This is a genomic window from Spirillospora sp. NPDC052242 (genome assembly GCF_040679555.1).
Taxonomy (GTDB): Bacteria; Actinomycetota; Actinomycetes; order Streptosporangiales; family Streptosporangiaceae; genus Spirillospora.
In genome coordinates, this window is record NZ_JBFAUZ010000033.1 from 55,805 (window position 1) to 108,210 (window position 52,406).

Sequence of the window (52,406 nt, forward strand, 5' to 3'; positions counted from 1 at the left end):
CGGCGACGACATCGTCCTCGCGGCGCTGCGGTCGGGGAACGTGGTGGTGATGGTGCAGCCGCCGCGCGGATTCGGGGAGAACCCGGTCGCGATCTACCACGATCCGGACCTGCCGCCGAGCCACCACTACCTCGCCGCGTACCGGTGGCTGGAGGGCGAGTTCGGCGCGCACGCGGTGGTGCACGTCGGCAAGCACGGGAACCTGGAGTGGCTGCCGGGCAAGGCCGCGGGGATGTCCGCGGAGTGCGGGCCGGACGCGGCGCTGGGCGACCTGCCGCTGATCTACCCGTTCCTGGTGAACGATCCCGGGGAGGGGACGCAGGCGAAGCGGCGGGCGCACGCGACGCTCGTCGATCACCTGATCCCGCCGATGGCGCGGGCGGAGAGCTACGGCGACATCGCGCGGCTGGAGCAGCTCCTCGACGAGCACGCGAACGTCGCCGCGATGGACCCGGCGAAGCTCCCGGCGATCCGGGCGCAGATCTGGACGCTGATCCAGGCCGCCCGGCTCGACCACGACCTCGGGCTGGACGACCGTCCGCACGACGCGGAGTTCGACGACTTCCTGCTGCACGTGGACGGGTGGTTGTGCGAGGTCAAGGACGTGCAGATCCGGGACGGGCTGCACGTGCTCGGGGTCGCGCCGGACGGGGGCGCCCGGGTCGACCTGGTGCTGGCTATGCTGCGGGCCCGGCAGCTGTGGGGCGGCTCGCAGGCGCTCCCCGGCCTGCGCGAGGCGCTCGGCCTGGACGAGGGTTCGTCGGACCGCGCGCAGGTCGACGCGTTCGAGGGGCGGGCGCGCGCGCTGGTCGAGGCCATGGAGGAGCGGGGCTGGGACCCGGCGGCCGCCGGGGAGGTCGCCGACGGGAAGGTCGCGGAGATCCTGCGGTTCGCGGCCGAGGAGATCGTGCCCCGGCTGGCGCGGACGTCCGACGAGATCGGCATGGTGCTGCACGCGCTGGAGGGCGGCTACGTCCCGGCGGGGCCGAGCGGCTCGCCGCTGCGCGGCCTGATCAACGTGCTGCCGACCGGCCGCAACTTCTACTCGGTCGACCCGAAGGCCGTCCCGTCCCGGCTGGCGTACGAGACGGGCCGCGCGATGGCGGACTCGCTGCTCGAGCGGTACCGGGACGAGACGGGCGAGTGGCCGCGCTCGGTCGGGCTGTCGGTGTGGGGCACGAGCGCGATGCGCACGTCGGGCGACGACATCGCGGAGGTCCTCGCGCTGCTCGGCGTCCGTCCGGTGTGGGACGAGGCGTCGCGGCGGGTCACCGGTCTGGAGGCCGTGCCGCTGGCCGAACTGGGGCGCCCGCGCGTCGACGTGACCGTCCGGATCAGCGGCTTCTTCCGCGACGCGTTCCCGCACGCGGTCGCGATGCTGGACGACGCGGTGCTGCTGGTGGCCGGACTGGACGAACGCGACGACGACAACTTCGTGCGCGCGCACGTCCGGGCGGACACGGCGGCGCACGGCGACGAGCGGCGCGCGACGATGCGGGTGTTCGGGTCGCGGCCGGGCGCCTACGGCGCGGGCATCCTGCCGCTGATCGACAGCCGGAACTGGCGCGACGACTCCGACCTCGCCGAGGTGTACGCGGTGTGGGGCGGCTACGCGTACGGGCGCGGCCTGGACGGCGTCCCGGCGCGCGGCGACATGGAGAGCGCGTACCGGCGGATCAGCGTCGCCGCGAAGAACACCGACACGCGCGAGCACGACATCGCCGACTCCGACGACTACTTCCAGTACCACGGCGGGATGATCGCCACGGTGCGGGCGCTGACCGGGCGGGCGCCGAAGGCGTACATCGGCGACAGCACCCGCCCGGACGCCGTCCGGACGCGGACGCTCGACGAGGAGACGTCCCGCGTGTTCCGCGCGCGGGTGGTGAACCCGCGGTGGCTGGCGGCGATGCGCCGGCACGGGTACAAGGGCGCGTTCGAGCTGGCCGCGACGGTCGACTACCTGTTCGGCTACGACGCCACGGCGGGGGTCGTCGCCGACTGGATGTACGAGAAGCTGGCGCAGACGTACGCGCTGGACGAGGAGAACCGCGCGTTCTTCGAGAAGTCGAACCCGTGGGCCCTGCACGGCATCGCCGAACGCCTGCTGGAGGCGGCGGACCGGGGCATGTGGGAGCACCCGGAGCAGGCCACCCTCGATGCGCTGAAGCGCCTCTACCTGGAGGTCGAGGGCGACCTGGAAGACGGCTGATCCGGGAGGAGCGCGGCGCTACCCGGCGCGGTCGGCCGAGCCGAGAAGGGTCTCGAACGGGACGGGGTTCGCGTACGGGTCCTCCGCGGCGGGCGCCGGGCGGCCGGCGACGAGGGCGGCGAGTTCCGCGCCCGCGCGGCGGATCCGGTCGCCGAGGCGGTCGTCGCCGCTCCCCCAGTCCGCGGACGCCGCGTACACGGCCGTCGGGACGACGTTCGCCCGCAGGTACGCCAGCAGCGGGCGGACGGCGAAGTCGAGGGCTAGCGAGTGCCGCTCGGTGCCGCCGGTCGCGCCGATCAGCGCGGGCGTCCCGTCCAGGGCGTCGCGGTCGAGGACGTCGAAGAACGTCTTGAACAGGCCGCCGTAGGACGCGTTGAACACCGGGGTGACGGCGACGAGGCCGTCCGCGCCGGTCACGGTCTCGACGGCGGCGCGGAACCCGCCGGTCGGGAAGCCGGTGAGGGTCGCGTCGACCATCGCGTGGGCGTGGTCGCGCAGCTCGACCGGTTCGATCACGACGTCGGTGCCGTGCTCGGCGCGCAGGGCGTCCGCGGCGGCCCCGGCGAGCCGGTCGGCCAGCAGCCGGGTGGACGACGGGCGGCCGAGGCCGGCCGACACGACGGCGAGGGTGCGGGTGCCGCTCATCGGGTCTCCTCCCGGGTCTTCGCGGCGCGCTCGGCGTGCGTCGGGGCGGTGGCCGGGACGTGCGCGGGGCGCAGCGACTCGAACTCCTTGCGCAGCACGGGGACGACCTCCTCGCCGAGGATGTCGAGCTGCTCCAGGACGGTCTTCAGCGGCAGGCCCGCGTGGTCCATGAGGAACAGCTGGCGCTGGTAGTCGCCGAAGTGGTCGCGGAACGTCAGCGTCCGGTCGATGACCTGCTGCGGGCTGCCGACGGTGAGCGGCGTCTCGGCGGTGAACTCCTCCAGCGACGGGCCGTGCCCGTACACGGGGGCGTTGTCGAAGTAGGGGCGGAACTCGCGGACGGCGTCCTGGGAGTTCTTGCGCATGAACACCTGCCCGCCGAGCCCGACGATGGCCTGGTCGGCGGAGCCGTGCCCGTAGTGCTCGTAGCGCCGCCGGTACAGGCCGATGAGCCGCTGGAAGTGCGTCGTGGGCCAGAAGATGTGGTTCGCGAAGAAGCCGTCGCCGTAGTAGGCGGCCTGCTCGGCGATCTCCGGGCTGCGGATCGAGCCGTGCCAGACGAACGGCGGGACGCCGTCCAGCGGGCGCGGCGTCGAGGTGAACGACTGCAGCGGCGTCCGGAACTTGCCCTCCCAGTCGACGACGTCCTCGCGCCAGAGCCGGTGCAGGAGGTGGTAGTTCTCGATCGCGAGCGGGATGCCGTTGCGGATGTCCTGGCCGAACCACGGGTAGACCGGGCCGGTGTTGCCGCGCCCCATCATCAGGTCGACACGGCCGTCCGCGAGGTGCTGCAGCATCGCGAAGTCCTCGGCGATCTTCACCGGGTCGTTGGTGGTGATCAGCGTGGTCGCGGTGGACAGCACGAGCCGCTCGGTGCGGGCCGCGATGTAGCCGAGCATCGTCGTCGGCGAGGACGGGACGAACGGCGGGTTGTGGTGCTCGCCGCTCGCGAAGACGTCCAGCCCGACCTCCTCGGCCTTCAGCGCGATCGCGACCATGGCCTTGATGCGCTCGGCCTCGGTGGGCGTGCGGCCGTCGGTCGGGTCCGTGGTGACGTCGCCGACCGAGAAGATCCCGAACTGCATGCCGGCCTCCAATAGTAGAACGTTCAACCATCCTAACCCGGTCCGGCGGGGACCTATTCCAGGACGCCGGTCAGGCCGCGGCCACGCTGCGCCGGAGCGCGTCGATCAGCCACAGGACGACCGCGCCCGGAGCGGCCGGATCGCCGATCACCTCGCCGTTCAGCGCCCAGTACCGGCGCATCCGCGGGTCCTGCTCCGGCTCGACGGCCGGCAGGAGGGAGCGGCGGAACTCCACCGAGTCCCGCTCGCGCCGGCCCGCCGCGTGCGCGTCCACGAACCGCTCCAAAGCGGGCCCGGCCTCCGGTTCCCGGCCCGCGCGCACGAGCGGCATCGCCAGTTCGACGGCCTCGCGCATCCCGTACAGCAGCGTCGGCTCGTCCACGACCCGCTCGGCGTTCCGGCGGCCCCGCTCGCGCAGCCGCCGGAACAGGGCCCGGTCCCCCGCCAGCGCGACCATCCCCGCGTACGCGACGACCTGCTCCGGCGCGGGATCGGCCGGCGGCGCGGGCACCGTCATCTCCAGGTGCACCCGCACCACCTCGTCGGGCACCGCCACCACGATCCGGCGGCGCCAGAAGTCCATGAGCGCCTCGTGCGCCCGCGGCCCGTCCTGCACGGCCGCCAGCAGGTCGAGGCGCGCCGCGCGCCCGGCCGGATCCGCGTCCTCGACCGCCCGCAGCGACGCGCGCCGCCACGCGAGCGCCGACAGCTCCGCGTCCAGCGCGGCCCGCTCCGCGGCGACCGCCTCGTCCAGCGACCGCGCACCGGCCAGCACGTCCGTGATCGCGGGCAGCCCGAGCCCGAGCCCCCGCAGCCGCCGGACGAGCCGCAGCCGGTCGGCCGCCGCCGCGTCGAACCGCCGGTGCCCGCCCGCGCTGCGCACCGGCTCGAGGATCCCCTCGTCGCAGTAGAACCGGATCGTGCGCACCGGCACCCCGGTGAGCGCCGACAGGTCCCCGATCGCGAGCGATGTGCCGTCCGTCACAACTACTTGAACCTCCACCCGGGTGGAGTTCCTACGGTACGCGTGCACTCACCGGAAGAGAGGAGCAGGACATGGACGTCCTGGACATCACGCGCATCGCCGAAGGGCTGCGGGAGCACACCGCCGGGCTCGCCGACGCCGCCTCCCGCCGGGCCCCCGACACGATCGTCCCGACCTGCCCGGAATGGACGCTGCGCGACCTCGTCGGGCACGTCGGCCAGGCGCACCGCTGGGCGGCGGCCATGTTCCGGCGCGGCGGCACCCGCGTGGCGGACGAACTGCCCCGCGACACGCCCGCCGACCCGGCCGACTGGGGCGCGTGGCTCCGCGACGGCGCCGCCGAGGCGATCGCCGCGCAGGCCGCGCACCCGGGCGCCGTCGCGCACCCCGTGATGGGCGACGCCCCGTCGGCGATGTGGCTGCGCCGGATGCTGCACGACACGTCCGTCCACCACGCCGACGCGACGATCACCGCCGGGACCCCCTTCACGATCGCGCCCGACCTCGCGGCCGACGAACTCACCGAGACGTTCGGCCTGCTCACCGCCCCCGCCGCCGCGCGCCTCAAGCCCGAGCTCGCCGAACTCCGCGGGTCGGGCGAGACGCTGTGCCTGCGCGCGGACGAACCGTCCGTCCCCGGCTGGCTGATCACCCGGCGCCCGGACGCCGCCGTCGTCGAGTACGAGGCCCGCGACGCCGACATGACCATCGCGGGCCCCGTCCAGGACCTGATGCTGGTGTTCGCGCGCCGCCTCGCCCCGGACGACGCCGCGGTGAAGGTGACCGGCGACCGTGCACTGCTCGACCACTGGCTGGCGCACACCGCCGTCTGACCACCGACCGGAACGCAGCGGAGCCCGGCGGCCAGCGCTACCGCGGCATGGGGCAGCCCGCCTCCCGCGGTGACACCTCTGATCGTCCGCCGGGGTACAGCGGAGTGGAGGTCGACGGTTAGACGGCCGCCGCTGCGGAGGGCGGGTCGCCCCCGGACGAACGGCGGGCCGGGGCGTGCGCGGGGGACGCCCCGGTTCGTCCGTCGGTCCGCCACAATGGGGCGATGGCGGACGGGTGGCGGCTGGTGTGGGACGCGGTGCCGGGGCGGGACGGCCTGGACGCGTTCGCGAGCGTCGAGGACGACCGGGCGGGCTCGCACCCGGGCGTCCGGCACATCAGGGCGCTCGGAACGATGTACCGGTTCGACATTCACCATCCCGGCGACGTGGACCGCTCCCCCGACCGGCAGCGCCAGGAGGTCAAGGGCATGCGGGCGGACGGCCGGAAACTGGTCGTGGGCCGCGGCGAGACGTGGCGGTTCACCTGGTCGTGGTACCTGACGGGCGCGCTGCGGGCCACGACGAGCTTCACGCACGTGCACCAGTTCTTCGCGGGCGGCAAGGGCGGCTCGCCGGTGCTGGTCACGTCGCTGCGCCGCCGCGGCGGCCGCGACCTGCTGGAGCTGAACGCGATCCACGCGGGCGTCGTGGCCGGGGAGACGGACCTGCGTCCGCTCCGCAGCCGGTGGATCGACGTCGAGCTGGAGGCCCGGTTCGCCGAGGCGGGGGCCGTCCGGTGGCGGGTGTCGTCCGAGGACGGCGTCGCGGCGGACATCACCCGGGACGGCCTCGACCTGTGGAACAACAAGGGCGACATCGCCCCCAAATGGGGTATCTACCGCTCCCTGAAGGACGCGAAGCGCCTGTCCGACGCACACCTCCTGCTCAAGGACCTCCGCGCGTACCGTCCGGACTGATCGTCTCGAGGAGCTTCCCGAGGGTGTAGCGGATCACGCGGTCGTCCTCGGCGGCCAGGGCCGCGGCGATCACCGGACGGCATTCGGCGGTGCACGTCCGCTCCAGGGCGAAGCTCAGGGTGGAGCGGAGGTCGCGGTCGGGGGCGGTCAGGATCCAGTGCAGCGCCTCGTGCACCGGGCCGCCGGGGCGCGGCCCGCCGCGGCGCAGGCCGCGCGCCGTCGAGCGCAGGGCCCGGTGCCGGACCGGCCCGCACGGATCGGCGAGCAGCGGCGCCCACTCGTCCTCCGGCGGCGGCGCCCCCGCCTCGAGGAGCGCGCCGAGCGCCGCCGCGCGCACCTGCGGGTCCGGGTCGGCGAGCAGGGCCCGCGCCTGGGCGCCCCAGTGACGGACGTGCACGGCCGGCACGAGGCGGAGCGTCTCGTACCGGATGACGGGGTCCGGGTCGGTGAGCAGAACGGGCACGGCCTGCGGGCCCGCGTCCCGCTTCGCGGAGTGCAGCAGGCGGTGCGCGGCGGCGCGCCGCACGGCGACGGCGGGATCGGTGAGGGCGGCGTGCAGCATGGGCGCGGCCCAGGGCACCAGATCCCGCAAACCAGCGAGCGCCGTGACGGCTGCGGCCCGGACGTCCGGGGCGGGGTCGCGTAGTAGTGGCCGGGCGGCCCGTGCGAGCGTGTTCCGTTCGTCCGGGGCCCTGAGGGCGATGGTGGAGACCTGTTTCAGGGCCGCCAGGCGGGCGCGGGGGGCGGGGGCGGCGAGCAGGGCGCGCAGGACGGCGACGTCGCCCACGGCCGACGCGGCCGCGGCCCGGACGTCCGGATCGGGGTCGGCGAGCAGTTCGCGGATCGCCGTCTCGGCGGTCGGGCGGTCCAGTTCCCGCGAGGCGGCGACGTGGCCGATCGCGAGGCGGCGGACGCGGGGGTCGCCGCCGTGCAGCAGCGGCAGCGCGTGGCGGCCGACGTCCCGGCGCGCCCGGCGCAGCGCCCAGGCGGACGCCGCCCGGACGGGCGCGGACGGCGCGTGCAGGGCGGCGTCCGCCAGGGCCTCGCAGACGTGCGGCGGCGCCTGCTCGGTCCGCCGGTTGCCCATGCGGGCGGCCACCACGTGCGCGGTCCGGACGGCCTCGTCCGGATCGGCGTCGCGGAGGTCGGCGAGCCGGACGCCGCGGCGGTCGAAGTCCGAGCCGTACCGGTGGACCCGGGAGAACGGGTCGTCCAGCCATTCGTCGTACCAGGCGAGGAAGTCGGGGGCCGGGTGGTGGATCGGCGGGAACCAGTCGCGGCTCGCGTCGACCATGACGACGCGGCCCCGGCCCGGGCCGGAGAGGACGAGCCGCGACTCCGGCTCGGCCGTCTCGTGGTACTCCCATTCGATGTCGTGCTGGCGCGCGACCGGGAGGGTGCCCCGGTACATGTCCCAGTACGCCCACTCGGTCGTTTCCCGTGGCCACAGGGTCGGCAGGTCGTCCGGTCCGTAGGGGAACGTGCCGGCGAGCTGGGGATCGTGCAGGTCGGGGTCGAGGGCGAGCAGGCCCTGGTAGGGGCCCGGTCCGCCGTTGCCGATCGTGGTGACGAACCGGCGATAGGCGTCCGGGAGGCGGACGCCGTTGCGGTCCTCGAAGGCCGCCACGCGCTCCTCGGGGAGGGGAGGGCCGAACGGGGCGAGACGTCCGCGCAGCGCGGCGAGCTTCGCCGCCGTGCGGGCCAGTCGCTCCTCGATCATCACCGGATCGGACGGATCACCGTCCCCGGCGGTTCCGCGAAGTCAGGCGCGGGAGTCGGCGGTGGCGAGGACGGCCTGGATCTCGAGGGCGATCGCGATGGTGTCGCCGAGCATGACCTTGTCGCCCTGCAGCGGCACGTTGAACTCGATGCCGAAGTCACTGCGGCTGATGGACGTCGTCGCGGTGAAGCCCGCGCGGGTGCCGCCCCACGGGTCGGGGCTGATGCCGTGGAACTCGGTCAGCAGCCGGACCGGGCGGGTGACGTCCTTGATCGTCAGCTCGCCGTCGACGTGGTAGCGCGGGTTGCGGGCGCGGCGGCCGATCGCCGCCCGCTCGACGCGGTGGCCCGTGAACGTCATGACCGGGTGGTTGTCGACGTCGAGGAAGTCGGCCGAGCGGACGTGCGCGTCCCGTTCCGCGCTGCGGGTGTCGATCGAGGCCATCCGGATCTCCGCGTGCGCGCGGGAGTCGAGCGGGTCCTCGCCGATCTCCACCTCCCCGCCGAAGTCGGTGAACGAACCGCGCACCGTCGTCATCAGGTGCCGCACCGTGAACGTGATCTCCGAGTGCACCGGGTCGACGGTCCAGCGCCCGGCTTCGAGGTCGGACACCTCGGCCCCCATGGAACCCCCCAAATAGTGACAACCCAGAAAAACTACCTCATATCACCCCAAGATCGCCTAACGTGGACGGGTCTGACCTGCCGTTCGAGGGGAATGCTCCGCATGTGATCGGAGACCACGTCCTCGTCGGATACGTCCATGACGTCGGCGGCCGGGAGGCGCTCGACCTCGCGCGGGCCATCGTCGCGGTGACCGGCGGCCGGCTGAGCGTCGCGACCGTCCACGCCCCCGACCGGCCGGGCGCCGCGAGCGAGGCGCAGACCGTCCTGGAGCAGGCGGCCGCGCTCCTGGAGGAGGAACCCGCGGAGCTGCACGCCCAGGAGGGACGCAGCGTGGGGCGGGGGCTGACCGCGCTCGCCGGGCGGATCGGCGCGGACGTCATCGTCGTGGGGTCCCCCGAGGGCGGCGCGCACGGGCGCATCGGCGTCGGCGCCGCCGCCGACCACCTGCTGCACTCGGCGACGGAGGCCGTGATGCTCGCCCCGTCCGGGTACACCGCGCGGGACGGCCTCGACCGGATCACCGTCATGTACGTGCGCCGCCCGCAGTGCGACGAGGCGGTGGTGCGCGCGGCCGTCGCGGCCGAGCGGCTCGGCGTGCCGCTCCGCCTCGTCACGCTCTGTCTCGGCGAGGACCCCGAACGGCTCCGCGACGACCAGGCGCTCGCGATCAGGCTCGCGCTCGAGTCGGCGGACGTCCCGTCCGAGGACGTCACCGCCGAGCTCGCCGAGGGCGCCGACGTCGCGGCCGCGATGGACGACGTCGGCTGGGCCGACGGGGAGCTCCTCGTCTGCGCGTCCAGCGAGGACGCCGCCGCCCACCGCGTCTTCCTGGGCGAGGTGGCCCTCAAGGTCCTGCGGGCGGCGCCCTGCCCGGTGACCGTCCTCCCGAGGGGCTACTTCTGAGTAGTCGGAAATGACGGCTTGCCCGGATCGGCTTGCCGCGCGCTCTTTACCTCCGCTACATTCCGTCGAGATCAGAACGTGACCTTGATCGTGGAGCGGCGCGGCATGGACCCCATCGGCGAGAAGCTGCTCGAGGTGGCCCGGAAGGAACTGGGCTACACCGAGAAGGACGACGGGTACACCAAGTTCGGCGACTGGTGGACCGAGAACGTCGACGACGACAACAACCCGTACTTCACGACGGCCCCCTGGTGCGACATGTTCCTCGCCTGGGCCGCCGACAAGGCGGGCGTCACCGAGCAGGCCGGGCAGTTCGCCGCCACCCCCGACCACGCCAAGTGGTTCGAGGAGCACGACGCCTGGGGCGACGAACCCGAACCCGGCGCGATCGTCTTCTACGACTGGAGCGGCTCGAAGGACCTCGACCAGATCGACCACGTCGGCATCGTCGAGAAGGTCGACGGCAAGACGCTCCACACCATCGAGGGCAACGCCGACGGCTACAAGCTGACGCGCAAGACCCGCGACATGGACCAGGTCGTCGGGTTCGGCTACCCCGGCAAGGTGCAGGTGGCGCAGAAGTACACCCCCAAGCACGCCGCGCCCGCGCCCAAGGTCGACCAGCTCGCGAACCCGCGCGCCGCCACCGGCACCCACGAGCAGGACCGGAGCGCGCCCGCCGAACAGCAGCTCCCCGTCCAGGAGGTCGCGCTCGGCGGCGTCCTCGCGCTCGTCCTGTGCGGGACCGCCGCCCTGACCATCGGCCGCGCGGCCGCCGCCAAGACCCCGACCGCCCCGCCCATCCGCGTCCGCAAGCGCGGCAAGCACCACCGCCCCGCCGTCCCCGCCGCCCTCCCCGCCGACGTGACCCCCGCCGACCTGGACGCCGCCGACGCCGGCACCACGGTCATGCCCGCGCTCTCGCTGGCCGCGGCGCACGAAGCCGAGGACCGCGAGTTCTGGGGCCGCATCGCCCACCTCGAGGAGGACAACGAGCTCGCGTTCTGGAACTCCCTGCACGCCGAGACCACCGACTCGTCCACCGACAAGTACGCAACCGGTCTGAAGTTCCGCTAGAGTTATCCATGTCGCCAGGGGGCGAGCCCCCGAAAGGACAAGCGGACGTGGCTCAGTTGGTAGAGCATCACCTTGCCAAGGTGAGGGTCGCGGGTTCGAATCCCGTCGTCCGCTCTGAATGAGGCCCAGGCGGCCTCGCTCTGGTGGAGTGGCCGAGAGGCGAGGCAACGGCCTGCAAAGCCGTGTACACGGGTTCAAATCCCGTCTCCACCTCGCGACGCGTTTGCGCAAGGGCGATTAGCTCAGTGGGAGAGCGCTACCTTGACACGGTAGAGGTCACTGGTTCAATCCCAGTATCGCCCACTTCGAGGCGGTGCGGCTTGCTTGATGCAAGCATCTGCGCCATGGCCCGAGGTGTTTTCCTGGGGGGCGACCCCCAGACCCCCGATGTGGGGGCTCCGCCCCCACGCCCCCGGCTTTCGCCGGTTCGGCTTTCGTAAATCGTGCACTCGGCCGGTTCGGGCTTACACGCCTGTGCACCCTTGGGGTCCGGCCGTGCCGGCGGCAGCCCGGCCGGATGGCGGGCCAGCACGGCGCGCAGATCCTCCCCGTTCAGCAGCTCCATCACCAGGAACAGCGTGTCGGCGTCCTGGTCGATGTCGTGGACGACCGTGATGCCCGGGTGCTGGAGCCCGGCGGCGAGGTGGGCCTCCCGGCGGAACCGCGCGACGAGCGCCGGGTCGGCGGCGCCGTCCGCCAGGACCTTCACCGCCACGGGACGGTCGAGGCGCAGGTCCGTCGCCCGCCACACCCGGCCCATGCCGCCCCGGCCGATCGGGCTCTCCAGGCGGTAGCGGTCGGCCAGTCGCCGCCCAGAGTCCGCCCGCGCCTCCCCTTGATCGTTTCACCGCCGAGAGTACGGGGCCGGAGGGTGGTTCGCCCCGGACGTGCCGATTTCGGACACGACTATTAGGCTTGCCTAACTTTGATCTCGAGGGGGCGTCATGGCGGGCGGGCGGGACGTGCTGTGGGGCGCGGTTCGCGGGCAGCGCGGGGACGTGACGATCGCCGCGGCGCTGGCGTCGGGGCACCAGATCGGCGAGACGTTCGTGCCGGTGCTCATCGGGATCGCGATCGACGCGGCGGTGGGGCCGGGAGACGGGCGCGCGCTGCTCCTGTGGCTGGGCGTCCTGGCGATCGTGTACGTCGGGTTGTCGTGGTCGTTCCGGATCGGCGCGTACCGGGGGGAACGGGCCGGGGCGCGGGCGGCGCACGAGGTGCGGACGGCGATCGTGGCGCGGGTGCTGGACCCGCGGGGCGGCGCCGAACGGGGGCGGCTGCCCGGGGCGCTGGCGTCGATCGCGACGGAGGACGCCCGCCGGGTCGGGGCGGTCAACGTCGCGCTGATGGCCGGGATCGCCGCGGTCGTCGCGCTCGTCGCTAGCGCCGTCGTCCTGCTCGGGATCTCGGTGCCGCTGGGGCTGCTGGTGCTGCTCGGGGCGCCGCCGCTGCTGTGGGCGGGGCATCTGCTCAGCAAGCCGCTGGAGCGGCGCAGCCGTGCGGAGCAGGAACGGGGCGCGCACGCGTCGGCGGTCGCGGCGGACCTGGTCGGCGGGCTGCGGGTGCTGAAGGGCATCGGCGCGGAACGCGCGGCGGTGGAGCGGTACCGGGCGACGAGCGCCCGTTCGCTGGAGGCGACGCTGCGGGCGGCGCGGGCCGAGGCGTGGCAGAACGGGACGGTGCTGGCGCTCACGGGGATCTTCATCGCGATCGTCGCCCTCGTCGGCGGGCGGCTGGCCGCCGCCGGGGACATCGGGCTCGGGGAGCTGGTGAGCGCGGTGGGGCTCGCACTGCTGCTGCTGGGGCCGCTGTCGACGCTGTCGTGGGTGAACACCGAGCTGGCGCAGGGACGGGCGTCGGCGGCGCGGGTCGCGGAGGTGCTCGCGGCGCCGGAGGCGGTGCCGTCGGGGGCGGCGGAGCCGCTGGTCGCGGTGGACGGACGGGTGCGGCTGCGGGACGTCGCGTGCGGTTCGCTGGCCGGGGTGAGCTTCGAGGTCGAGCCCGGCGAGCTGCTGGGCGTCGTGGCCGACCCGGCCGACGCGTGGAACCTGCTGCGGTGCCTCGGCCGGGAGGTCGATCCGGACGCGGGGGCCGTCGAGCTGGACGGGGTGCCGCTCGCGACGCTGGCGCCGGGTGCGGTGCGCCGGTCGATCCTGGTGGCGCCGCACGACGCCGACCTGTTCGCGGGCGGGCTGGAGGACAACGTGGCGGCGGTCGCGCGGATCGACGTGGGCAAGGCGATGGCGGCCGCGGGCGCCGACGAGGTCCTGCGGGGCACCGTCCTCGGGGAGCGGGGCCGGACGCTGTCGGGCGGGCAGCGGCAGCGGGTGGCACTGGCGCGCGCCCTCGCGGCGGACGCGGACGTCCTGGTGCTGCACGATCCGACGACGGCGGTGGACGCGGTCACCGAGGCGCGCATCGCCGAGGGGCTGCGGGCGATTCGGGCGGGACGGACGACGATCGTGGTGACGGCGAGCCCGGCGCTGCTGGCGGTCGCCGACCGGGTGGTGCTGCTGGCGGAGGGGCGGGTGGCGGACACCGGTACCCACGCCGAGCTGGCCGGGCGCGCGGACTACCGGACGGCGGTGCTGGCGTGACGTTGCTTCCCACGGCGAGCGGCGCCCGGACGCGGGCGGTGCTGGGCGAGCTGGTCCGGCCGCACCGGGGGCTGGCGGTCGCCGGGTTCGGGGTGCTGACGGCGGCGACGGCGACCGGGCTGCTGACGGCGCCGCTGGTCGGGCGGATCGTCGACGCCGTCGCGCAGCGGGACCCGGACGTCATCACGTGGATCGTCGCCGGGCTGATCGCCGTGGCGGTGGTGCAGGGCGTCACGACCGCGGCGGGGCTGTCGCTGGTGTCGCGGCTCGGCGAGACGGTGCTGGCGAGGCTGCGGGAACGGTTCGTCGAGCGGGCGCTGCACCTTCCGCTGGACGAACTGGAGCGTGCGGGCTCGGGCGACCTCGTCGCGCGGGTCACCGGGGACGTGTCGCTGGTCGCGGAGGCGGTGCGGCGGGCGCTGCCCGAGCTGGTGCGGTCGTCGCTGGCGATCGTCCTGACGCTGGGGGCGCTCGCCGTGCTGGACTGGCGGTTCCTGCTCGCGGCGCTGTGCGCGGCGCCGGTGCAGGCGTACACGGCGCGCTGGTACGTGCGGCGGGCCGTGCCGCTGTACGCGGAGCAGCGGGTGGCGAACGGGGCGCAGCAGCAGCAACTGCTGGACGGCATCGGCGGTGCGGCGACCGTGCGGGCGTTCCGGCTGGAGGACGAGCACACGGGCCTCGTCGCGCGGAAGTCGCGGGCGCTGGTCGAGCTGACGATGCGCACGATCCACCTGGTGCTGCGGTTCTACTGCCGGCTGCACGTGGCGGAGTACACCGGGCTCGCGGCGGTGCTGGTCGCCGGGTTCGTGCTGGTGGACGGCGGTCACGCGTCGATCGGGACGGCGACGGCGGCGGCGCTGTACTTCCACAACCTGTTCGCGCCGATGAACACGGTCCTGGTCCTGATCGACGACGCGCAGGCGGCCGGGGCGGGCCTCGCGCGGCTCGTCGGGGTCGCCGACCGTCCGGCGCCGGGCGCCCCGGCGGAGACCGCGCCGGGCGACGGCTCGGTGACGGTCGAGGCGGTCGAGCACGAGTACGTGCCGGGACGTCCGGTGCTGCACGGGATCGACCTGCGGGTGCGGCCCGGGGAGCGGGTCGCGCTGGTGGGCGCGAGCGGCGCCGGGAAGACGACGCTGGCGAAGCTGGTGGCGGGCGTGCACGCGCCGACGGGCGGCACGGTCCGGGCGGACGACGTGGCGCTGGTGACGCAGGAGGTGCACGTGTTCGCCGGGACGCTCGCCGAGGACCTGCGGCTCGCGGCCCCGGACGCGTCGGCCGAGCGCCTGCGGGACGCGCTCGCGCGGGTCGGCGCGCTGGAGTGGGCGGAGGAGGAACTGCCGGACGGTTTCGGCACCGTCGTCGGGGAGGGCGGGCACCGGCTGACGAGCGCGCGGTCGCAGCAACTCGCGCTGGCCCGGCTGATCCTCGCGGACCCCCGCGTGGCCGTGCTGGACGAGGCGACGGCGGAGGCGGGCAGCGCGGGCGCGAAGGTCCTGGAGCGGGCGGCGGAGCGCGCCGTGGAGGGCCGGACGGCGCTGGTGGTGGCGCACCGGCTGACGCAGGCCGCGTCCGCCGACCGGGTGGTGGTGATGGACGGCGGCCGCGTCGTGGAGAGCGGCACGCACGACGAACTCCGCGCGGCGGGCGGCGCCTACGCCGCGCTCTGGTCGGCATGGTCGGGCTCGCGCGACGCCTAGGCGAGCGACTTGAGGCGGTGCGCGGGGAGTTCCAGGACGGTCACGTCGCGGGCCCAGGCGGGGACCTCGGCGCGGGCCTCGCGCTTGGTGAGCCCGCGGGTGCGCATCAGCGCGTCGCGCCAGGCGTTCGCGACCTTCCCGTGCGCGCGGTCCATGAGCGTGCGGGCGAGCGTGCCGGACGGGGGGCGGCGGACGGCGTCCACGTGCGTCCCGCGCGCGGTCAGCTCGTAGACGGGCGCGAGGATCTCGGCGGGTTCGGCGAGGTCGGCGGCGGTGAACACGCGGACGCGTTCCGCGCGGGTGGCGAGCAGGACGCGTACGAGCGCGGGTTCGAGCCCGGGCGGCAGCGCGATCGCGGCGCGGCGGACGGTCGCGGCGTACGGCTTGGCGAGCCAGGTCGTCAGCCGGACGCGGGGGACGTTCGGCAGCACGTCCTTCGGCCACGCGCCGACGAGGACGTCGGGGTGCAGGTCGGCGACCGACGCGGCCGTGAGCTCCTGCGCGGCCGCCGACTCCACCGACTGCGGGCCGTGCGTGTAGATGGCGGCGGCGAACCGGTCGGCGCGGGCGACGGCGGCGGGCAGCGTCTTCGTGGTGGGGCGCAGGACGTACAGGTCGGCGGCCGACCCGATCGCCTCGGCGCCGAAGTAGCGGTTGAAGTCGGGGTAGATCGCCTCGGCGAGGAGGTTCAGCTCGCCGAGGGCGTGCTGCACCTTGAGGGCGAGCGCGGGGGTGAGGTCGCCGGCGCCGTAGGCGAGCAGGACGCGGCCCCGCGCGAGGTCGCCGAGGCCCTCGACGGCGCGGGCGGCGAACAGGCCGACGCCGTCCGGGGTGTAGGGCGGGTCGGTGATCGCGAGGTCGTGGTCGCGGGCCGCGGGCGGCAGGCCGAGCCGCAGGTCGGCCCAGCGGGTGCGGACGTCGAGGCCGAGCTTCTCGGCCTCGGCGTCGATGTGGGCGAGGATGCGGTCGTCGATGTCGACGACGGTCGTCCGGACGTCCGGGTGGACGAGGCCGACGGCGAGCGAGGTCAGGTCGTGGTCGCCGACGCACAGCAGGCGGGGGGCGGGCGCGCCCGGCGGGCGGAAGCGGGCGCCGAGGAACAGCGCCCGGCGGACGACGGTCTCGGGGGTGGCGGACACGTGGTCGAGGGCGCGCCGCGCGCGGGGCGCGCGGGCGATGAGGTCGGCGAGGACCTCGACGGCCGGCGCGTGCGCGGGCAGCAGGTGCCCGACGGGGTCGGCCGGGGCGGCGTGCGCCGGGACGGGCGCGGGCGGGACGCGGCGGTAGCGGTCGCCGGACCGCTCGACCGGGACGGTGCGCAGCAGCGCCTCGATCGAGCGGCGCGGCGCGGCCGTCGCGCGGACGAGCTCGGCGCGGGTGCGCCAGCCCTCCGCGAGGAGGGCGAGCGCGGCGTGGACCCGCACCGGTTCCATGCCGTCCACGACCGGCAGCGCCGCGTCCTCGCCGCCCGCGCCGATCTCGTGGGCACCGGGTTCGTCCATCCGGGCAGTTTATTGCCCGCCGGTCAGTAGCCGGGTCCGCTGAGCAGGCCGCCGTCGGCGACGTCCGGGTCGAGGGCCAGCTCGGTGGCGATGCCGCCGGGATGGATCGAGTTGACCCGGATGCCGAACCGGCCGAGTTCCTGCGCGGCGGCCTTGGTGACGCCGCGGACGCCGAACTTGCTCGCCGCGTACGCCGACAGGCCCGCGTACCCCTCGACGGACGACGTCCGCGGTCCACAACCGCCCGCACCGCGGCCGTCCAGTCGTCCTGCCTCGTGACGTCCATCGGGACGAACACCGCCCCGGTCTCCGCGGCGAGCGCCTCGCCCAGGTTGTGCAGGAGGTCGCCGAACACGACCTCCGCGCCCTCGGCGACGAACCGGCGCACGTGCGCCGCGCCGATGCCGCGGGCCCCGCCCGTGATCAGCGCGATCTTGCCGTCGAGTCTTGCCATGGATCCCTCATTCCGGAAAGGCGATGGCGACGCGGCCCTCGGCCACCGCCCGCTCGATGGACGCCCGCAGCGCCGTGCAGGTCCGGACGCGCGCGGCGGGCTCGCCGGCGGCCACCCGCGGGGCGATCTCCCCGCAGGCGGCCGCCGCGTCGGTCGTCCACTGGACGCTGGTGTGCGGCGGGGTGACCTTCTCGACGAGCACCCGGGTGCCGCACGCCCCGCAGTCGACCGGCTGCGCGCTCACGTGCGCTGCGACGCCGGGATCATCGAGAACGAGACGCCGTTGGCGACGTTCTCGGCGACCTCCCGCTGCCACGTCTCGACGGCGCGGGACGTGTCGATCTCGAACTCGAACCGGTTCGTCATCTCGGGCGTGACGTCCTCGACGTCCACGTAGAACTGCTCGTACCAGCGGCGGAGCTGGTAGACGGGCCCGTCCTGGTCGCACAGCAGCGGGTTGTCGATCGGGGCCTTGTTCTTCCAGATCTCGACGTCCTGGAGGAACCCGAGCCCGACGCCCTCGGCGACCTGCGCGGCCATCGCGTCGGCCTCCTCGTCGGACATGCCGGGGAACTTCCTGACGATCGCGCCCCACTGGAGCATGAAGCTGTTCGACGTGATCGGGTAGTGGCAGTTGATCAGGACGGTCTCGACCGTGACGCCCTCGGCCTCGTTCCACAGGTGGTCGATCATGTAGGACGGCCCGTAGTACGCCGCCTCCGACCGCTGGTCGATCTTCTGGTCGGCGGGGCCCGGGATCATCCCGAGGTGCGCATCGTCGCGGGACGTCCCGTCGAAATACTGGGTCGCGACGTGCCCCTCGAAGACGTTCTTGAAGTACGTCGGCAGCGCGTAGTGGACGTAGAAGAAGTGCGCCATGTCGACGACGTTGTCGACGATCTCGCGGCAGTGGGAGTTCTCGACGCGGAGCGTGTTCCACGTCCAGTTGCTCCACTCGTCGCTGAACGCGCCCTCGATGCGCGGGATCGTCACCTCCGGCGGCGGCGGGTTGCCCTGCGGGTCGTTCCAGACGAACAGCTGCCCGTTCTCCTCCAGCGTCGGCCAGGAGCCGGTGCGGGCGGCGCGGGGGACGCGCTTGGCGTACGGGATGCCGGCGCAGCGGCCGTCCCCGCCCCAGCGCCAGTCGTGGAACGGGCACGCGATCGCGTCGCCCTTGACGGTCCCCCGGGTGAGGTTCCCGCCCATGTGGGGGCAGAAGCCGTTGAGGACGTGCAGGCCGCCGCTCTCGCCCTGAAAGACGACGAGCGTGGTGCCGAACGCCTCGACGGCGTGCGGCTTCCCGTCCTTGAACGAGTCGGCCAGGCCCAGGCAGTGCCAGCCCCGGGCGAACCGCTCGGGCGGCGGCGCGGCCTCGATGACGCGGTGGTTCATGCCTTTCCTCCCTGTGTGACGGGGTTCTGCGCTGCGGCGATGCGGGTGGCGGCGACGTAGCCGAACGTCATCGCGGGGCCGATCGTGGCGCCCGGCCCCGGGTAGGTCTCGCCGGTCACGGCGGCCGAGCAGTTCCCGGTGGCGTACAGGCCCGCGATGGGGGTGCCGTCCTCGCGCAGGACGCGCGCATCGGCGTCGGTGACGAGCCCGCCCTTCGTGCCGATGTCGCCCGGGACGACCCGGACCGCGTAGAACGGGCCCTTCTCCAGCGGCGCGAGGTTCGGGTTCGGCAGCGTCGGGTCGCCGTAGTAGTTGTCGTAGGCGCTGTCGCCCCGCCCGAAGTCGGCGTCCCGCCCCGCGCGGGCGAACCCGTTGAACCGCTCGATCGTCGCCTCCAGCCGCGCGGCGGGCACGCCGATCTCGGCGGCCAGCGCGGCGGGCGTCGCGGCCGTCTTCACGGCCCCGGTCTCGTGCCAGCGCCTCGGGAACTTCTGGCCCGGGAACAGCCCGACGACGATGTAGCGCGACTTCGCCCGCGCATCGATGATCATCCACGAGTTCATCGCGGGCTCGCCGTGCTCGTACATCCGGTCGACGAACTCGTGGTACGGCAGCGACTCGCGCGCGTACCGCTCCCCGTTCCCGTCCACGATCACCATCGCGGGGACGGCCCGGTCGGCGACGAGGAAGAACGGCGGGCCGTCCGGCGTCGGGACCGACGGCGCGCCCCACACCTTCTCCATCAGGTCGACGGCCGCGCCCGCGCGGAGCCCCGCGACCAGCGTGTCGCCCGTCTGCCCCTCGGCGGCGTGCGTCCAGTCCGTGGTGGTGGGCGACGGGAGGTACTTCTCACGGAGGTCCTGGGCGTGCGAGAACCCGCCGGCGGCCAGGATCACCCCGTGCCGCGCCCGCACGGTCACCTCCCGCCCGCCGCGCCGCACCCGGACGCCGGTGACGCGGCCGTCCTCGATCACCAGGTCGCGGAACGGGCTGTTCAGCCACAGCTCGCCGCCCGCCTCCGCCAGCGCCAGCCGGAGCCGCGCGACGAGCGCCTCGCCGAGCGACAGCAGCCTGCGGCCGGTCAGCAGGGCGCCGACCGCGCGCAGCGCGACGCGGGCGGCCGTCCGCTTCCCCTTCCAGGTGCGGGTGACCATGTTGAGCTTGCCGAAGTCGGCGGACGTCATCGTGAGGCCGTAGGTGGGGAGGCCGGCGCGGCGCATCCGCGCGAACTCGGGGCCGAGCCTGCGGCCGTCCACGATGCACGGCTCCACCGACCGTCCCTCCGGCTTCCCGCCCGGACGCTCCGGGTAGTAGTCGGAGTAGCCGGGGGTGTAGACGAACCGCACCCAGCGCGTCCGGTCGTGCAGGTAGCGCAGCATCTCCGGGCCGCGCGCCAGGTAGGCGTCCTTGCGCGCGGCGGGCACCCGCTCCCCCACCGTCGCGTCCATGTACGCGCGGGCGTTCTCGGGGGTGTCGCGCTGCCCCGCCTCCTCCAGGTACAAATTGTTCGGCACCCAGATCGCGCCGCCGGACAGCGCGGTCGAACCGCCGTACCGGTCGGTCTTCTCGATGACGACCGCGGACAGCCCGCGCAGCCGGGCGGTGAGACCGGCGGTGAGCCCGCCCGCGCCGGAACCGACCACCACGACGTCGTACTCGTGCTCGTGCTCGCGCTCTTTGTCCGTGTCCGCTGTGTCCATGTGCTTCTCCGGCTAGGCGTCGGCCGCGGCGTGGCCGCCAGCGTGGCCGCCGGCGTGGTCGCTGGTGTGGAAGTCGCCGCGGTAGTAGAGCAGCGGGCCGCCGCCGTCGCGCGCGTCCAGTTCCCGGACGGAGCCGACCACGATCAGATGGTCGCCCGCCTCGTGGACGTCGGCAACGGTGCAGTCGACGGTGGCGAGGGCCCCGTCGAGGTGGGCGGTGCCGTGCGGCGAGCGGGTCCAGGCGAGGCCCGCGAACTTGTCCCCGCCGCTCACGGCGAAGGCCCGGCACACGTCCCGCTGCCCGGCGGCGAGGACGTTCACCGCGAACCGTCCGGTACCGGCCATCTTCGGCCAGCTGGTGGACGTCCGCGCGACGCAGAACAGGACGAGCGGCGGGTCCAGCGACAGCGACGCGAACGACCGGCACGCGAAGCCCGCCGGGCGTCCCGCGTCGTCGATCGAGGTGACGACGGTGATCCCGGACGCGAACCGGCCCAGTGCGTCCCGGAACGCGGCCTCGTCGGGGGTCCGGGCGGGCGCCGTCACAGCATCACGTCCGTGACCTCGAGGCCGAGCGCGCCCTGGCCGTACAGGGACAGCGCGCGCTCGGGGTCGTTGACGGCGTGGACGCGCCCCGCGTGGGCGTCGCGCCAGGCGCGGCCGACGGGGTTGCCCTCGCCGAGGGCGCGGCCGCCGGCGTTCTCGAACAGCAGGTCGACGGCCTTGATGGCGCGGGCGGTGCCGAGCACCTGGTCGCGGCGGGTGCGGAGCCGCAGCTTGAGGCCGAACTCGCGGCCCGCCTCGGCGTCGGCCATCAGGTCGCGGATGTTGCGGTCCATCAGCGTCCACGCCGCGTCGATCTCGCTGGCGGCGGTGGCGATGCGGACGTGCGCGTGCGGGTCCTCGGCGACCTTCTGGCCGCCGTAGGAGATCCGGATGCGCTCCCGGGTGGCCTTGAGGTAGGCGTCGAGGGCGCCCTGCGCGATCCCGGCGATCGGCATGCTGATCGTCGTGCTGAACACCGCCGCGTACGGCAGCCGATAGATCGGCCCGGTGTTGAGCTCCTGGCCGGGGCAGGCGAGGGCGGAGGTGTCGGCGAAGCCGAGCGTGCGGTGCTCGGGGACGAACGCGCCCTCGACGACGATGTCGTTGCTGCCGGTGCCGCGCAGGCCGATCGTGTTCCAGACGTCCTCGATCCGGTAGTCGGCGCGGGGCAGCAGGAACGTGCGCATGTCGGGCGGGCCGCCGTCCTGGTCGAAGATCAGCCCGCCGAGGAACACCCAGTCGGCGTGGTCGCAGCCGGACGAGAAGCTCCACCGGCCGTCCAGCCGGAACCCGCCGTCGACGCGGGTGACCTGGCCGGTCGGGGCGTAGGACGAGGAGATGCGGGCGTTCTGGTCGGCGCCCCACACGTCCTGCTGCGCCCGCACGGGGAACAGGCCGAGCTGCCACGGGTGGACGCCGACGACCGACGCGACCCAGCCGGTCGACCCGCAGGCCGCGGCGATCTCCCGCACCGCCCGGTAGAACGTCGCCGGGTGGGCCTCGTGGCCACCGAACGCCTTCGGCTGCAGCAGCCGGAAGAACCCGGCGTCCGCCAGTTCCTTGACGGTCGCCTCGGGGATCCGCCGCGCCGCCTCGGCCTCCGCCGCCCGCTCGGCGATGCCGGGCACGAGGCCCCGGACGGCCTCGAGAACCTGTTCGCTCATACTCGCTCCTTGCTCCCGCGCCGGGTGATGCGGATCACTCGGCGGCTTGCGAGCACGCTAGGCGAGGTGTTCCAATTAGAAATACGACCTTCCCGGTCACCGGGAAGGTCGCTCGGGACGGGGAGAAAGGAACGACCCCATGCCGGCACCCGCAGCGGCGACCGCGCCGCCCCTGGAGTCCTCGATGCTGGCCCGGGCGGCCCGCATCCTGTACGCCTTCACCACGACCACGCCGGAGCTGTCGATGAGCGACGTCGTCCGGCGCACCGGCCTGCCCCGCTCCTCGGTGCACCGCATCATGGACCAGCTCGTCCGGCTCCGGGCGCTGGAGCGGACCGGCTCCCGCTACCGGCTCGGCCTCGGCCTGCTCGAGCTGGGCGCGCTCGCCGTGCACCAGAACCGGCTGCGCGAGACGGCGCTGCCGCACCTGCGCGCCCTGCACGCGGCCACCGGCGCGATGGTGCACCTGGCCGTGCTGGACGGCCACGAGATCGTCTACCTGGAGAAGATCGGCGGCTCGGCGGGCGGGCGCGCGCCGTCCCGGCTGGGCGGCCGCCAGCCCGCGTACTGCACCGGCGCGGGCAAGGCGATCCTGGCGTTCGCGGACGCGGACCGGCTCGCCGAGGCGCTCGCGGCGGGGCTGCCCGCCCGCACCCCGTTCACGATCACCGACGAGCGGGTGCTGCGCCGCGAGCTGGCGCGGATCCGCGAGCACGGCGTCGCGTTCGACCGGGAGGAGGGCTACCGGGGCATCGCGTGCATCGCCGCGCCGCTGCGGGACGCCGGCGGCGCCCCGGTCGCGGCGATCTCGATCTCCGGGCCGCCCGCGAAGATGGACCCGCAGCGGCTCGTCCCGCCGCTGCTGACGACGTCGCGGGCGGTGTGGCGGGCGCTGTTCGCGCCCGGACGGCGCCGGGCGGACGCGCCCCCGGCGGCCGAATCCGGTTTCCCGGTCATCGGGAAGGGGTGACGCCGGGGACGTGTGACGCTCCTTACGTTGAGGCCGTTTTCCCCGGTCACGACCTTCGGGAGCCGCCCCCATGCGAAGAACCACCGTCCTCGGCGCCGCCGCGCTCGCCGCCGCGCCGCTGTTCACCGTCCCGAGCGCGCACGCCGCGCCGTCCGCCCCGCCCGGGGCCGTCCAGCGGCACGGCGGGCACGGGCCCGCGTCCCGCCTCGCCGGCGTCGAGGGCACGGTCAACCTCCGCGACCTCGGCGGGTACGAGACGTACTTCCACGCCCGCGTCCGGCCCGGCGCGGTCTACCGCGCGGACGCGCTGAACCACGTCACCGACGCGGGCCTGGCGAAGCTCGCCGAACTGGGGATCGAGCGCGTCGTCGACTTCCGCACGCCCCTCGAGGTCGCGACGGACGGTCCCGACCGGCTGCCGGACGGCCTGCGCGTCACCGCGCGCCCGGTCGACGACACCGGCATGTACGCCGCCGTGAACGCGGCGATCGGCTCGAAGGACCCGGCGCGGCAGGAGGCCGTGCTCGGCGACGGCCGGGGCGCCGCGATCATGCGGACCCTGTACCGGAGCTTCGTCACCGATCCCGAGTCGGCGGCGGCGTTCGGCCGCACGCTGCGCGAAACGGCCGACCGCTCGAAGACGCCGCTGGTCTTCCACTGCACCAGCGGCAAGGACCGCACGGGCTGGATGAGCTACCTGCTGCTGCGGGCCGTCGGCGTCCCGCACCGGACGGCGATGCACGACTACCTGCTGTCCAACGAGTACCGGGCCGAGACGGACGCGGCCGTGCGCGCGCGCCTGGAAGCCGCCGGGTACATGCAGAACGCCGAACTGCTGAAGCCGATCCAGGACGTGCGTCCCGAGTACCTGGAGGCGGCGCTGGACGAGGTCCGGCGCGAGTACGGGTCGGTGGAGCGCTACCTGCGCGACGGCCTCGGCATCGACGGCCGCACCCGCGCGCGGCTACGCCACGACCTGCTGACGAGCCGCTGAGCGACGCACGCGAACGGGCCGCCGGGCGCCGCGCCCCGGCGGCCTTTCGCGTGCGGGTCAGTTGGTCGTGAGGCCGCCGTCGACGGCCAGTTCGGTGCCGGTGATGTAGGACGACGCGTCGGAGGCCAGGAACAGGACGAGGCCCGCGACGTCCTCGGGGACGCCCGCGCGGCCCAGCGGGACGCGCGGGGCCTTCCCGGCGCCGCGCTCGACGCCGATCTCCGCGATCATCGGGGTGTCGACCACGCCGGGGTGGACGGAGTTGACGCGGATGCCGTCGGCGGCGAGGTCGAGCGCCGCCGAGCGGGTGAGGCCGCGCAGGCCGAACTTGCTCGCCCCGTAGGCCGCGTGGCCGCGGATGCCGCGCAGCCCGGCGGTGGACGAGACGTTCACGATCGACCCGCCGCCCGCCTCGCGCATCGCGGGGGCGACGGCCTGCACGCCGAGGAACGGGCCGACAAGGTTGACCCGGAGCATCAGCTCGAACCGCTCGCGGGTCTCCTCCTCGACGGGCGCGGTCCGCCAGAGGCCCGCGTTGTTGACGAGGACGTCCACGCGGCCGAACCGCTCCCGGGCCGTCCGGACGGCGCGGGCCCAGTCGTCCGCCGAGGTCACGTCGTGCCGGACGAACGCCGCCGCGGCGCCGATGGACGCGGCGACGTCCGTCCCGTCGAGGACGTCGGTGAGGACGACCCGCGCGCCGGCCGCGGCGAACAGCCGGGCCTCGGCGGCGCCCTGCCCGCGGGCCGCGCCGGTGATGATCGCGACCTTGCCGGCCAGGGTGCTCATGCCTTGTTCCGGAAGTGCGGGATGACGGTCTCGCCCCACTGGCGGATGGTCTCCATCGCCACGTCCTGCGGGACGGTGCCCATCTGGACGAGGCACATGATCTCGTCGACGCCGATCTCGGCGAGCCGCTCCACGTACTCGATCGCGTCGCGGGCGGTGCCGTAGGCGTGCTCGGCGTTGAACGCGCCGGTGTCCTGCGGGCGGGCCGGGATGTTCGCCTCGTTGAGCTTGGCGACGAGCGCCTCCTTGTCGCGGGCGAGGGCGGCGATGTTGTCGTCGTCCTCGGTGTCCTCGGCGGGCGCGGGGCCGTTGCCGTACCAGTGCGCGATGGCCTCGGCGAAGAACCGCTGCCCGCGGGCGCCGATGCGCAGGGCGCGTTCGGGGTCGTCCAGGACGATCGTGGGGCAGAGGGCGACGAACTTGTCGTTGGTGTCGGGGCCGACGAGCCGGTCGGCGCCGCGGGTGCGGATCGTGGCGTGGTAGAGGTCGTACATCTCCTTGACCTCCTCGGGCCCGGCGAAGCCCATGACGAGCGCGCCGACGCCGAGTTCGGCGGCGAGCTTGACGGTGTCGCGCTTGCTGCACGCCATGTAGAGCGGCGGGTGCGGCGTCTGGACGGGGCGCGGCATGATCTTGGCGGGGCCGACGTCGAGCAGGTCGGTGTGCCAGTCGACCTCGTCCTTGCGCCACGCGTTCGCGAGGAACCGCAGCGACTCCTCCATCTGCGGGTAGGTGTCGGACGGGTTCACCCCGTACATCCCCATCTCCATGCGGGTGGAGCCGCGGCCGCCGCCGACGTCGAGGCGCCCGCCCGACAGGGCGTCCAGCATGCCGACACGTTCGGCGACCCGCACGGGGTGGTTGTACCGGAACGGCATGCAGACGACGCCGTGCCCGATGCGAATGCGGGACGTCTTCGCCGCGACCCACGACAGGAAGATCTCGGACGCCGTCATGTGCGCGTACCGCTCCAGCCCGTGGTGCTCGACGGCCCAGACGCGGTCGAAGCCCATCCCCTCGCCGTAGACGGCCTGCTCGACGCAGTCGAGCAGCACCTGCCGCTCGCGTTCGGGGGTGGGGTTGGCGAGCTGTGCCTCGAAGATCATCGAGAACTCCATGGGGGTCCCTCCTGCCGCGTGCTGTATTTCGATTAGGAATACTTCTAACAGATATATCGGGGTGGTGCTACATCACGGTCCGGTAGACGGGAGCGCTACGCTGGCCGGGTGACCGACCTCCCGAACCTGCCGCCGACCAGCTGGGCCGTCCTCGGGCTGCTCTCGTTCGGGGAGGAGCTGTCGGGCTACGACCTGAAGAAATGGGCCGACTGGAGCCTGAAGTTCTTCTACTGGAGCCCGTCGTTCAGCCAGATCTACGGCGAGCTCAAGCGGCTCGAGAAGGTCGGCTACGCGACGTCCCGGGTCGAGCTGACCGAGAGCACCCGCGGCAAGCGCGTCTACGCGATCACGCAGGACGGGCTGGACGCCGTCACCCGCTGGGCCCGCGAGGCGCCGGTCGAACCGCCCGTCCTCAAGCACGGCGTGATGCTGCGCGCCTGGCTCGGCCACCTCATGACGCCCGAGCGGCTCCGCGAGGTGCTGGAGGAGCACGGCGCCTACGCCGCCAAGATGAGCCGGCGGGCGGAGGCGGACGCCGAGGGCGCCGCCGAGGTCGCCGAGTGGGCCTACCCCGAGCTGGTGCTGCGCTGGTCGGCGCGGTACTACGAGGCCGAGCGGGAGCTGACCCGCAGGATGCTCGCCGACCTCGACGAGCTGGCCGCGCGCGAGGACTGACGGCCCCGGTCACGCCGCCAGGGCGCCGAACCCGCCCCGGAAGAACAGCAGCGGGCCGGCCGTCCGGACGGCGGCGAGGTCCCGCACCCGCCCGACGACGATCGTGTGGTCGCCGCCGGGCAGCTCGCGCTCGACGTCGGCCTCGATCCAGGCGAGGGCGCCGTCCAGCAGCGGCGAGCCGCCCGGGCCGGGCGTCCAGGACACCCCGGCGAACTTGTCGCGGCCGGCCATCGCCCGGCACAGCCCGCCCTGGTCGGCGGCCAGCACGTTCACCGCGAACCGCCCGGCGGCGCGGATCCGGGGCCACGTCGTCGAGGCGTCGGACGGGCAGAAGCACACGAGCGGCGGGTCCAGCGACAGCGACGCGAACGACTGGCACGCCATCCCGACCGGCTCGCCGCCGTCCATCGCCGTGACCACGACGACGCCGGTGCAGAACGTGCCGAGCACCCGCCGCATCCGCTCCGCGTCGATCTCGCCCGCCGTTGCGGTGTCCACCTTTTTCGGGTCCCCCGCTGCCGTGTCCACCGTCATGACGCCTCCAGGTCTCGAATCGGCATATTTCGATTAGGAACATTCCGATTAGAAGCATCGGTGTGGTTCCATGTCAAGGCGACCCGGCCCGAAGGAGTGCACTCCATGACCGCAGAGACGATCCCCGCACTGGTCGAGCACGCGGCGCGCGTCCACGGCGGCCGCGAGGCCGTCGTCGCCGGCGCGGTGCGCTGGACCTTCGCCCGGCTGCGGGACGAGGTCGAGACCGCGGCGCGCGCGGCGATCGCGGCCGGCGTGCGGCCCGGCGACCGAGCGGCGATCTGGGCGCCGAACGGCGTCCCGTGGATCGTCGCCGCGCTGGGGCTGGTGAGCGCGGGCGCCGTGCTGGTGCCGCTGAACACGCGGTACCGGGGCGGCGAGGCCGCCGACGTCCTGCGGCGGAGCCGGGCGAGCGCGCTGTTCACCGTCCGGGGGTTCCTCGGCAACGACTACCCGGCGATGCTGGCGGGCGAAGACCTGCCCGGACTGCGGCGGATCGTCCTGCTGGCGGGCGAGCCCGCGGGCGGCGAGCTCGGCTGGGCGGGCTTCCTCGACGGCGCCGCGGCGGTGGGCGCGGACGCGGCCCGCGAGCGCGCGGCGGGCGTCCGGCCGGACGACGTCGCCGACATCGTCTTCACCTCCGGCACCACCGGACGTCCCAAGGGCGCGATGTCGACGCACGACGCGACGCTCTGGGCGTTCCGGGCGTGGAGCGAGGTCTCCACGCTCCGCGCGGGCGACCGGTACCTGCTAATCAACCCCTTCTTCCACACGTTCGGGTACAAGGCGGGCATCCTGGCGTGCCTGCTGAACGGCGCGACGATGCTGCCCGAGGCGGTGTTCGACGCCGCGACCGTCGCCGGACGGCTGGCCGCCGACCGGGTCAGCGTGCTCATGGGCCCGCCGACGGTCTTCACCTCGCTGCTGGAGCTCCCGGACCGTCCCGCCCACGAGGTGCGGCTGGCGGGCACCGGGGCCGCCGACATCCCCGTCGACCTCATCCGCCGCATCCGCGGCGAGCTGGGCGTCCCGCACGTCTTCACCGCGTACGGGCTGAGCGAGGCCGCCGGGGTGGTGGCGGTGTGCCCGGTGGACGCCGACGCCGAGACGGTCGCGCGCACCAGCGGGCCCGCGCTGCCCGGCGCCGAGATCCGGATCGCCGCGCCGGACGGCCGGCCCCTGCCGCCCGGCGGGCAGGGCGAGATCCAGGTGCGCGGACGGCACGTCATGCGCGGCTACCTGGACGACCCGGATGCCACGGCGCGGGCGATCGACGCGGACGGCTGGCTGCGCACCGGCGACCTCGGACGGCTGGACGACCGCGGCTACCTCACCGTCACCGGGCGGCTCAAGGACATGTTCGTCGTCGGCGGGTTCAACGCCTACCCGGCCGAGATCGAGAGCGTGCTCGTGACGCACCCGGCGGTCGTCGAGGCCGCGGTACTGGGCGTCCCGGACGCGCGGCTCGGCGAGGTCGGCGCGGCGTGGCTCGTCACCCGCCGGGAGGTCGCCCCGGAGGAGCTGACGGCGTGGCTGCGGGAGCGGCTGGCGAACTTCAAGGTCCCCCGGCACTTCCACGTCGTGGACGAACTGCCGCGCAACGCCGGCGGGAAGGTCCTCAAGGACGCGCTCCGAAGCCGCGCGTGATCACCCCGCCGCGCGTGATCACCCGGGCGTGCGGCGCGCGGCGAGTTCGTCGAGGTCGGCCAGCATCCGCTCGGCCAGGTCGCGTTCGGCCTCGTGGTAGCGGACGGCCCAGCGCGCCACGAGCTCGGCGTGCACCCAGCCCGTCCCGGTCGCGGCGACGCGGCGGGAGTGCTCCGCCTCCTCCACGAGCCGCTGCGCCCGGTCCCGCTGCTCGGTCACGACCTGCCGCAGCCGCTCGGGCCCGGCGAGGTGGCCGAGCCACACGCGCAGGGCGGGGCCGTGCTTGAGGACGGGCGGGCCGATGGGCGCGTCGGACGCCCACGCGGCGAGCGCGTCCCGCCCGTCCGGGGTGATCGCGTAGACGCGGCGGGGGCGGCCGTCGCCCGCGACGTCCGTCCGGGAGGTCGCGTACCCGGCCCTCTCCAGGCGCTTGAGCTCGGCGTAGATCTGGCTCATCGCGGGAGACCAGTAGAAGAACCGCAGGATGTGCTCGGCCCACTTGCGGATCTCGTACCCGGTCAGCTCCTCGCCGAAGGACAGCATGCCGAGGACGGCCCACGCGGTGGCGGGGAGCGTCGCGGACTCGGCGCGCGACCGGGGCGGGGGTTTCACCATGCGCCTCAGCGTAGTACCGACCCAACATGATCAAGGAGACGGCGATGTCGGCAGAACCGCAGGACAAGGTGGTCATCGTGACGGGCGGCGCCCGCGGCCTCGGCGCCGCGGCGGCGCGGCGGATGGCCCGGGACGGCGCGAGGATCGTCGTCACGGACCTGCTCGAGGAAGCGGGCGCCGAGACGGCGGCCGAGGTCGGCGGCCTGTTCGTCCGGCACGACGTGGCCGACCGGGACGGCTGGGCGGCCGTCACCGCGGCGGCGCTGGAGGAGTACGGGCGGATCGACGGGCTCGTCAACAACGCGGGCGTCTCGTCCAACGCGCTGCTGGAGAACGAGACGCTCGAGTACTTCGAGAAGGTGCTGCGGATCAACCTGACCGGGGTGTTCCTCGGCATGAAGGCCGTGCTCGAGCCGATGAAGGCGGTGGGCGGCGGGTCCATCGTGAACATCTCGTCCGCCGCGGGGCTGACGGCGCTGCCGCTGACCAGCGCGTACGGGGCGTCCAAGTGGGGCGTGCGCGGCCTCACCAAGATCGCCGCGACGGAGCTGGGGATGCACCGGATCCGGGTGAACTCGGTGCATCCCGGCATGACGTACACGCCGATGACCGCCGAGCACGCGACCGAGGGCGAGGGCGGCTTCCCGCTGGCCGCGCTCGGCCGCGTGGGCCTCCCGGAGGAGATCGGCGAGGCGGTGTCGTTCCTGATCTCCGACGCGGCCCGCTACGTGACCGGCGCCGAGCTGGCCGTGGACGGCGGCTGGACCGCGGGCGAGGTCGTCATGATGGCGGCGGCCGGCTGAGGAGGATCCCGGCATGCCTCTCGACCCCCTGGCGGCGAAGATCGCGGACGCGATGGCGAAGACCTTCCCCCGCATCGGGACCGAGGTGTCGGACGCGGCGAGGCGCGGCGGATCCTGGCCGCCGCGCCCCGGCCCGGCCTCGCCCCGATCGCGGTCGCCGTCGTCGAGGACCGCGTCATCGAGAACCGCGTCCTCGGCGCGCCCGTCCCCCTGCCGGTGCGGACCTACCGGCCGGACTCCCCCGCGCGCGTCCCGGTCGTCGTGTTCTTCCACGGCGGCGGGTTCGTCCTGTGCGGCCTGAACTCCCACGACCGGACGTGCCGGGCGCTCGCCGCCGACACCGGCGTGATCGTCGTGTCGGTGGACTACCGGCTGGCGCCCGAGCATCCGTTCCCGGCGGCGGTCGAGGACGCCCGCGACGGTCCTGCGCAGGGGGATCTCGGCGGGGGCGTCAGGGGCGGGCGCCGTGCACCCGGTACCGCTCGGCGTCCGCCCACCGCACGTCGAGGCCGAGGCCCGGACGGTCGGGGGCGGGGCGCAGCGAGCCGCCCGCCGGGCTGAGCGTCCCGTCGAAGACGATGTCCTCGACGCGGACGTGGTCGTGGAAGTACTCCAGGTGGCGGAGCCGCTCGACGGCGCAGAACGCGTGCGCGGACAGCGCCGGGGCGCAGTGCGCGGACAGGTCGACGCGGTGCGCCGCCGCGAGCCCGGCGACCTGCAGGACGCCCGTGACGCCGCCGCAGCGGGTCGCGTCCGCCTGCAGGCAGTCGACCGCGCCGTCCAGCAGGCCGGTGAAGTCGCCGAGGACGTACCCGTACTCGCCGGCCGCGATCTCCAGCCGTCCCGGGCCCCGGTCGCGGAGCAGCCGCAGGCCGGCGAGGTCGTCGGAGGCCACCGGCTCCTCGAACCACCGCACGTCCCACTCCGCCGCCAGCCGGTGCGCCCAGTACAGGGCGTCCTTGCGGGTCAGCGCGCCGCCGGCGTCGGCGAACAGCTCGGCGCCCGGCCCGATCGCCTCCCGGACGGCCGCGAGCCGCTCGGGGTCGCGTCCGGGGTCGCGGGAGGTCTTCAGCTTCACCCGGGGGATGCCGCGCTCCACCCAGTCGCCGAGCTGGCGGGCGAGCCGGTCGAGCGGGTAGTTCGTGAAGCCGCCGCTGCCGTAGACGGGGACCTCGTCGTGGAACGCGGGCAGCGCCCGGTACAGCGGCACGCCGAGCAGCCGCGCCTTCAGGTCCCACAGCGCCGCGTCCACCGCCGACACCGCCATGGCGCCGGCGCCGGGACGCCCGGCGTTGCGGATCGCGGCGAACATGGCGTGCCACGCGGCGGCGGGCGCGAGCGCGTCGGCGTCCCGGACGACCGGGGCGAGCTTCGACTCGATGAAGGGCGCGAGCGAGACGTCGCCGTAGGTGTAGCCGATCCCGGTCCGCCCGCCCGCGTCCGCCTCGACGAGCACCATCGTGGTCGAGTCCCAGCGGAGCGTGCCGTCCTCCTCGACCCCGTCCGGGCCGTCGGTCGGCACCGTGAACGCGTGCACCCGCACGCCCTCCACCGGCACGCCCTCCCGCCCGGTCATCGGCGTCCCTCCCCTCGGTGACCCGCTCTAACTACCTCCGGGGGACGCCCCGAAACGGGCGGCGCGGGCTCGGCCCGCGTTGTTCGCCCGCGTTGTTTGGGTGCGGGCTCCCCGGGGACTCGGGAGGTGGAGACGGGGTGCGGAGCCAGCGACGACGATCGGGGGAGTAAGAGATCATGGCCCAGCAGGTAGCCGACTATGTCCTCCAGCGCCTGACCGAGTGGGACATCGAGCGGGTCTACGGATATCCGGGAGACGGCATCAACGGCTTGCTGGGCGCGTTCGACCGCGCCGAGGGGAGACCGGAGTTCATCCAGACGCGCCACGAGGAGATGGCGGCGTTCATGGCCTGCGCCCACGCGAAGTTCACCGGCGAGGTCGGCTGCTGCGTGGCGACGTCCGGTCCGGGGGCGATCCACCTGCTCAACGGCCTGTACGACGCGAAGCTGGACCACCAGCCGGTCGTCGCGATCGTCGGGCAGCAGAAGCGGCTCGCGCAGGGCACCCACTACCAGCAGGAAGTGAACCTCGAGGACCTGTTCTCCGACGTCTCGGAGTACTGCCAGATCGTCATGCACCCCGGGCAGATGCGGCACGTGATCGACCGGGCGTTCAAGACGGCGCTGACCACCCGGAGCGTCGCGACGATCATCATCCCGGAGGACGTCCAGGAGGCGGACGCGATGCCGTCGCCGCCGAAGGAGCACGGCTCGGTGTACTCCAGCGTGGGGTGGAGCCGGCCGCGCGTCCTGCCGAACCCGCAGGAGCTGCGCAAGGCCGCCGACATCCTCAACGAGGGCGAGAAGGTCGCGATGCTCATCGGGCAGGGCGCGGCCGACGCCCGCGAGGAGGTCATCGAGGTCGCGGAACTGCTCGGCGCCGGGGTCGCCAAGGCGCTGCTCGGCCGCGAGGTCCTGCCGGACGACCTGCCGTTCGTCACCGGACCGATCGGGCTGCTCGGTTCGAAGGCCAGCGACGAGATGATGACGAACTGCGACACCCTCTTCATGATCGGCAGCAGCTTCCCGTACGCGGAGTGGCTGCCGGACGAGGGCAGCTGCCGCGGCGTCGAGATCGACATCGACGGCCGCATGATCGGCATCCGGTACCCGATGGACGCGCACGTCGTCGGCGACGCCAAGGAGACGCTCCGCGAGCTGATCCCGCTGCTGCGGCGCAAGAAGGACCGCTCCTGGCGCAGGGAGATCGAGAAGAACGTCCGCGCCTGGGACACCGTGTTGGAGAAGCGGGCACGGCAGAGCTTCGACGGCAAGATCAACCCGCAGGCGGTCGCGCACGAACTGTCGCCGCTGCTGCCGGACGGCTCCGTCCTCACCGCCGACTCCGGTTCGGGCACGAACTGGTGGGCCCGGCACATCAAGATCCGCGAGGGCATGAAGGCGTCGCTGTCGGGGACGCTCGCGACGATGGGGCCGGGCGTCCCGTACGCGATCGCCGCGCGGTTCGCCTTCCCGGACCGTCCGGTCATCGCGTTCGTCGGGGACGGCGCGTTCCAGATGAACGGCATGAACGAGATGCTCACGGTGAAGCGGTACGCCGACCGGATGGGCGGCTCGCCGCCGCTGATCTTCTGCGTCTTCAACAACCAGGACCTCAACCAGGTCACCTGGGAGCAGCGGGCGATGGGCGGCGACCCGAAGTACGAGGGCTCGCAGTCCATCCCGGACTTCCCGTACGCGAAGTACGCGGAACTGTGCGGCCTGAAGGGCATCTACTGCGACTCGCCGAAGAAGGTGAAGAGCGCGTGGCAGGAGGCCCTCTCCAGTGACCGGCCGGTCGTCCTGGAGTTCGTCGTGGACAACGAGATCGCGCCGATCCCGCCGCACGTCTCAAAGGAGCAGGCCAAGAAGACCGTCAAGGCCGGCATCAAGGATCCGCAGAAGGTCGGCATCGCCGCCCGCGGTTTCCGGCAGAAGCTCACCGACATGTACGAGAACCTGCCCGGACGCAAGCACGACTAGGACACCCGGGCCCGGTGCGGGCCCGGCCGGGCGCCATCGGGGGGAGGCGGCCATGCGGGTCACCGCGGTGCGGACCGTGCTGCCGGAGCACCGTTACGCGCAGGACGAGATCACCGAGGCCGTGGCGGCCCGGACCGACGCCGACCCCCGGCTGCTGGCCCGGTTCCACACCAACACGCAGGTCGGCGGCCGCAACCTGGCGCTGCCGATCGAGGAGTACGACCGGCTCGCCGACTTCACCGCCGCGAACGACGCCTACATCGACCGGGCGGCCGACCTCGGCGAACGCGCGGCCCGCGCCGCGCTCGACGCCGCCGGGCTCGCCCCGTCCGACATCGACCACCTGCTGTTCTGCTCGTCCACCGGGCTGGCGACCCCGTCGCTGGACGCGACGATCGCGCAGCGCGTCGGGCTGCGCGAGGACGTCGTGCGGGTCCCGGTGTTCGGGCTCGGCTGCGCCGCCGGGGCGGCGGGCCTCGCCCGGGTCAACGACCACCTGCGGGGCCGCCCGGACGGCGCGGCCCTGCTGGTGTGCGTGGAGCTGTGCTCGCTGACCGTCCAGCGCGGCGACGTGACCGCGCCCAACCTCGTCGGCAGCGGCCTGTTCGGGGACGGCGCCGCGGCGGCCGTCGCGCTCGGCGACGACCGGACGGCCGGGCGGCCGCCCGACGGCGCCGCGGGCCCGTGGGTGGTGGCGTCCCGGAGCCGCCTGTACCCGGACACCCGGCGGCTGATGGGCTGGGAGGTCGGCGCGCACGGGTTTCGGATCGTGCTCGCCGCCGACCTCGTCGACCTCGTGGAGAAGGAGCTCGCCGGGGACGTGGACGCCTTCCTGCGCGACCACGGGCTGTCCCGGGACGCGGTGCCGTCGTGGGTGTGCCATCCCGGCGGCCCCAAGGTGATCGAGAAGATCGGCGAGGTCCTCGGGCTCGACGGCGGCGAGCTGGACGTCACGTGGGCGTCGCTGCGGCACGCGGGGAACCTGTCGTCGGTGTCGGTGCTGAACGTGCTCGAGCGGACGATCGCCGAACGCCGACCGGCCGCGGGCGTCCCGGGCGTCCTGATGGCGCTCGGCCCCGGGTTCTCCGCCGAGCTCGTCCTGCTGCGCTGGTGACCCGGTGACCTGGTTCGCGCTGCTCATCGGGCTCGTCGCGCTGGAGCGGCTGGCCGAACTGGTCGTCGCGCGGCGGAACCTCGCGTGGGCGCGGAGCCTCGGCGGGGTGGAGCACGGGCGGGGCCACTACCCGGGGATCGTCGCGGTGCAGGCGGGGCTGCTGGCCGGTGCGCTGCTGGAGGTGTGGCTGCTCGGCCGCCCGTTCGTCCCCGCCCTGGGCTGGCCGATGCTGGCGGTCGCCGTCCTCGCGCAGGGGCTGCGCTGGTGGTGCATCGCGACGCTGGGCCGGCGCTGGAACACCCGGGTGGTGATCGTGCCGGGGCTGCCGCTGGTCGCCCGGGGCCCCTACCGGCTGATGCCGCACCCGAACTACGCGGCCGTGGTCGCCGAGGGCGTCGCGCTGCCGCTCGTCCACACCGCCTGGCTGACGGCGACGCTGTTCACCGTCGTGAACCTGGGGCTGTTGCGGACGCGGGTCCGCGTGGAGAACGCCGCCCTGCGCACCGCACCGCGCGCGTAGCCCCGGGACGCCGCGGTCAGGCGTCGAACGATGTCATTGTGGGGGGACGCCCCCCCACACCCCCCCGGAACGGCGGCCTGACCGACGCCTTCCGCTCCGCAGAGCTCCGCTCCAGGCGTCGGTCAGGCGGTGCGGCGGACCTTGTCGAGCGCGGTGAGGATCGCGTCGAGGCGCTCGTCGCCCGGTTCGGCGGCGTACTCGAGGACGGCGTGGTTGAACGCGGCGGCCATGACGCTCGGCATGGAGTCGGACGCGTCGAACCGCACGGTCTCCGCGCCCGCGAGCAGCCCGGCGATGCGCCGCGGGACGTCGCCCGGATAGTCGCCCGGCGGGATGTCCCGGTTGAGGGAGTACGCGCCGGACCCGGCCCGCTCGATCCAGGTGCGCTGCGCCTCCTCCGAGGTCAGGTACGCGACGAGGCGGCGGGCGGCGGGCGTGTCGCGGAACATGCCGAGCAGGTCGCCGCCGATCTCGACGGTGCCCCGGCCGGGGAACGGCACGAAGTCGAAGTCGCGGCCGGGCTCCGGGCGTCCCGCGGCCTGCGCGTAGAAGGCGGGGATGAACGAGCCCGCGTGGTCGAAGCGGCAGCCGGGCGGGTCGGCGAACATCCCGTGCCCGGCCTCGCCGTAGCCGGTGAGGAGGATGCCGCCGTTCCCGCCGTGCGCGTCCCGCACGACGGTCCCGAACTCCTCCCACGCGCGCCGCACCTCGGGCGACGTCCAGGCGAGCCGCCCGGCCACCCAGTCGTCGTAGACCTCCGGGCCGGACAGGTGGAGCAGGAGGTCCTCGATCCAGTCGGTGCCGGGCCAGCCCGACTGCGAGGTGTCCTCGAGGCCGAGGCACCAGGGGGCGTCGGCCGTCCCCGACACGGCGGCGGCGAGGTCGTCCCAGGTGAGGGACGGGTCGCGGAGGCGTTCGGCGAGCCCGCCGGGCAGCGTGTCCGGGGCGTACCAGATGAGGCTCTTCACCGACGCCTTGAGGACGATCCCGTACGGGCGGCGGCCGCCGTCCGGGCCGGCGGCGGTGGTCAGCCCGGCGGCGATGCCCTGCGACGCGGAGCCGACGGGGTGCAGGTGGCCGTCGGCGGCGTAGGCGCGCAGGTCGCCGGGGTTGGCGAGCACGGCGGTGTCGGGCGGGTGCCCGTCGTGCAGCTCGCTGGCCAGCACGGCTCGCGCGTCGCGGGTGCCGGTGTACTTCACGTCGATGCCGGTCTCCCGCTCGAACTCGGCCAGCATCGCGCCGAACGCCTCGTGTTCGGCGCCCGTCCACGAGCCCAGGACGGTGACCGTCCGGTCGCCGCCGGAGCCGCCGCAGGCGGTGAGCGCGGCCGCGCACAGCAGGACGAGGGCGCACAGGGCGCGGGCGGGCGACGGACGCACGGTCACCTCCGGTACTCGCGGAGTCGGAGCCAGATCCCCAGCGCGGCGAGGCCCGCGACGGCGGCGGTGCCCGCCGGGAGCCCGGCGACGAGCCCGCCGGTGTCGGTCGCGCCGCCGAACCGGGCCGTCAGCGGACGCTGCGCGCGTTCGGCCGCCGCGAGGTCGAGCCCGCCCTCGGCCGCGGCGGGCCGGTCCTCCCGCAGCGCCCGGGCGCCCGCGTCGGCCGCGGCGATCTGCGCCTGGATCGTCCGGTCGAACGCGGGCAGGGCCCGCTCGGACGCGGCGGCGAACGAGTCGCCGACCCGCAGGAACGTGGCCGCGAACCAGGCCGTCAGGCCGAGCAGCAGCACGGACGCGGCGAGCAGCGGGAGGTTGAGGACGCGGCGGAAGCGCCGGGCCATCGCGACCTGCACGTACCCGAGGACGGCCAGGAGCGCGGCGGCGAGCAGGCAGACGGCGGCCACGGCGGCGTCGGTGACCCAGAACGACCCGTGCCGCTCGTCGACCGCGCGCCGGTCGCGTTCGGCGATCTCGTCGATGCGGTCGAGCAGCCCGCCGTCGGCGTGCAGCATCCGGGAGGCGTAGGTGAGGTAGGCGTAGCCGAGCTCCTCCAGGCCCTTGCGGTAGGTGGCGTCCGCCTGCTCGACGAGGCCCTGGTACGTCACGACCTGCGCGTTCACCGACCGCAGCAGGTCGCGCCCGGTCTCGCCGCCGACGTCGACCTCGGCGATGCGCGACAGGCTGTCGCCCGCGGTGGTGATGTCGTCGCGGAACCGCTGCCCGGGGCCGGTGAGCTGCGCGGCGCCCGACCGGAAGCTCTGCCACGCGGCCCGGTCGGCGTCCGACAGCGCGGCGTGGGCCGTCCGGGCGCCGATGTACGCGGGAACGCCCTTTTCCCGCGCGGATTCCACCGCGGACTGGCCGCCGACGAGCACGCTCGTCGCGACGATCCAGAACAATAGGGCGATACCCACGGAAATTGCCAGCATGGACGTTAGCCAGCGCGGCGTGCTCCATTCCCTGCGAACGGCGCGGGAACGAGCCAGGGCGAGCGACACGCGAGCATGATAAGCGGACGGGGCCGCCGGTTCGGCGGCATTTATGCTTGACGATCGATTGATCGAGGCGTAATGAGCCGTCGTCCAGTGGGTGAACAGCCGGTGGCCGGTGGGATAACGCGCGGCCGATATGCGGGTTTCGCCCGTGCGGCGGCGATAGGCTCACGGCGCGTAACCGGGCATGAGAGGGAAAAACGAGTCACGTGAGCGCGATCAGCGTAGGCCAGGCCATCGTCCTCGGCATTGTGGAGGGCCTGACCGAATTCCTGCCGGTGTCCTCTACCGGCCACCTCAAGATCGCCGAGGGGCTGATGGGCATCCCGGTGGACGACGAGTCGGTCGTGGGCTTCACCGCCGTGATCCAGGTGGGGGCGATCGCCGCCGTCCTGGTGTACTTCTTCAAGGACATCCTCCGCATCGTGAAGGCCTGGGGGACGGGGCTCGTCAAGCCGTCCGAGCGGTACCACCACGACTACAAGTTCGGGTGGTGGGTCATCTTCGCCACGATTCCCGTCGTGGCCGTCGGCCTCGCCGCCGAGCCGCTGATCGAGGGTCCGCTCGCGTCGCTGTGGGTGGTCGCCGGATCGCTGATCGGCGGCAGCGTCGTGATGTGGCTCGCCGACCGCTACGGCAGGCACAAGCGCGGGGAGGACGACACCAGCTTCAAGGACGCGATGCTGGTCGGCTCGTCGCAGATCCTCGCGATGCTGTTCGCCGGGTTCTCCCGGTCGGGCGCGACGATCTCGACCGGGCTGCTGCTCGGCCTCGACCGGGTCGCCGCGACCCGGCTGTCGTTCTTCATGGGGATCCCCGCGCTCAGCGGCGCGGGCCTCTACCAGCTGCCGGGCGCGCTCGGCACCGGCAACAGCGTGATGCCGCTGCTCGTCGGCACCGTCGTGTCGTTCATCGTCGCGTACGCCTCGATCGCGTGGCTGCTCAAGTTCGTGGCCAGCCACTCGTTCACGTCGTTCGTGATCTACCGCGTCGTGATCGGCCTGCTGCTGTTCGGCCTCCTGGGCGGCGGCGTCATCGAGAGCTGAGCGGGAGACGCGTCTGCGCCCCGGGCCCTGCGTCGGGCCCGGGGCGCACGCGTCTCGCGGCCGTCCGGGCGATCGCTCGCGAGGTCATTCGCCGGCGTACGCCTTCCGCAGGGCGGCAAGGTCGAGCTTGCGCATCGACATCATCGCCTCGTTCACGCGGGCCGTCTTCGCCGGGTCGGGGTCGAGGAACATCTGGATCAGCTCCTCCGGGGTGACCTGCCAGGACACCCCGAACCTGTCCTTGAGCCAGCCGCACTGGCTCTCCTCGCCGCCGCCCTCCAGCAGCCGGTTCCAGTAGTAGTCGACCTCCTCCTGGTCCGCGCAGCGGACCTCGAAGGAGATGGACTCGTTGAACGTGAACAGCGGGCCCCCGTTCAGCCCGACGAACTTCTGCCCGTTGGCCTCGAACTCGACCGTCAGGACCTGGCCCGGCGTGGCGCCCGGAGTGCCCTCCGGAGCGCGCATGATCTGCCCGATCCTGGAGTCCTTGAAGATCGAGACATAGTGGTTCGCGGCCTCCTCGGCCTGCCCGTCGAACCACAGGCACGTGGTGAAACCCTTGGCGACCATCGCTACCTCCTCGTTGCGGCGTCTCCAGTGGAGACCTGCCCCGCGGCGAGGAATCATCGCGTCCGCCCGCACCGGATCCGGTCCGGGTGCGCGGCGCGCCGGAGGCCCTCAGCCCGCGGCGACGCCGTCCCGCCGGACGATCGCCGCGAGCCGTTCGACCGCCGGACGGGACCGCAGGTGCAGGTCCGCGACGTCCAGTCCCTCGTCGCCGAGGACGACCAGCAGCGCCTTCTCGCCGACCGCGTAGACGACGATGTGGCCGCGCCCGCAGCGGGTCACGACCTCCCGCAGTTCCCCGAGGCCCACCTCGTCGCTCGTGCTGCGGCCGAGGCCGAGCGCGGCGGCGGCCATCGCCGCCAGCACGTCCGGCCGGACGTCGCCGGTGTCGGCGGCGATGAGCATCCCGTCCGACGACGCCACGGCGGCGTCGGTCGCCCCCATCACCTCGTCGCGCAGCGCCCGCAGCTCGGCGAGCACCGTTTCCCGCATGACCGTCCCCCTCGTGTCGTTGCCGCCGGTCCCCGGGCCGGCGGGCCGCTCAGACGCTGAGCTCGCCCTCGATGCGCCGCAGGTGGTGACGGGCGAGCGCCAGGTTGGACCGCTCGCGGTCCAGCGCCACGTAGAGGAAGAGGCGGGCGGGTCCGCCGCGCTCCAGCAGGCGGATCAGGTGGTACTGCCGGTGCAGGGTGATGAGGACGTCCTCGACGGTGTCGTCGATGCCGAGCGACTCGAGGGTGCGCATCTTGGCGCGGACGACCTCGGTGTTGCCCGCCGCGGCGATCTCCATGTCGAGCCCCTGCCCGCCGCCGTACGCGCCGAGCGTCATCCCGCTGTCGTAGTCGACGAGCGCGGCGCCCATGGCGCCGTCGATCGCCATGGCCTCCTTCAGCGCGGTCTCGATGTTCATGGAGCCCTTCCGTCGTCCCTTGGGCGCGGCGCGCACGGAGAACGGTCCGGCGTCCCCCGACTGCGGCATATCACCTATTTCGGACAACAATCTATCTTGGAGATCATCCTGGAGAGCGGAATGTCCGCACACTCGATACGGGTTGTTTCCGACGATCGCGACATCTCACCGTAAGTAACCTTCGCCCGCCGGCGCGGGCGTTTCCGGAGCTGAGGGACGATGACCAGAGGCGCAGGAATCCTGCCGTCCGCGCTCGAGCGGCGCGGCGGCCGCGGATTCACCGGCACGTTGCGCGTGGACGGTTCGCCCGGCGGCACGGTCGCGATGCGCGACGGGCTCGTCGTGGCGGCGGCCACCCCGGCCGCGCCCGGCCCGGAACCGCTGCTGCTGCGCTCCGGCCGCATCTCCGAGGACGACTGGACGGCCGCGTTCACGGCCGGCGCGCCCCACGGGCGCCTCGGGGACGAGCTCGTCCGGCGCGGCCTGCTCGGCGCCGCGGGGCTGCAGGTCGTCACCCGCACGGCCCTCGTCGACGCGGTGTTCGCGATGGCCCTCGGCGGCGTCCGCACGTGCACGGCCGTCCCCGACGGGACCGGCGACACGCCGCCGCTGCTGTCCGCCGAGCCCGGCCTGCCCGCCGACCGGGTCGCGCGGGAGGTGCGGCGGCGGTTGGCCGCCCTGGACGCGTGGAGCCTGGTGCCGCGGACCGCGCCGCTGTCGGCGCGCAGCCGCCCGCGCGCCACCGCCGCCGCGCGGCACGCGCCCGCCGGCGGCGGCCGCCGGGCCGTCCTCGACCACGCGGACGGCCGCCGCACCCCGCGCGACATCGCGTTCGCCCTCGGACGCGGCCTGTTCTCCGTGCTCGCCGACCTCGCGACGCTGTACGAGGACGGCCTCGTCGAGGAGGCCCGCCCGGACGACCGGGCGCCCGCTCCCCCGCCGGTGCCCGCGCCGCGCCCCGTCCCGCCCGACGTCCCGTCCGGTCCGCACGGCGCGTTCGGCGCGCCCGGGGAGCTGCCGCGGCGGCGCCGCCGCACGCACGGCTAGCGGGACGTTCCCGCAGCTCCGCACCCCTCCCGTGCCGCGCGGGCCCCCCTTCGGATGCGATGATTGCCGTCGCCGTCTCCACGAGGGAGTTGTCCGTGGCGTCCAAGCTGATCCTGCACATCGGCCTGCAGAAGTCGGGCACGACCTTCCTGCAGCACATGCTCCAGACCAACGCCGAGACGCTCGCGGACGCGGGCGTCCGCTACCCGATCCCGCCGGACTGGGACCGCGGACGCCGGACCGTCGCCAACCACGAATGGTCGAGCTACGGCCTGCTCGGCACCGAGTACCCGTGGGTGTCGGAGGGCCGCGCGGCCCGCGAGGCGCCCGGCTGGGAGGCCCTGCGGGACGACGTGCGGGAGTCGCCCGGGACGGTGCTGCTGTCGGCCGAGGCCCTGTCGGTCGTGCGCGGCCCGGCCGTCCGGCGGCTGCTGGAGTCGCTCGGGACGGCGGACGTGGAGGTCGTCGTCACGGCCCGCAGCCTCGGCCGCGCCCTCCCGTCGCTCTGGCAGCAGCACATCCGCAACGGCCGCAGCACCACCTTCGGCGGCTACCTCGGCGGCCTCGCCGCGCACCGCGACAAGGGCCCCGACCACGTCGAGAACGAGCTCGACGCGCACATCTGGCGGGCGTTCACGCTGAGCGGCCTCGTCCGGCGCTGGGCCGCCGCCGGGGCGTCCCGGGTCACCGTCGTCACGTCACCCGGCCGTCCGCCCGAGCTGCTCTGGCGCCGGTTCGTCCGGGCGATCGGCCTGCCCGGCCTCGCGGACGTCCCGCCCGTCCGGGAGGAGGGGGTCGCGCACACCGGCCTGACGGCGCCCGAGACCCTCGTCGTCGCGGGCCTGAACGACGTCATGCGGGAGCAGTCCTGGACGGGCCGCAGCGCGGACCGCGTCCGGCAGCTGGTCACCGAGCGGTTCCAGACCCGCGACCGGCGCGGCGGCCGCGTCGTCGTCCCGCCCGAGTGGCGCGAGCGGGTCGCCGGGTGGAGCCGGGAGGACGTCGCCGCGCTGCCCGGCACGGGCGCCGTCGTCGTCGGCGACGTCGACGACCTGGCCTACGTCCCCGAACGCGACGGCGACCGCGCCCCGACGCCCGAGGAGACCGCCGCCGCGGGCGCCGAGGCCGCGCTCGCGTTCGCGGAGCTGCACCTGCAGGAGTCCCCGATCCGCCGCCGGGCCCGCAGGCTCCGCCGCCACCTCCCCTGACACCCGCCCTCGCGCGGGTGCGCGAGCGGGTTCGGGTGATCGCGGTGCCGGCCGGCGCCCGTCCGGGCGGACGTGCGGGACGGTCGGGTCGTCGCAGCGGTCCGGGGGCCGGAGCCGGGGCGTCGGTCAGGCGCCGGTGCGGCGGGCGCGGGCGCGGCGCTTGCCCTCGTGCATCGCCTGGACGCGGGCGACCGGGATCGCGCGTCCCTCCTCGACCAGGTCGGCGGGCAGGCCCTGCGGGGCGGGCATCGCCGCGGCCCACGGGTCGCCGTCGCCGATCAGCCCGAGCGCCGCGCGCAGGGTGAACGCCTTGGGGTCGACGGCGTCCAGGTCGTCCCACGGCACGGGGAACGACACGGGCGTGCCGGGGCGGATGCGCGGGCTGTAGGCGGCGGCGACCGTCCCGGTCCCGGCCCGCGTGGAGTCGAGGAACACGCGGCCCTCGCGGTCCTCGCGAATGAACGCGGTCGTGGCGAGCCCGGGGTCGAGTCGCTCGGCGCGGGCGGCGAGCGCCCGCGTGGCGGCGGCGACGTCCTCCACGGGGTCGCCGCCGTCGAGCGGGACGAACACGTGCACGCCCTTGGCGCCGCTCGTCTTGACGGCGCCCCGCAGCCCCGAGTCGTCCAGCGCCCGGCGGACCAGGTGCGCGGCCCGCGCGGCGACGGCGAACCCGCCGCCCTCCGGCGGGTCGATGTCGAGCACCAGGTGCGTCGGGCGGTCGGGGGCGTCCACGCGCATCAGCGGCGGGTGGTACTCCACCGCGCGCTGGTTGGCGAACCACAGCAGCGTCCGGCGGTCCTCGCACAGCGCGTAGGACACCTCCCGCCGCGACGACTCCGCCCACAGCGTCACGCGCCGCACCCAGTCGGGCGTGTACTTGGGCAGGTTCTTCTGCATGAACGGCTTCTGGCCGCGCAGCACGCGGACCACCGACAGCGGGCGTCCGGCGAACTGCGGGACGAGCCGGTCCGCGAGCGCGTCGAGGTAGTCGACCAGGTCGCGCTTGCTCGCCTCCGCCCCCGGGAACAGCGGCTGGTCGAGGTTCGTCAGCCGAACCCCGTCCCGCTCCTCCTCAGCGCTCACCCGTCCAGCTTCGCACGGCGCCGCGCCGCCGTCACACCCGCGCACGGACGAACGGGAGGAACGGGTACGTACCGGCTCGTTTCTCCATGGACGGCGCCGCGCGGGCCACGCGGCCGGGGCCGTGCGGCGGGCCGACCCGGCGTCGCGAGCCCGGGACTGCGCGAGGATGGGGGCATGTCGAACGGGCGGGACGGCGAACGGCCGGAAGGCGGGGAGCGGGCGGGCGGGGCGCTCGCCGCGGGCGCGCGGGTCCGGGTCGTCCGTGATCGCGACTGGGACGGCCCCTGGCGGGACGAGTTCTCCGGGACGATCGACTCCCTGGGGCAGCCCGAGCCCGTGGGGCATCCGCGGGCGCTGCCCGGAGAGCTCCAGTACTGGGTCGTGTTCGACGAACCGCAGTACGACGGCGCGGGCGACGGGCCGTACCGGAAGGCGCAGATCTGGGGCCGGTACCTGGTGCCGGAAGGCTAACCCGCCCGCCAGGGGGATTCCGGGTGGGTGGGGACGGCGTTCTCGGCCACGCGGAGCGCGTAGGTGGGGGTGGGGGCGCCGTCCAGCGGTCCCAGGTAGGCGTGCCCGGTCAGGTGGCACCAGGCCGGGATGTCGATGGGGGCCGCCGGGTCGGTGGCCATGAGGTGGACGACCGTTCCGGCCGGGAGGTCCGCGAGACGGCCGCGGAGTTCGAGGAGCAGGCGCACGCAGGCGCGGTCGCCGCCGTCGATGACCACCGGTTCGCTCATCGTCCTCCCGTCTCGGCGCGAGGTTAGCAGCACGCGGTGAACGCGGGCGACGAGACCGACGATCCACGCTTTCGGCACAGACTACGCATCTAGCAACGAACTTCTTCTTAACGGGATCCTCGTGATTATGGGTGATCGCCCACTCAGACTTGACCTCCTCTTTCAGGTTTCGTCCAGTTACGCCGCTTACAGTCGCAGGTGACGCACCCCCGCTGTCATTCGGTCGAGGTCCACGGACGTCTGGGGCGAGGCATGGAACTTGGAGTTGCGCGTGTGGAGAGCACCGAGGCCTGCGGCACGCTGACGTTCCCGGCCGAGGTCGATCTCGCCAACGGCGCGGCGATCCTCCGGCAGGCCGTCGCGCTCCTCGACTCCGGCGTCCCGGCGCTGATCATCGACCTGAGCAACTGCACGTTCTGCGACTCGAGCGGGCTCAACGTCATCACCCGGTCGCAGATGCGGGCGACGGAGCTGGGCGTGCCGATGTGGGTCGTGCTGCCGCCGCGCGGGGTCGTCCGGCGGATCAGCGAGGTCGCGGGGCTGCAGCGGCGGGTCGCGATCGCCCCGGACATCGCGACGGCGCTGGAGGCGCTGGCGCCAGTTCGCCCCTAGCGGTCGAGGGCGCGGTCGATCCAGTCGTCGGACGCGTCGAGGAGCAGGTGCCCGGCGCCGAGGATGCTCGCGTCGCGGCCCGCGGCGGACGTGTCGATCTCGAGGTTGCGGGTGGCGAGCGGCAGGCAGCGCTCGTAGATGACGCCGCGGATCGTGGCGACGAGCGGTTCGGCGTTCGACAGGCTGCCGCCGATGATCAGCGCGTCGGGGTTGAAGAAGTTCACCAGCGCGGTGAGGACGTCGCCGATGAGGCGGCCGGCGGTGCGGACGGCGCTGGTCGCCTGCGGGACGCCGTCGGCGACGAGGTCGACGATCTCCCCGGGGTGCTCGACGGCGATGTCCTGCGCGGCGAGCGCGGCGGCGAGGGCGGCGCCGCTGGCGTGCGCCTCCAGGCAGTCGGGGTGGCCGCAGGAGCAGTCGACGGTGGCCTCGGACAGGATGCGCACGTGGCTGATGTCGCCGGCGGCGCCGCGCCCGCGGTGCAGCCGGCCGTCCACGATGACGCCGCAGCCGATGCCGCTGCCCAGCTTGATCACCATGAGGTTGTCGCAGGCGGGCCGGGAGTGCCGGTGCTCCCCGACCGCCATGAGGTTGGCGTCGTTCTCGACCAGGGCGGGGACGCCCGCCTGCGCGGTGACGAAGTCGCGCACCGGGAAGTCGTTCCAGCCGGGCATCCGGGAGGGCGAGACGACCTGGCCGGTGGCGGGGTCGACGGGGCCGGGCAGCCCGATGCCGGCGCCGCGGACCGGGACGTCGCCGAGGCCGTGCGCGCGGGCGAGGGCGCGCAGCGCGTCGATGACGCCGGTGAGCGTCTTCTCGGGGCCGACCGCGATGTCGCAGGTCAGGTCGGAGAGCGCGAGGGGGGCGCCGGCGAGGTCGACGACGGCGAGCCGGGCGTGGTGCGCGCCGAGGTCGGCGACCAGGAAGACGCCGGCCTGCCGGGCGAGCCGGAGGCGCCGGGGCCGCCGGCCCCCGCGCGAGGCCCCGGCGCCCTCCTCGGCGAAGAGCCCGGCGTCGAGGAGCTGCTCGACCCGCAGCGAGACGCTGGAGGCGGCGAGGCCGGAGAGCCGGGCCAGCTCGGCCCGCGATTCCGCCTGACCGGTGGCCACCAGCCGCAGGAGCCCCGCCGGTCCGTCGTCTCTGCTGTTGCGCACCCCAGATAGATAGCATGCGCGAACTTGGTACAGCAACGCGTTGACTTACGTCGATTTCACGTTCTATCTTCCTGTTTGGCTTCGATATCGAAGGAAGTTGGATCGTAGGTGACCGAATGATCGAGGTTCGCGGCCTGCACAAGCGCTTCGGCGACCACATCGCGCTCCGCGACGTGGACCTGGACGTGGGCAAGGGCGAGGTGGTCGTGGTGATCGGCCCGTCCGGGTCCGGGAAGTCCACGCTCTGCCGGTGCCTGAACCGGCTGGAGACGCCGGACGGCGGAAGCGTGCGCATCGACGGCCGCGAGCTCCCCGCCGAGGGACGCGCGCTGGCGAGGCTGCGCGCGGACGTCGGCATGGTGTTCCAGTCGTTCAACCTGTTCCAGCACAAGACCGTCCTGCAGAACCTGACGCTCGGGCCGACGAAGGTCCGCGGCGTCTCCCGCGAGGAGGCCGAGCGGACCGCGCGCGAGCTGCTCGACCGCGTCGGGATCGGCGAGCAGGCCGGCAAGCTCCCCGCGCAGCTGTCCGGCGGGCAGCAGCAGCGCGCCGCGATCGCCCGCGCGCTCGCGATGCGGCCGAAGGCGATGCTGTTCGACGAGCCGACCTCCGCGCTCGACCCGGAGATGGTCGGCGAGGTCCTGGACGTCATGACCGGTCTCGCCCGCGACGGCATGACGATGGTCGTCGTCACGCACGAGATGGGCTTCGCCCGCAAGGTCGCCGACCGCGTCGTGTTCATGGCGGACGGCGAGATCGTCGAGTCCGGCACGCCGGCCGCGTTCTTCGACTCCCCCGCCAGCGACCGGGCCCGGGACTTCCTGGCCAAGGTCCTCAGCCACTAGCGACACCATTCCGGCGCGCTCCCGCGCGCCTCCGAGAAAGGTTCCAGATCATGGTGCGTTTCCCTGCGGGGATGCGGCGGGCGGCGGTCGCCGCGGTCGCCGCGCTGACGCTGACGAGCCTCGCGGCCTGCGGCGACTCCTCCGACCCGGCCGTCCCGGGCGCCGGCGGCGGCAAGACCGACGACCTGCTGGCGTCCGCGCCGGTCGCCGAGAACATCCCGGCCGGCTCCGCGATGGCGAAGATCAAGGAGCGCGGGGAGCTGCTGGTCGGCGGTTCGCTCGACGCGCCGCTGCTGTCCCAGCAGAACCCGGTCAGCGGCCAGGTCGAGGGACTGGACGCCGACTTCGGGAAGCTGCTCGCGAAGTACATCATCGGCGAGCCGAAGGTGAAGATCGTCAACTCGGCGTCGGAGACCCGCGAGGCGCTGATCTCCAACGGCACCGTCGACGTGGTCCTGCAGACCTACAGCATCACCCCCGAGCGCGCCGAGAAGGTCGCGTTCGCGGGCCCGTACTACAGCTCCGGCCTCGTCATCGCCACCAAGGCGGACGAGACCGGCATCAAGACCCCGGCGGACCTGAACGGCAAGACGGTCATCGCGGGCGCCAACACCCCGGCGATCCCGGCGATCGAGAAGGCCGCCCCGGACGCGAAGATCGTCACGTTCGGCAGCGACCCCGAGTGCGTCCAGGCGCTCAAGCAGGGCCGCGGCGTCGCGTACGTCCAGGACCAGGCCGTCCTGCTCGCCACCGCGAAGCAGGACACCTCGATCAAGATCCAGGGCGAGCCGTTCACCACCGACCCGTACGGGATCGGGCTGAAGCACGGCGACGAGCAGTTCAAGACGTTCGTCAACGACTGGCTCCGCAAGATCCAGGAGTCGGGCCTGTGGGCGAAGGTCTGGAAGAACTCGATCGGGACGGTCGTCGAGGGCGAGGCGCCCGAGCCGCCCGCGATCGGGTCCGTGCCCGGCTCCTGACCTCCCGCCCGCCGAGACCCCAGTGAAAAAGGCCCTGCCATGAACGTCATCACCGACCACCTCTCGGAGTTCGGCGACGGGCTGCTGATGACCGTCGAGCTGACGCTGCTGGCGCTCGCCGGCGCGCTCGCCGCCGGGATCGTCGTGGCCGCGATGCGGGTCAGCCCGGTGCGCGTGCTGCGCGCCGCCGGGATGGCCTACGTCGAGACGCTGCAGAACATCCCGCTGCTGGTGTGGCTCGTCATCGCGGTGTTCGGGCTGCCCGAGATCGGCGTCATGGCCGGGCTGTTCACCAGCGCGGTCGTGGTCATCGCCCTCTACCAGGGGGCGTACATGGCCGAGGCGATCCGGTCGGGCATCAACGCGGTGCCCGCCGGGCAGGGCGAGGCGGCGCGGGCGCTCGGGCTGACGTTCGTCCAGTCGCTGCGGCTGATCGTGCTGCCGCAGGCGCTGCGGACGGCGATCCAGCCGCTCGGCACCATCGCGATCATGACGCTGATGAACACGGCGATGGCGGCGGCGATCGGCGTCGTGGAGCTGACCGCCGCCGCGAACCGGGTCAACCTGGCCGAAGCCCAGCCGATCTACATCTTCGTCACCGCGGGCCTGCTCTACATGGCGCTGTCGGCCGTGTTCGGGCTGGTCACCGGGGCACTCGAACGGAAGCTGGCGATCCTGCGATGAGCTCCTCCCCCACCTCGCGCCTGCTGTTCGACGATCCGGGGCCGCGCGCCCGGCGCCGCATCCGGATCACCACCGCCGGGACGCTGCTGGTCGGCGCGGCGCTCGTCGCGCTGGCGCTGCGGCAGTTCGCCGAGAACGGCCAGCTCGCCGCCGAGCGCTGGGAGCCGTTCGGGACCTGGCCGATGTGGCGGTACCTGCTGGACGGGCTGCTGTCCACGGCGAAGGCCGCCGTCGTCGCGATCGCCCTCGCCATGGCGGGCGGCATCGTGCTGGCGCTCGGCCGGACGTCGCCGTCCCGCTGGCTGCGCTGGCCCGCCGCCGCGTACGTCGAGGTCGTCCGGACGATCCCGGCGCTGCTGCTCGTGTACGTCGTGCTGTTCGCGCTGCCCCGCTACGGCGTGAACATGCCGCTGTTCTGGAAGCTCGTGGTGCCGCTGGCGGTGTCGAACGCGGCGGCGTTCGCGGAGATCTTCCGGGCCGGCATCCGGTCGGTGGAGCGCGGCCAGCTCGAGGCGGGCCTCGCGGTCGGGCTGACCCGCGGCCGGGCGATGCGGCTGATCGTCCTGCCGCAGGCCGCCCGCCGGGTGCTGCCGTCGCTGGTCAGCCAGTCGGCGGGGCTGCTGAAGGACACCTCGCTCGGGTACGTCGTCAGCTACGCCGAGCTGCTCTACAGCGGCAAGGTGCTGGCGAACTACAACCACCTGCTCATCCAGACCTACCTGATCGTCGCGCTGATCTACCTGGTGGTGAACGCGACGCTGTCGAAGATCGCGCGGACGCTCGAGGCGCGGCAGCGGACCCGGCCGTCCCGCGCCGTCCGCGACGCCGCGCCGGGCGCGCCCGTCGTGAAGACGAGCTGAGGAGATCGATGTACGAAGTGCTGGCGGAGGTCGTGCGCAACGGCTTCGCCGAGAGCCTCCACTACGGCAGCGTCGCCGGGCTCGCCCCGGACGGCTCCCTCGCCCACATCCGCGGGAACCCCGAGGAGACCGTCCTGCCGCGGTCGACGACCAAGCCGTTCCAGGCCGCCGCGTGCCTGGCGGCGGGCGCGCCGCTGGCCGGGGAGCGGCTCGCCATCGCGGCGGGCAGCCACACCGGCGAGGACTTCCACCTGAAGACCGTCGAGGCGATCCTCGGCGACGCCGGCCTGGACACCGGCGCGCTGCGGTGCCCGCCGACCTGGCCGGAGGACGAGCCGACGAAGGCCGCGCTGATCCGCGCCGGGGAGGGCGAGTCGCGCGAGCGGATGAACTGCTCGGGCAAGCACGCCGCGATGCTCGCCGCGTGCGTCGCCGCGGGCTGGCCGACCGACACCTATCTCGACCCCGGGCATCCGCTGCAGCTGCTCGTGCGGCAGACGATGGCCGACTGCTCCGGCGAGGAGCCGTCCCCGGTGGCGGTGGACGGCTGCGGCGCGCCCCTGTTCGGCCTCACCCTCACCGGCCTCGCGCGCGCCGCGCAGTCGCTCGTCCGGGCGCAGGACGGGCCGCGCCGCGCGGTCGCCGACGCCATGCGCGCCCACCCCGAGTACGTCGGCGGGACCGGGCACGTGAACACCGAGCTGATGCGGGCGCTGCCCGGCTCGGTCGCCAAGGGCGGCGCCGAGGGCGTCCTCGTGGCCGCCACCGCGCACGGCCACGCCGTCGCGGTCAAGGTCATCGACGGCAGCCCCCGCGCCACCACCGCCATCGCGCTGAGCGCGCTCGCCGCGCTCGGCGCCGACATCGCCCCGGCCGCCGGGCTGGGCACCGTCCCGGTCCTCGGCGGAGGCCGCCGGGTCGGGGAGATCCGCACCGTTTCGGAAGGAAGTCAGTGAGTCTCACCTACGAGATCTGCATCGACAGCGTCGCGGGCGCCGTGGCCGCCGAGAAGGCGGGCGCCGACCGCGTGGAGCTGTGCGCGGCCCTGTTCGAGGGAGGGCTGACCCCGACGCTCGGGACGGTCCGCGCCGCGCTCGCCGCGGTCTCGTCCATCCGGGTGCACGTCATCATCCGGCCGCGCGGCGGCGACTTCATCTTCGACGAGCACGAGGTCGCGGCGATGGAGCACGACGTGGCGCTCGTCCGGGAGGCCGGGGCGCACGGCGTCGTCATCGGCGCGCTGACCCCGGACGGCGCGGTCGACCGGCCCGTCGCGGAGCGGCTCGTCGCGGCGGCGGGCGACCTGTCGGTGACGTTCCACCGGGCGTTCGACATGGCCGCCGACCCGTTCGCGACGCTCGAGACGCTCGTCGAGCTGGGCGTCGACCGGGTGCTGACGTCCGGGCAGGACGTCAGCGCGCTCGAAGGCGCCCCGCTCATCGCCGAGCTGGTGCGGCGCGCCGGGGACCGGATCATCGTGATGCCGGGCGGCGGCATCACCGACCGCAACGCGGCCCGCGTCGTCGCGGCGACCGGCGCCCGCGAGGTGCACTTCGCGGCGCTCGCGGAGGAGCCGAGCCCGGCCGTGCACCGCAACCCGCACCCGTTCATGGGCGGCGAGCTGCGGCAGCCCGAGTACCGGCGGCTCGTCACCAGCGGCACGGGGATCGGCGCGGTGATGCGCGCCGCGGAATCGCCCGTCCGGGGCTGATCCGCTCCCGCTCGCCCCGATTGCCGCGGCTTGGGCAATCTCTTGTCATGATCTTGACGAGTTGACGATGGGCGGGACTTGCGGACGGGGCATGGATGCCTAGGACCATCGCCGTCGGCACCGGGAGCGGGCAATGCAGGTGAAGCTGGAGGCCGAGCTGGGGCGCGTCCCGATCATGGACGTGGAGCCGGTCGTGGGGTGCGGCCGGTGGCCCGCCAAGGCGGTGGTGGGCGAGACGTTCGAGGTGTCGGCGACGGTGTTCCGCGAGGGGCACGAGATGCTGGGCGCCGCGGTGGTGCTGCGGACGCCGGACGGCGAGGAGTGCCCGCCCGCGCGGATGCGGGAGGTCGCCCCGGGCACGGACCGGTTCGCGGCGCTGGTGACGCCGACCGAGCCCGGGTTGTGGTCGTTCCGGGTGGAGGCGTGGGGCGATCCGATCGCGCACTGGCGGCACGACGCCCAGATCAAGATCCCGCGCGGCCAGGACGTCGAACTGATGCTCGCCGAAGGCGCGAGGCTGTTCGAGCGGGCCGCGCGGGACGTCCCGGCCAAGGACCGGCGGACGCTGACGCGCCTGGTGAAGCTGATGTCCGACGATGACGTCGAGCCCGTCGAACGCTTGGAGGCCGCCGGCAACCCGACCGTCCGGGACGTCCTGAAGCGTCACCCGCTGCGCGACCTCGTGACGGCCGGGGAGTGGTTCCCCATGATGGTCCACCGGGAGCGGGCGCTTTACGGGGCGTGGTACGAGTTCTTCCCGCGATCCGAAGGCGCCACCTTCGACCCGATGGGCCGCCGCCCCCCGATGTCGGGCACCTTCCGCACCGCGATGAAACGGCTCCCCGCCATCGCGGAAATGGGCTTCGACGTCGTCTACCTGCCCCCCATCCACCCCATCGGCGTCACCGGCCGCAAAGGCCCCAACAACACCCTGGACGCCGGGCCTTACGACCCCGGATCCCCCTGGGCCATCGGATCAGCAGACGGCGGCCACGACGCGATCCATCCGGATCTGGGCACGATCGACGACTTCGATGCCTTCGTCGCCCACGCCCACGACCACGGCCTGGAAGTGGCCCTCGATCTGGCGTTGCAGTGCTCCCCCGACCATCCCTGGGTGCAGCAGCATCCCGA

The 52,406-nt window shown here is 74.0% G+C and carries 54 protein-coding genes, 3 tRNA genes and 1 pseudogene (1 of these 58 cut by a window edge); 31 read left to right on the plus strand and 27 right to left on the minus strand.

All coding sequences use genetic code 11. From position 1 onward, the window contains the following. Nucleotides 1-2,212, plus strand: the 3' portion of a protein-coding gene (gene cobN, locus AB0L25_RS25715; RefSeq protein WP_500175233.1) for a cobaltochelatase subunit CobN. The gene continues 1,322 nt to the left of window position 1, outside the view; only the last 2,212 of its 3,534 coding nucleotides appear in the window; its start codon lies off the left edge, out of view; it ends in the stop codon at nucleotides 2,210-2,212. A gap of 18 nt (nucleotides 2,213-2,230) precedes the next feature. Here the strand turns inward: cobN and AB0L25_RS25720 are convergent, their stop codons facing one another. The 3 genes from AB0L25_RS25720 to AB0L25_RS25730 form a co-directional block, all read right to left on the minus strand. Next, nucleotides 2,231-2,857, minus strand: a complete 627-nt coding sequence (locus AB0L25_RS25720) for a CE1759 family FMN reductase (protein WP_500175234.1) — start codon at nucleotides 2,855-2,857, stop codon at nucleotides 2,231-2,233. After that, on the minus strand, nucleotides 2,854-3,942 hold the full coding sequence (locus AB0L25_RS25725) for an LLM class flavin-dependent oxidoreductase (protein WP_500175235.1): 1,089 nt from the start codon (nucleotides 3,940-3,942) through the stop codon (nucleotides 2,854-2,856). The genes AB0L25_RS25720 and AB0L25_RS25725 overlap by 4 nt, the downstream gene beginning before the upstream one ends. A 70-nt stretch (nucleotides 3,943-4,012) precedes the next feature. Next, complete coding sequence (locus AB0L25_RS25730; protein WP_500175236.1) at nucleotides 4,013-4,927, minus strand: MerR family transcriptional regulator; 915 nt, start codon at nucleotides 4,925-4,927, stop codon at nucleotides 4,013-4,015. A gap of 71 nt (nucleotides 4,928-4,998) precedes the next feature. Between AB0L25_RS25730 and AB0L25_RS25735 the strand changes: the two genes are divergently transcribed. Both AB0L25_RS25735 and AB0L25_RS25740 read left to right on the plus strand, forming a co-directional pair. Beyond that, a complete protein-coding gene (locus AB0L25_RS25735) occupies nucleotides 4,999-5,760 on the plus strand; it encodes a maleylpyruvate isomerase family mycothiol-dependent enzyme (protein WP_500175237.1) in 762 nt (253 codons plus the stop codon). A 224-nt stretch (nucleotides 5,761-5,984) separates the two neighbouring features. Next, nucleotides 5,985-6,677: a hypothetical protein gene (locus AB0L25_RS25740; protein WP_500175238.1), complete on the plus strand. Its 693-nt coding sequence runs from the start codon at nucleotides 5,985-5,987 to the stop codon at nucleotides 6,675-6,677. Here the strand turns inward: AB0L25_RS25740 and AB0L25_RS25745 are convergent. Next, nucleotides 6,646-8,397 (minus strand): HEAT repeat domain-containing protein, encoded by a 1,752-nt coding sequence (locus tag AB0L25_RS25745; protein ID WP_500175239.1) that lies wholly within the window; start codon nucleotides 8,395-8,397, stop codon nucleotides 6,646-6,648. The two genes, AB0L25_RS25740 and AB0L25_RS25745, sit on opposite strands and share 32 nt — an antisense overlap. Nucleotides 8,398-8,439: 42 nt before the next feature. Further along, complete coding sequence (locus tag AB0L25_RS25750; RefSeq protein WP_500175240.1) at nucleotides 8,440-9,021, minus strand: YceI family protein; 582 nt, start codon at nucleotides 9,019-9,021, stop codon at nucleotides 8,440-8,442. A 104-nt stretch (nucleotides 9,022-9,125) separates the two neighbouring features. Here AB0L25_RS25750 and AB0L25_RS25755 point away from each other — a divergent pair, with 104 nt between their 5' ends. From AB0L25_RS25755 to AB0L25_RS25775, 5 genes are all read left to right on the plus strand, one after another. Further along, a complete protein-coding gene (locus tag AB0L25_RS25755; RefSeq protein ID WP_500175241.1) occupies nucleotides 9,126-9,926 on the plus strand; it encodes a universal stress protein in 801 nt (266 codons plus the stop codon). A 78-nt stretch (nucleotides 9,927-10,004) separates the two neighbouring features. Continuing rightward, on the plus strand, nucleotides 10,005-11,003 hold the full coding sequence (locus tag AB0L25_RS25760; RefSeq protein WP_500175242.1) for a CHAP domain-containing protein: 999 nt from the start codon (nucleotides 10,005-10,007) through the stop codon (nucleotides 11,001-11,003). Between the two features lie 41 nt (nucleotides 11,004-11,044). Continuing rightward, nucleotides 11,045-11,117: transfer RNA gene (locus AB0L25_RS25765), tRNA-Gly, on the plus strand. A gap of 28 nt (nucleotides 11,118-11,145) precedes the next feature. After that, nucleotides 11,146-11,216 (plus strand) — tRNA-Cys (locus AB0L25_RS25770). Between the two features lie 18 nt (nucleotides 11,217-11,234). After that, nucleotides 11,235-11,306: transfer RNA gene (locus AB0L25_RS25775), tRNA-Val, on the plus strand. Here the strand turns inward: AB0L25_RS25775 and AB0L25_RS25780 are convergent. Continuing rightward, nucleotides 11,260-11,808: a protein kinase domain-containing protein gene (locus AB0L25_RS25780; RefSeq protein WP_500175290.1), complete on the minus strand. Its 549-nt coding sequence runs from the start codon at nucleotides 11,806-11,808 to the stop codon at nucleotides 11,260-11,262. The two genes, AB0L25_RS25775 and AB0L25_RS25780, sit on opposite strands and share 47 nt — an antisense overlap. 139 nt (nucleotides 11,809-11,947) lie before the next feature. Between AB0L25_RS25780 and AB0L25_RS25785 the strand changes: the two genes are divergently transcribed. Then, nucleotides 11,948-13,600: an ABC transporter ATP-binding protein gene (locus tag AB0L25_RS25785; protein WP_500175243.1), complete on the plus strand. Its 1,653-nt coding sequence runs from the start codon at nucleotides 11,948-11,950 to the stop codon at nucleotides 13,598-13,600. Next, nucleotides 13,597-15,300, plus strand: coding sequence for an ABC transporter ATP-binding protein (locus AB0L25_RS25790; RefSeq protein WP_500175244.1), 1,704 nt, complete (start codon nucleotides 13,597-13,599; stop codon nucleotides 15,298-15,300). Before AB0L25_RS25785 ends, AB0L25_RS25790 begins: the two co-directional genes overlap by 4 nt. Here the strand turns inward: AB0L25_RS25790 and AB0L25_RS25795 are convergent. The 8 genes and pseudogenes from AB0L25_RS25795 to hsaA all read right to left on the minus strand — a co-directional run bounded on the left by AB0L25_RS25795 (nucleotide 15,297) and on the right by hsaA (nucleotide 22,057). Further along, nucleotides 15,297-16,802 (minus strand): bis-aminopropyl spermidine synthase family protein, encoded by a 1,506-nt coding sequence (locus tag AB0L25_RS25795; RefSeq protein WP_500175245.1) that lies wholly within the window; start codon nucleotides 16,800-16,802, stop codon nucleotides 15,297-15,299. The genes AB0L25_RS25790 and AB0L25_RS25795 overlap by 4 nt on opposite strands. Nucleotides 16,803-16,825: 23 nt before the next feature. Further along, complete coding sequence (locus AB0L25_RS25800) at nucleotides 16,826-17,065, minus strand: SDR family NAD(P)-dependent oxidoreductase (protein WP_500175291.1); 240 nt, start codon at nucleotides 17,063-17,065, stop codon at nucleotides 16,826-16,828. 26 nt (nucleotides 17,066-17,091) lie between these two features. Next, nucleotides 17,092-17,256: pseudogene (locus AB0L25_RS25805) on the minus strand (SDR family NAD(P)-dependent oxidoreductase); the annotation flags it as partial. A gap of 7 nt (nucleotides 17,257-17,263) precedes the next feature. Then, on the minus strand, nucleotides 17,264-17,500 hold the full coding sequence (locus AB0L25_RS25810; RefSeq protein ID WP_500175246.1) for a hypothetical protein: 237 nt from the start codon (nucleotides 17,498-17,500) through the stop codon (nucleotides 17,264-17,266). After that, on the minus strand, nucleotides 17,497-18,648 hold the full coding sequence (locus AB0L25_RS25815) for a 3-ketosteroid-9-alpha-monooxygenase, oxygenase component (RefSeq protein ID WP_500175247.1): 1,152 nt from the start codon (nucleotides 18,646-18,648) through the stop codon (nucleotides 17,497-17,499). The genes AB0L25_RS25810 and AB0L25_RS25815 overlap by 4 nt, the downstream gene beginning before the upstream one ends. Continuing rightward, the gene (locus AB0L25_RS25820) at nucleotides 18,645-20,348 is read right to left on the minus strand and encodes an FAD-dependent oxidoreductase (RefSeq protein ID WP_500175248.1); all 1,704 of its coding nucleotides are present in this window, start codon (nucleotides 20,346-20,348) and stop codon (nucleotides 18,645-18,647) included. The genes AB0L25_RS25815 and AB0L25_RS25820 overlap by 4 nt, the downstream gene beginning before the upstream one ends. Before the next feature lie 12 nt (nucleotides 20,349-20,360). Further along, on the minus strand, nucleotides 20,361-20,894 hold the full coding sequence (locus tag AB0L25_RS25825; protein WP_500175249.1) for a flavin reductase family protein: 534 nt from the start codon (nucleotides 20,892-20,894) through the stop codon (nucleotides 20,361-20,363). After that, nucleotides 20,891-22,057: a 3-hydroxy-9,10-secoandrosta-1,3,5(10)-triene-9,17-dione monooxygenase oxygenase subunit gene (gene hsaA / locus AB0L25_RS25830; RefSeq protein WP_500175250.1), complete on the minus strand. Its 1,167-nt coding sequence runs from the start codon at nucleotides 22,055-22,057 to the stop codon at nucleotides 20,891-20,893. The genes AB0L25_RS25825 and hsaA overlap by 4 nt, the downstream gene beginning before the upstream one ends. 139 nt (nucleotides 22,058-22,196) lie before the next feature. On the opposite strand from hsaA, the gene AB0L25_RS25835 reads away from it, so the two are divergent. Together AB0L25_RS25835 and AB0L25_RS25840 are read left to right on the plus strand one after the other, a co-directional pair. Further along, a complete protein-coding gene (locus AB0L25_RS25835; RefSeq protein WP_500175251.1) occupies nucleotides 22,197-23,027 on the plus strand; it encodes an IclR family transcriptional regulator in 831 nt (276 codons plus the stop codon). 70 nt (nucleotides 23,028-23,097) lie between these two features. Continuing rightward, a complete protein-coding gene (locus tag AB0L25_RS25840; protein ID WP_500175252.1) occupies nucleotides 23,098-24,021 on the plus strand; it encodes a tyrosine-protein phosphatase in 924 nt (307 codons plus the stop codon). A 57-nt stretch (nucleotides 24,022-24,078) separates the two neighbouring features. Here AB0L25_RS25840 and AB0L25_RS25845 read toward each other — a convergent pair whose 3' ends face one another. Both AB0L25_RS25845 and AB0L25_RS25850 read right to left on the minus strand, forming a co-directional pair. Then, on the minus strand, nucleotides 24,079-24,810 hold the full coding sequence (locus AB0L25_RS25845; protein ID WP_500175253.1) for a glucose 1-dehydrogenase: 732 nt from the start codon (nucleotides 24,808-24,810) through the stop codon (nucleotides 24,079-24,081). Continuing rightward, nucleotides 24,807-25,928 carry an LLM class flavin-dependent oxidoreductase gene (locus tag AB0L25_RS25850; RefSeq protein WP_500175254.1) on the minus strand — a complete coding sequence of 374 codons (1,122 nt, stop codon included), beginning with the start codon at nucleotides 25,926-25,928 and terminating at the stop codon, nucleotides 24,807-24,809. Before AB0L25_RS25850 ends, AB0L25_RS25845 begins: the two co-directional genes overlap by 4 nt. Before the next feature lie 108 nt (nucleotides 25,929-26,036). Between AB0L25_RS25850 and AB0L25_RS25855 the strand changes: the two genes are divergently transcribed. Beyond that, on the plus strand, nucleotides 26,037-26,603 hold the full coding sequence (locus AB0L25_RS25855) for a PadR family transcriptional regulator (RefSeq protein WP_500175255.1): 567 nt from the start codon (nucleotides 26,037-26,039) through the stop codon (nucleotides 26,601-26,603). Nucleotides 26,604-26,612: 9 nt separating this feature from the next. On the opposite strand, the gene AB0L25_RS25860 is transcribed toward AB0L25_RS25855, so the two are convergent. Continuing rightward, entirely contained in the window at nucleotides 26,613-27,101 is a 489-nt protein-coding gene (locus tag AB0L25_RS25860; protein ID WP_500175257.1) for a flavin reductase family protein, read from the minus strand. Between the two features lie 141 nt (nucleotides 27,102-27,242). On the opposite strand from AB0L25_RS25860, the gene AB0L25_RS25865 reads away from it, so the two are divergent. Next, a complete protein-coding gene (locus AB0L25_RS25865) occupies nucleotides 27,243-28,784 on the plus strand; it encodes a FadD3 family acyl-CoA ligase (RefSeq protein ID WP_500175258.1) in 1,542 nt (513 codons plus the stop codon). A gap of 18 nt (nucleotides 28,785-28,802) precedes the next feature. Here AB0L25_RS25865 and AB0L25_RS25870 read toward each other — a convergent pair whose 3' ends face one another. Further along, on the minus strand, nucleotides 28,803-29,399 hold the full coding sequence (locus AB0L25_RS25870) for a PadR family transcriptional regulator (protein WP_500175259.1): 597 nt from the start codon (nucleotides 29,397-29,399) through the stop codon (nucleotides 28,803-28,805). Between the two features lie 44 nt (nucleotides 29,400-29,443). Here AB0L25_RS25870 and AB0L25_RS25875 point away from each other — a divergent pair, with 44 nt between their 5' ends. Both AB0L25_RS25875 and AB0L25_RS25880 read left to right on the plus strand, forming a co-directional pair. Continuing rightward, complete coding sequence (locus tag AB0L25_RS25875) at nucleotides 29,444-30,202, plus strand: glucose 1-dehydrogenase (protein WP_500175260.1); 759 nt, start codon at nucleotides 29,444-29,446, stop codon at nucleotides 30,200-30,202. Nucleotides 30,203-30,418: 216 nt separating this feature from the next. Further along, a complete protein-coding gene (locus tag AB0L25_RS25880; RefSeq protein WP_500175261.1) occupies nucleotides 30,419-30,763 on the plus strand; it encodes an alpha/beta hydrolase fold domain-containing protein in 345 nt (114 codons plus the stop codon). On the opposite strand, the gene AB0L25_RS25885 is transcribed toward AB0L25_RS25880, so the two are convergent. Next, on the minus strand, nucleotides 30,654-31,778 hold the full coding sequence (locus AB0L25_RS25885) for an enolase C-terminal domain-like protein (protein ID WP_500175262.1): 1,125 nt from the start codon (nucleotides 31,776-31,778) through the stop codon (nucleotides 30,654-30,656). The two genes, AB0L25_RS25880 and AB0L25_RS25885, sit on opposite strands and share 110 nt — an antisense overlap. A gap of 176 nt (nucleotides 31,779-31,954) precedes the next feature. Between AB0L25_RS25885 and AB0L25_RS25890 the strand changes: the two genes are divergently transcribed. From AB0L25_RS25890 to AB0L25_RS25900, 3 genes are read left to right on the plus strand one after another with little or no spacing between them, the layout of a single operon-like run. Further along, nucleotides 31,955-33,760: a thiamine pyrophosphate-requiring protein gene (locus tag AB0L25_RS25890; RefSeq protein WP_500175263.1), complete on the plus strand. Its 1,806-nt coding sequence runs from the start codon at nucleotides 31,955-31,957 to the stop codon at nucleotides 33,758-33,760. A 52-nt stretch (nucleotides 33,761-33,812) separates the two neighbouring features. Continuing rightward, on the plus strand, nucleotides 33,813-34,874 hold the full coding sequence (locus AB0L25_RS25895) for a type III polyketide synthase (protein ID WP_500175264.1): 1,062 nt from the start codon (nucleotides 33,813-33,815) through the stop codon (nucleotides 34,872-34,874). A gap of 4 nt (nucleotides 34,875-34,878) precedes the next feature. Further along, a complete protein-coding gene (locus AB0L25_RS25900; RefSeq protein WP_500175265.1) occupies nucleotides 34,879-35,394 on the plus strand; it encodes an isoprenylcysteine carboxyl methyltransferase family protein in 516 nt (171 codons plus the stop codon). Nucleotides 35,395-35,516: 122 nt separating this feature from the next. Here AB0L25_RS25900 and AB0L25_RS25905 read toward each other — a convergent pair whose 3' ends face one another. Further along, complete coding sequence (locus AB0L25_RS25905; protein ID WP_500175266.1) at nucleotides 35,517-36,779, minus strand: ABC transporter substrate-binding protein; 1,263 nt, start codon at nucleotides 36,777-36,779, stop codon at nucleotides 35,517-35,519. Further along, a complete protein-coding gene (locus AB0L25_RS25910) occupies nucleotides 36,776-37,747 on the minus strand; it encodes a GlnX family signal transduction membrane protein (RefSeq protein ID WP_500175267.1) in 972 nt (323 codons plus the stop codon). Before AB0L25_RS25910 ends, AB0L25_RS25905 begins: the two co-directional genes overlap by 4 nt. Nucleotides 37,748-38,034: 287 nt before the next feature. Here AB0L25_RS25910 and AB0L25_RS25915 point away from each other — a divergent pair, with 287 nt between their 5' ends. Further along, nucleotides 38,035-38,871, plus strand: a complete 837-nt coding sequence (locus AB0L25_RS25915; protein ID WP_500175268.1) for an undecaprenyl-diphosphate phosphatase — start codon at nucleotides 38,035-38,037, stop codon at nucleotides 38,869-38,871. Between the two features lie 84 nt (nucleotides 38,872-38,955). On the opposite strand, the gene AB0L25_RS25920 is transcribed toward AB0L25_RS25915, so the two are convergent. The 3 genes from AB0L25_RS25920 to AB0L25_RS25930 form a co-directional block, all read right to left on the minus strand. Next, entirely contained in the window at nucleotides 38,956-39,441 is a 486-nt protein-coding gene (locus AB0L25_RS25920) for a VOC family protein (RefSeq protein ID WP_500175269.1), read from the minus strand. Nucleotides 39,442-39,549: 108 nt separating this feature from the next. Further along, nucleotides 39,550-39,930 carry a roadblock/LC7 domain-containing protein gene (locus AB0L25_RS25925; RefSeq protein WP_500175270.1) on the minus strand — a complete coding sequence of 127 codons (381 nt, stop codon included), beginning with the start codon at nucleotides 39,928-39,930 and terminating at the stop codon, nucleotides 39,550-39,552. Between the two features lie 49 nt (nucleotides 39,931-39,979). Further along, nucleotides 39,980-40,348 carry a hypothetical protein gene (locus AB0L25_RS25930; RefSeq protein WP_500175271.1) on the minus strand — a complete coding sequence of 123 codons (369 nt, stop codon included), beginning with the start codon at nucleotides 40,346-40,348 and terminating at the stop codon, nucleotides 39,980-39,982. 219 nt (nucleotides 40,349-40,567) lie between these two features. Between AB0L25_RS25930 and AB0L25_RS25935 the strand changes: the two genes are divergently transcribed. Then, the gene (locus tag AB0L25_RS25935; protein WP_500175272.1) at nucleotides 40,568-41,395 is read left to right on the plus strand and encodes a hypothetical protein; all 828 of its coding nucleotides are present in this window, start codon (nucleotides 40,568-40,570) and stop codon (nucleotides 41,393-41,395) included. 95 nt (nucleotides 41,396-41,490) lie between these two features. Further along, entirely contained in the window at nucleotides 41,491-42,603 is a 1,113-nt protein-coding gene (locus tag AB0L25_RS25940; RefSeq protein WP_500175273.1) for a hypothetical protein, read from the plus strand. Between the two features lie 126 nt (nucleotides 42,604-42,729). Here the strand turns inward: AB0L25_RS25940 and AB0L25_RS25945 are convergent, their stop codons facing one another. Beyond that, entirely contained in the window at nucleotides 42,730-43,686 is a 957-nt protein-coding gene (locus AB0L25_RS25945) for a DNA polymerase domain-containing protein (protein WP_500175274.1), read from the minus strand. A 174-nt stretch (nucleotides 43,687-43,860) separates the two neighbouring features. On the opposite strand from AB0L25_RS25945, the gene AB0L25_RS25950 reads away from it, so the two are divergent. After that, nucleotides 43,861-44,157, plus strand: coding sequence for a ferrous iron transport protein A (locus AB0L25_RS25950; protein WP_500175275.1), 297 nt, complete (start codon nucleotides 43,861-43,863; stop codon nucleotides 44,155-44,157). On the opposite strand, the gene AB0L25_RS25955 is transcribed toward AB0L25_RS25950, so the two are convergent. After that, nucleotides 44,154-44,426 carry a sulfurtransferase TusA family protein gene (locus tag AB0L25_RS25955; protein WP_500175276.1) on the minus strand — a complete coding sequence of 91 codons (273 nt, stop codon included), beginning with the start codon at nucleotides 44,424-44,426 and terminating at the stop codon, nucleotides 44,154-44,156. The genes AB0L25_RS25950 and AB0L25_RS25955 overlap by 4 nt on opposite strands. Before the next feature lie 273 nt (nucleotides 44,427-44,699). On the opposite strand from AB0L25_RS25955, the gene AB0L25_RS25960 reads away from it, so the two are divergent. Then, entirely contained in the window at nucleotides 44,700-45,038 is a 339-nt protein-coding gene (locus tag AB0L25_RS25960; RefSeq protein WP_500175277.1) for an STAS domain-containing protein, read from the plus strand. Here AB0L25_RS25960 and AB0L25_RS25965 read toward each other — a convergent pair. Next, nucleotides 45,035-46,192, minus strand: a complete 1,158-nt coding sequence (locus AB0L25_RS25965) for an ROK family protein (RefSeq protein WP_500175278.1) — start codon at nucleotides 46,190-46,192, stop codon at nucleotides 45,035-45,037. The two genes, AB0L25_RS25960 and AB0L25_RS25965, sit on opposite strands and share 4 nt — an antisense overlap. A 116-nt stretch (nucleotides 46,193-46,308) precedes the next feature. Here AB0L25_RS25965 and AB0L25_RS25970 point away from each other — a divergent pair, with 116 nt between their 5' ends. The 7 genes from AB0L25_RS25970 to AB0L25_RS26000 form a co-directional block, all read left to right on the plus strand. Next, entirely contained in the window at nucleotides 46,309-47,037 is a 729-nt protein-coding gene (locus AB0L25_RS25970) for an amino acid ABC transporter ATP-binding protein (protein WP_500175279.1), read from the plus strand. Nucleotides 47,038-47,087: 50 nt separating this feature from the next. Continuing rightward, nucleotides 47,088-48,017, plus strand: a complete 930-nt coding sequence (locus tag AB0L25_RS25975) for a glutamate ABC transporter substrate-binding protein (RefSeq protein ID WP_500175280.1) — start codon at nucleotides 47,088-47,090, stop codon at nucleotides 48,015-48,017. A gap of 39 nt (nucleotides 48,018-48,056) precedes the next feature. After that, nucleotides 48,057-48,701, plus strand: a complete 645-nt coding sequence (locus AB0L25_RS25980; protein WP_500175281.1) for an amino acid ABC transporter permease — start codon at nucleotides 48,057-48,059, stop codon at nucleotides 48,699-48,701. After that, a complete protein-coding gene (locus AB0L25_RS25985; RefSeq protein ID WP_500175282.1) occupies nucleotides 48,698-49,561 on the plus strand; it encodes an amino acid ABC transporter permease in 864 nt (287 codons plus the stop codon). Before AB0L25_RS25980 ends, AB0L25_RS25985 begins: the two co-directional genes overlap by 4 nt. Nucleotides 49,562-49,569: 8 nt before the next feature. Further along, a complete protein-coding gene (locus tag AB0L25_RS25990) occupies nucleotides 49,570-50,517 on the plus strand; it encodes an asparaginase (protein WP_500175283.1) in 948 nt (315 codons plus the stop codon). Further along, a complete protein-coding gene (locus AB0L25_RS25995; RefSeq protein ID WP_500175284.1) occupies nucleotides 50,514-51,272 on the plus strand; it encodes a copper homeostasis protein CutC in 759 nt (252 codons plus the stop codon). The genes AB0L25_RS25990 and AB0L25_RS25995 overlap by 4 nt, the downstream gene beginning before the upstream one ends. 133 nt (nucleotides 51,273-51,405) lie before the next feature. Then, nucleotides 51,406-52,406: maltotransferase domain-containing protein (locus AB0L25_RS26000; RefSeq protein ID WP_500175285.1), on the plus strand; the 1,001-nt coding region annotated here is incomplete at its 3' end.

What these genes read in the sequence shown, in the direction of transcription:
- AB0L25_RS25750 (WP_500175240.1), bottom strand. Translation starts at nt 9,021, where the DNA reads ATGGGGGCCGAGGTGTCCGACCTCGAAGCCGGGCGCTGGACCGTCGAC.
- AB0L25_RS25795 (WP_500175245.1), bottom strand. Translation starts at nt 16,802, where the DNA reads ATGGACGAACCCGGTGCCCACGAGATCGGCGCGGGCGGCGAGGACGCG.
- AB0L25_RS25840 (WP_500175252.1), top strand. Translation starts at nt 23,098, where the DNA reads ATGCGAAGAACCACCGTCCTCGGCGCCGCCGCGCTCGCCGCCGCGCCG.
- AB0L25_RS25850 (WP_500175254.1), bottom strand. Translation starts at nt 25,928, where the DNA reads ATGGAGTTCTCGATGATCTTCGAGGCACAGCTCGCCAACCCCACCCCC.
- AB0L25_RS25745 (WP_500175239.1), bottom strand. Translation starts at nt 8,397, where the DNA reads ATGATCGAGGAGCGACTGGCCCGCACGGCGGCGAAGCTCGCCGCGCTG.
- AB0L25_RS25895 (WP_500175264.1), top strand. Translation starts at nt 33,813, where the DNA reads ATGCGGGTCACCGCGGTGCGGACCGTGCTGCCGGAGCACCGTTACGCG.
- AB0L25_RS25950 (WP_500175275.1), top strand. Translation starts at nt 43,861, where the DNA reads ATGTCGAACGGGCGGGACGGCGAACGGCCGGAAGGCGGGGAGCGGGCG.
- AB0L25_RS25720 (WP_500175234.1), bottom strand. Translation starts at nt 2,857, where the DNA reads ATGAGCGGCACCCGCACCCTCGCCGTCGTGTCGGCCGGCCTCGGCCGC.
- AB0L25_RS25725 (WP_500175235.1), bottom strand. Translation starts at nt 3,942, where the DNA reads ATGCAGTTCGGGATCTTCTCGGTCGGCGACGTCACCACGGACCCGACC.
- AB0L25_RS25985 (WP_500175282.1), top strand. Translation starts at nt 48,698, where the DNA reads ATGAGCTCCTCCCCCACCTCGCGCCTGCTGTTCGACGATCCGGGGCCG.
- AB0L25_RS25885 (WP_500175262.1), bottom strand. Translation starts at nt 31,778, where the DNA reads ATGACCGGGCGGGAGGGCGTGCCGGTGGAGGGCGTGCGGGTGCACGCG.
- AB0L25_RS25835 (WP_500175251.1), top strand. Translation starts at nt 22,197, where the DNA reads ATGCCGGCACCCGCAGCGGCGACCGCGCCGCCCCTGGAGTCCTCGATG.
- AB0L25_RS25785 (WP_500175243.1), top strand. Translation starts at nt 11,948, where the DNA reads ATGGCGGGCGGGCGGGACGTGCTGTGGGGCGCGGTTCGCGGGCAGCGC.
- AB0L25_RS25955 (WP_500175276.1), bottom strand. Translation starts at nt 44,426, where the DNA reads ATGAGCGAACCGGTGGTCATCGACGGCGGCGACCGCGCCTGCGTGCGC.
- AB0L25_RS25930 (WP_500175271.1), bottom strand. Translation starts at nt 40,348, where the DNA reads ATGAACATCGAGACCGCGCTGAAGGAGGCCATGGCGATCGACGGCGCC.
- AB0L25_RS25870 (WP_500175259.1), bottom strand. Translation starts at nt 29,399, where the DNA reads ATGGTGAAACCCCCGCCCCGGTCGCGCGCCGAGTCCGCGACGCTCCCC.
- AB0L25_RS25970 (WP_500175279.1), top strand. Translation starts at nt 46,309, where the DNA reads ATGATCGAGGTTCGCGGCCTGCACAAGCGCTTCGGCGACCACATCGCG.
- AB0L25_RS25935 (WP_500175272.1), top strand. Translation starts at nt 40,568, where the DNA reads ATGACCAGAGGCGCAGGAATCCTGCCGTCCGCGCTCGAGCGGCGCGGC.
- AB0L25_RS25875 (WP_500175260.1), top strand. Translation starts at nt 29,444, where the DNA reads ATGTCGGCAGAACCGCAGGACAAGGTGGTCATCGTGACGGGCGGCGCC.
- AB0L25_RS25925 (WP_500175270.1), bottom strand. Translation starts at nt 39,930, where the DNA reads ATGCGGGAAACGGTGCTCGCCGAGCTGCGGGCGCTGCGCGACGAGGTG.
- AB0L25_RS25920 (WP_500175269.1), bottom strand. Translation starts at nt 39,441, where the DNA reads ATGGTCGCCAAGGGTTTCACCACGTGCCTGTGGTTCGACGGGCAGGCC.
- AB0L25_RS25980 (WP_500175281.1), top strand. Translation starts at nt 48,057, where the DNA reads ATGAACGTCATCACCGACCACCTCTCGGAGTTCGGCGACGGGCTGCTG.
- AB0L25_RS25740 (WP_500175238.1), top strand. Translation starts at nt 5,985, where the DNA reads ATGGCGGACGGGTGGCGGCTGGTGTGGGACGCGGTGCCGGGGCGGGAC.
- AB0L25_RS25865 (WP_500175258.1), top strand. Translation starts at nt 27,243, where the DNA reads ATGACCGCAGAGACGATCCCCGCACTGGTCGAGCACGCGGCGCGCGTC.
- AB0L25_RS25815 (WP_500175247.1), bottom strand. Translation starts at nt 18,648, where the DNA reads ATGAACCACCGCGTCATCGAGGCCGCGCCGCCGCCCGAGCGGTTCGCC.
- AB0L25_RS25890 (WP_500175263.1), top strand. Translation starts at nt 31,955, where the DNA reads ATGGCCCAGCAGGTAGCCGACTATGTCCTCCAGCGCCTGACCGAGTGG.
- AB0L25_RS25820 (WP_500175248.1), bottom strand. Translation starts at nt 20,348, where the DNA reads ATGGACACAGCGGACACGGACAAAGAGCGCGAGCACGAGCACGAGTAC.
- hsaA (WP_500175250.1), bottom strand. Translation starts at nt 22,057, where the DNA reads ATGAGCGAACAGGTTCTCGAGGCCGTCCGGGGCCTCGTGCCCGGCATC.
- AB0L25_RS25735 (WP_500175237.1), top strand. Translation starts at nt 4,999, where the DNA reads ATGGACGTCCTGGACATCACGCGCATCGCCGAAGGGCTGCGGGAGCAC.
- AB0L25_RS25975 (WP_500175280.1), top strand. Translation starts at nt 47,088, where the DNA reads ATGGTGCGTTTCCCTGCGGGGATGCGGCGGGCGGCGGTCGCCGCGGTC.
- AB0L25_RS25845 (WP_500175253.1), bottom strand. Translation starts at nt 24,810, where the DNA reads ATGAGCACCCTGGCCGGCAAGGTCGCGATCATCACCGGCGCGGCCCGC.
- AB0L25_RS25990 (WP_500175283.1), top strand. Translation starts at nt 49,570, where the DNA reads ATGTACGAAGTGCTGGCGGAGGTCGTGCGCAACGGCTTCGCCGAGAGC.